The organism is Streptomyces sp. NPDC085944, from assembly GCF_040686295.1.
In the GTDB taxonomy this organism is placed as follows: domain Bacteria; phylum Actinomycetota; class Actinomycetes; order Streptomycetales; family Streptomycetaceae; genus Streptomyces; species Streptomyces salinarius.
In genome coordinates, this window is the sequence record NZ_JBFBJX010000004.1 from 313,377 (window position 1) to 369,662 (window position 56,286).

53 protein-coding genes, 3 pseudogenes and 1 riboswitch (1 of these 57 cut by a window edge) are annotated in these 56,286 nt (G+C 72.1%); of the genes and pseudogenes, 41 read left to right on the plus strand and 15 right to left on the minus strand.

Going from position 1 to position 56,286, the window contains the following annotated elements; translation table 11 throughout:
• Positions 1-54: 54 nt before the first annotated feature.
• On the plus strand, positions 55-384 hold the full coding sequence (locus AB0P07_RS10025) for a plasmid stabilization protein (protein WP_365547706.1): 330 nt from the start codon (positions 55-57) through the stop codon (positions 382-384).
• Positions 385-391: 7 nt separating this feature from the next.
• On the opposite strand, the gene AB0P07_RS10030 is transcribed toward AB0P07_RS10025, so the two are convergent.
• Entirely contained in the window at positions 392-694 is a 303-nt protein-coding gene (locus tag AB0P07_RS10030; RefSeq protein WP_365548141.1) for a YciI family protein, read from the minus strand.
• A gap of 39 nt (positions 695-733) precedes the next feature.
• Between AB0P07_RS10030 and AB0P07_RS10035 the strand changes: the two genes are divergently transcribed.
• The gene (locus tag AB0P07_RS10035; RefSeq protein WP_365547708.1) at positions 734-1,435 is read left to right on the plus strand and encodes an endonuclease V; all 702 of its coding nucleotides are present in this window, start codon (positions 734-736) and stop codon (positions 1,433-1,435) included.
• On the opposite strand, the gene AB0P07_RS10040 is transcribed toward AB0P07_RS10035, so the two are convergent.
• Positions 1,357-1,617 carry a hypothetical protein gene (locus AB0P07_RS10040; protein ID WP_365547711.1) on the minus strand — a complete coding sequence of 87 codons (261 nt, stop codon included), beginning with the start codon at positions 1,615-1,617 and terminating at the stop codon, positions 1,357-1,359. The two genes, AB0P07_RS10035 and AB0P07_RS10040, sit on opposite strands and share 79 nt — an antisense overlap.
• Before the next feature lie 169 nt (positions 1,618-1,786).
• On the opposite strand from AB0P07_RS10040, the gene AB0P07_RS10045 reads away from it, so the two are divergent.
• Positions 1,787-1,936: a hypothetical protein gene (locus AB0P07_RS10045; protein WP_365547714.1), complete on the plus strand. Its 150-nt coding sequence runs from the start codon at positions 1,787-1,789 to the stop codon at positions 1,934-1,936.
• A gap of 43 nt (positions 1,937-1,979) precedes the next feature.
• Here AB0P07_RS10045 and AB0P07_RS10050 read toward each other — a convergent pair whose 3' ends face one another.
• Complete coding sequence (locus AB0P07_RS10050; RefSeq protein ID WP_365547717.1) at positions 1,980-3,158, minus strand: saccharopine dehydrogenase NADP-binding domain-containing protein; 1,179 nt, start codon at positions 3,156-3,158, stop codon at positions 1,980-1,982.
• Between the two features lie 207 nt (positions 3,159-3,365).
• On the opposite strand from AB0P07_RS10050, the gene AB0P07_RS10055 reads away from it, so the two are divergent.
• From AB0P07_RS10055 to AB0P07_RS10065, 3 genes are all read left to right on the plus strand, one after another.
• A complete protein-coding gene (locus AB0P07_RS10055; RefSeq protein WP_365547720.1) occupies positions 3,366-4,553 on the plus strand; it encodes a CaiB/BaiF CoA-transferase family protein in 1,188 nt (395 codons plus the stop codon).
• A gap of 11 nt (positions 4,554-4,564) precedes the next feature.
• The gene (locus tag AB0P07_RS10060; protein WP_102927890.1) at positions 4,565-5,779 is read left to right on the plus strand and encodes an acetyl-CoA C-acetyltransferase; all 1,215 of its coding nucleotides are present in this window, start codon (positions 4,565-4,567) and stop codon (positions 5,777-5,779) included.
• An 87-nt stretch (positions 5,780-5,866) separates the two neighbouring features.
• Positions 5,867-8,047: a 3-hydroxyacyl-CoA dehydrogenase NAD-binding domain-containing protein gene (locus tag AB0P07_RS10065; RefSeq protein ID WP_365547723.1), complete on the plus strand. Its 2,181-nt coding sequence runs from the start codon at positions 5,867-5,869 to the stop codon at positions 8,045-8,047.
• 32 nt (positions 8,048-8,079) lie between these two features.
• Here AB0P07_RS10065 and AB0P07_RS10070 read toward each other — a convergent pair whose 3' ends face one another.
• Positions 8,080-8,796 (minus strand): MerR family transcriptional regulator, encoded by a 717-nt coding sequence (locus tag AB0P07_RS10070; protein WP_365547726.1) that lies wholly within the window; start codon positions 8,794-8,796, stop codon positions 8,080-8,082.
• 259 nt (positions 8,797-9,055) lie between these two features.
• Between AB0P07_RS10070 and AB0P07_RS10075 the strand changes: the two genes are divergently transcribed.
• Together AB0P07_RS10075 and AB0P07_RS10080 are read left to right on the plus strand one after the other, a co-directional pair.
• Complete coding sequence (locus tag AB0P07_RS10075; protein WP_365547728.1) at positions 9,056-10,525, plus strand: amino acid permease; 1,470 nt, start codon at positions 9,056-9,058, stop codon at positions 10,523-10,525.
• A 42-nt stretch (positions 10,526-10,567) separates the two neighbouring features.
• Positions 10,568-11,053 carry a macro domain-containing protein gene (locus tag AB0P07_RS10080; protein ID WP_365547731.1) on the plus strand — a complete coding sequence of 162 codons (486 nt, stop codon included), beginning with the start codon at positions 10,568-10,570 and terminating at the stop codon, positions 11,051-11,053.
• Between the two features lie 13 nt (positions 11,054-11,066).
• Here AB0P07_RS10080 and AB0P07_RS10085 read toward each other — a convergent pair.
• Positions 11,067-11,907, minus strand: a pseudogene (locus AB0P07_RS10085) (hypothetical protein).
• A gap of 243 nt (positions 11,908-12,150) precedes the next feature.
• Between AB0P07_RS10085 and AB0P07_RS10090 the strand changes: the two are divergent.
• On the plus strand, positions 12,151-13,887 hold the full coding sequence (locus AB0P07_RS10090; RefSeq protein ID WP_365547734.1) for a BCCT family transporter: 1,737 nt from the start codon (positions 12,151-12,153) through the stop codon (positions 13,885-13,887).
• A 29-nt stretch (positions 13,888-13,916) separates the two neighbouring features.
• Here AB0P07_RS10090 and AB0P07_RS10095 read toward each other — a convergent pair whose 3' ends face one another.
• Positions 13,917-14,879: an FAD-dependent oxidoreductase gene (locus AB0P07_RS10095; RefSeq protein ID WP_365547737.1), complete on the minus strand. Its 963-nt coding sequence runs from the start codon at positions 14,877-14,879 to the stop codon at positions 13,917-13,919.
• A 98-nt stretch (positions 14,880-14,977) separates the two neighbouring features.
• On the opposite strand from AB0P07_RS10095, the gene AB0P07_RS10100 reads away from it, so the two are divergent.
• Positions 14,978-16,618: an ABC-F family ATP-binding cassette domain-containing protein gene (locus tag AB0P07_RS10100; RefSeq protein ID WP_365547740.1), complete on the plus strand. Its 1,641-nt coding sequence runs from the start codon at positions 14,978-14,980 to the stop codon at positions 16,616-16,618.
• 129 nt (positions 16,619-16,747) lie between these two features.
• On the opposite strand, the gene AB0P07_RS10105 is transcribed toward AB0P07_RS10100, so the two are convergent.
• From AB0P07_RS10105 to AB0P07_RS10115, 3 genes are all read right to left on the minus strand, one after another.
• Positions 16,748-19,090, minus strand: a complete 2,343-nt coding sequence (locus AB0P07_RS10105; RefSeq protein ID WP_365547743.1) for a Tex family protein — start codon at positions 19,088-19,090, stop codon at positions 16,748-16,750.
• 113 nt (positions 19,091-19,203) lie between these two features.
• Positions 19,204-19,335 carry an LPFR motif small protein gene (locus AB0P07_RS10110; RefSeq protein WP_365547746.1) on the minus strand — a complete coding sequence of 44 codons (132 nt, stop codon included), beginning with the start codon at positions 19,333-19,335 and terminating at the stop codon, positions 19,204-19,206.
• 134 nt (positions 19,336-19,469) lie between these two features.
• Positions 19,470-20,339, minus strand: coding sequence for a hypothetical protein (locus tag AB0P07_RS10115; RefSeq protein ID WP_365547749.1), 870 nt, complete (start codon positions 20,337-20,339; stop codon positions 19,470-19,472).
• A 135-nt stretch (positions 20,340-20,474) separates the two neighbouring features.
• On the opposite strand from AB0P07_RS10115, the pseudogene AB0P07_RS10120 reads away from it, so the two are divergent.
• Positions 20,475-20,648, plus strand: a pseudogene (locus tag AB0P07_RS10120) (DJ-1/PfpI family protein); the annotation flags it as partial.
• On the opposite strand, the gene AB0P07_RS10125 reads toward AB0P07_RS10120, so the two are convergent.
• Entirely contained in the window at positions 20,635-21,390 is a 756-nt protein-coding gene (locus tag AB0P07_RS10125; protein ID WP_365547751.1) for an enoyl-CoA hydratase/isomerase family protein, read from the minus strand. The pseudogene AB0P07_RS10120 and the gene AB0P07_RS10125 overlap by 14 nt on opposite strands.
• A 206-nt stretch (positions 21,391-21,596) precedes the next feature.
• On the opposite strand from AB0P07_RS10125, the gene AB0P07_RS10130 reads away from it, so the two are divergent.
• Positions 21,597-22,049: an ATP-binding protein gene (locus tag AB0P07_RS10130; protein ID WP_365548144.1), complete on the plus strand. Its 453-nt coding sequence runs from the start codon at positions 21,597-21,599 to the stop codon at positions 22,047-22,049.
• 69 nt (positions 22,050-22,118) lie between these two features.
• On the opposite strand, the gene idi is transcribed toward AB0P07_RS10130, so the two are convergent.
• On the minus strand, positions 22,119-22,712 hold the full coding sequence (gene idi / locus AB0P07_RS10135) for an isopentenyl-diphosphate Delta-isomerase (protein ID WP_365547753.1): 594 nt from the start codon (positions 22,710-22,712) through the stop codon (positions 22,119-22,121).
• Between the two features lie 293 nt (positions 22,713-23,005).
• Positions 23,006-23,944, minus strand: coding sequence for a cation diffusion facilitator family transporter (locus AB0P07_RS10140; protein WP_365547756.1), 939 nt, complete (start codon positions 23,942-23,944; stop codon positions 23,006-23,008).
• 476 nt (positions 23,945-24,420) lie between these two features.
• Between AB0P07_RS10140 and AB0P07_RS10145 the strand changes: the two genes are divergently transcribed.
• The 20 genes from AB0P07_RS10145 (at position 24,421) to AB0P07_RS10240 (ending at position 45,595) form a co-directional block, all read left to right on the plus strand.
• Entirely contained in the window at positions 24,421-26,253 is a 1,833-nt protein-coding gene (locus AB0P07_RS10145) for a DUF5941 domain-containing protein (protein ID WP_365547759.1), read from the plus strand.
• A complete protein-coding gene (locus AB0P07_RS10150; RefSeq protein WP_365547761.1) occupies positions 26,250-27,002 on the plus strand; it encodes a phosphocholine cytidylyltransferase family protein in 753 nt (250 codons plus the stop codon). The genes AB0P07_RS10145 and AB0P07_RS10150 overlap by 4 nt, the downstream gene beginning before the upstream one ends.
• Entirely contained in the window at positions 26,990-28,051 is a 1,062-nt protein-coding gene (locus tag AB0P07_RS10155; RefSeq protein WP_365547764.1) for an iron-containing alcohol dehydrogenase family protein, read from the plus strand. Before AB0P07_RS10150 ends, AB0P07_RS10155 begins: the two co-directional genes overlap by 13 nt.
• Positions 28,029-28,808: a CDP-alcohol phosphatidyltransferase family protein gene (locus AB0P07_RS10160; RefSeq protein ID WP_164418023.1), complete on the plus strand. Its 780-nt coding sequence runs from the start codon at positions 28,029-28,031 to the stop codon at positions 28,806-28,808. Before AB0P07_RS10155 ends, AB0P07_RS10160 begins: the two co-directional genes overlap by 23 nt.
• Positions 28,809-28,816: 8 nt before the next feature.
• Complete coding sequence (locus AB0P07_RS10165; protein ID WP_365547767.1) at positions 28,817-29,689, plus strand: glycosyltransferase; 873 nt, start codon at positions 28,817-28,819, stop codon at positions 29,687-29,689.
• Between the two features lie 106 nt (positions 29,690-29,795).
• Positions 29,796-30,725 (plus strand): ABC transporter permease, encoded by a 930-nt coding sequence (locus AB0P07_RS10170; protein WP_365547770.1) that lies wholly within the window; start codon positions 29,796-29,798, stop codon positions 30,723-30,725.
• Positions 30,718-31,497 carry an ABC transporter ATP-binding protein gene (locus AB0P07_RS10175; RefSeq protein WP_365547773.1) on the plus strand — a complete coding sequence of 260 codons (780 nt, stop codon included), beginning with the start codon at positions 30,718-30,720 and terminating at the stop codon, positions 31,495-31,497. The genes AB0P07_RS10170 and AB0P07_RS10175 overlap by 8 nt, the downstream gene beginning before the upstream one ends.
• Positions 31,498-31,856: 359 nt before the next feature.
• Complete coding sequence (gene hpnC, locus AB0P07_RS10180) at positions 31,857-32,759, plus strand: squalene synthase HpnC (RefSeq protein WP_365547776.1); 903 nt, start codon at positions 31,857-31,859, stop codon at positions 32,757-32,759.
• A 26-nt stretch (positions 32,760-32,785) separates the two neighbouring features.
• Complete coding sequence (gene hpnD / locus AB0P07_RS10185; protein ID WP_365547778.1) at positions 32,786-33,706, plus strand: presqualene diphosphate synthase HpnD; 921 nt, start codon at positions 32,786-32,788, stop codon at positions 33,704-33,706.
• Positions 33,706-33,864: a DUF6380 family protein gene (locus AB0P07_RS10190; protein WP_365547781.1), complete on the plus strand. Its 159-nt coding sequence runs from the start codon at positions 33,706-33,708 to the stop codon at positions 33,862-33,864. Before hpnD ends, AB0P07_RS10190 begins: the two co-directional genes overlap by 1 nt.
• Positions 33,861-35,297: a hydroxysqualene dehydroxylase HpnE gene (hpnE, locus tag AB0P07_RS10195; RefSeq protein WP_365547784.1), complete on the plus strand. Its 1,437-nt coding sequence runs from the start codon at positions 33,861-33,863 to the stop codon at positions 35,295-35,297. The genes AB0P07_RS10190 and hpnE overlap by 4 nt, the downstream gene beginning before the upstream one ends.
• A gap of 68 nt (positions 35,298-35,365) precedes the next feature.
• Positions 35,366-36,430 (plus strand): polyprenyl synthetase family protein, encoded by a 1,065-nt coding sequence (locus AB0P07_RS10200; RefSeq protein ID WP_365548147.1) that lies wholly within the window; start codon positions 35,366-35,368, stop codon positions 36,428-36,430.
• Between the two features lie 116 nt (positions 36,431-36,546).
• Positions 36,547-38,589 carry a squalene--hopene cyclase gene (gene shc / locus AB0P07_RS10205; RefSeq protein ID WP_365547787.1) on the plus strand — a complete coding sequence of 681 codons (2,043 nt, stop codon included), beginning with the start codon at positions 36,547-36,549 and terminating at the stop codon, positions 38,587-38,589.
• Positions 38,589-39,230: a 1-hydroxy-2-methyl-2-butenyl 4-diphosphate reductase gene (locus AB0P07_RS10210; RefSeq protein ID WP_365547790.1), complete on the plus strand. Its 642-nt coding sequence runs from the start codon at positions 38,589-38,591 to the stop codon at positions 39,228-39,230. Before shc ends, AB0P07_RS10210 begins: the two co-directional genes overlap by 1 nt.
• A gap of 6 nt (positions 39,231-39,236) precedes the next feature.
• Entirely contained in the window at positions 39,237-40,259 is a 1,023-nt protein-coding gene (hpnH, locus tag AB0P07_RS10215; protein WP_061441213.1) for an adenosyl-hopene transferase HpnH, read from the plus strand.
• 4 nt (positions 40,260-40,263) lie between these two features.
• On the plus strand, positions 40,264-41,418 hold the full coding sequence (ispG, locus tag AB0P07_RS10220; RefSeq protein WP_365547794.1) for a flavodoxin-dependent (E)-4-hydroxy-3-methylbut-2-enyl-diphosphate synthase: 1,155 nt from the start codon (positions 40,264-40,266) through the stop codon (positions 41,416-41,418).
• 25 nt (positions 41,419-41,443) lie between these two features.
• Positions 41,444-43,414: a 1-deoxy-D-xylulose-5-phosphate synthase gene (gene dxs, locus AB0P07_RS10225; protein ID WP_365547797.1), complete on the plus strand. Its 1,971-nt coding sequence runs from the start codon at positions 41,444-41,446 to the stop codon at positions 43,412-43,414.
• A complete protein-coding gene (locus AB0P07_RS10230; RefSeq protein WP_365547800.1) occupies positions 43,415-44,800 on the plus strand; it encodes an aspartate aminotransferase family protein in 1,386 nt (461 codons plus the stop codon). It begins immediately after the preceding gene.
• Positions 44,801-44,864: 64 nt separating this feature from the next.
• Positions 44,865-45,479, plus strand: a complete 615-nt coding sequence (locus tag AB0P07_RS10235; protein ID WP_365547803.1) for an XRE family transcriptional regulator — start codon at positions 44,865-44,867, stop codon at positions 45,477-45,479.
• A complete protein-coding gene (locus AB0P07_RS10240; protein WP_007389118.1) occupies positions 45,476-45,595 on the plus strand; it encodes a DUF6126 family protein in 120 nt (39 codons plus the stop codon). The genes AB0P07_RS10235 and AB0P07_RS10240 overlap by 4 nt, the downstream gene beginning before the upstream one ends.
• A 20-nt stretch (positions 45,596-45,615) precedes the next feature.
• Here the strand turns inward: AB0P07_RS10240 and AB0P07_RS10245 are convergent, their stop codons facing one another.
• Entirely contained in the window at positions 45,616-46,413 is a 798-nt protein-coding gene (locus AB0P07_RS10245; RefSeq protein ID WP_365547806.1) for a tyrosine-protein phosphatase, read from the minus strand.
• Positions 46,414-46,838: 425 nt separating this feature from the next.
• Positions 46,839-46,996: riboswitch (cyclic di-AMP (ydaO/yuaA leader) on the plus strand.
• 4 nt (positions 46,997-47,000) lie between these two features.
• On the opposite strand from AB0P07_RS10245, the gene AB0P07_RS10250 reads away from it, so the two are divergent.
• Positions 47,001-47,948, plus strand: coding sequence for a LysM peptidoglycan-binding domain-containing M23 family metallopeptidase (locus tag AB0P07_RS10250; protein WP_365547809.1), 948 nt, complete (start codon positions 47,001-47,003; stop codon positions 47,946-47,948).
• A 219-nt stretch (positions 47,949-48,167) separates the two neighbouring features.
• The gene (locus AB0P07_RS10255; RefSeq protein ID WP_365548150.1) at positions 48,168-48,953 is read left to right on the plus strand and encodes an SGNH/GDSL hydrolase family protein; all 786 of its coding nucleotides are present in this window, start codon (positions 48,168-48,170) and stop codon (positions 48,951-48,953) included.
• A gap of 35 nt (positions 48,954-48,988) precedes the next feature.
• Here AB0P07_RS10255 and AB0P07_RS10260 read toward each other — a convergent pair whose 3' ends face one another.
• Positions 48,989-49,588 (minus strand): TetR family transcriptional regulator C-terminal domain-containing protein, encoded by a 600-nt coding sequence (locus tag AB0P07_RS10260; protein WP_365548153.1) that lies wholly within the window; start codon positions 49,586-49,588, stop codon positions 48,989-48,991.
• A 174-nt stretch (positions 49,589-49,762) separates the two neighbouring features.
• On the opposite strand from AB0P07_RS10260, the gene AB0P07_RS10265 reads away from it, so the two are divergent.
• Positions 49,763-50,956 carry an MBL fold metallo-hydrolase gene (locus tag AB0P07_RS10265; RefSeq protein ID WP_365547812.1) on the plus strand — a complete coding sequence of 398 codons (1,194 nt, stop codon included), beginning with the start codon at positions 49,763-49,765 and terminating at the stop codon, positions 50,954-50,956.
• A gap of 356 nt (positions 50,957-51,312) precedes the next feature.
• Here the strand turns inward: AB0P07_RS10265 and AB0P07_RS10270 are convergent.
• Positions 51,313-51,465 (minus strand): annotated as a pseudogene (locus tag AB0P07_RS10270) (hydroxylase); the annotation flags it as partial.
• Positions 51,466-51,822: 357 nt separating this feature from the next.
• On the opposite strand from AB0P07_RS10270, the gene AB0P07_RS10275 reads away from it, so the two are divergent.
• From AB0P07_RS10275 to tdh, 6 genes are all read left to right on the plus strand, one after another.
• Positions 51,823-53,682, plus strand: a complete 1,860-nt coding sequence (locus tag AB0P07_RS10275) for an ATP-binding protein (protein WP_365547815.1) — start codon at positions 51,823-51,825, stop codon at positions 53,680-53,682.
• A gap of 128 nt (positions 53,683-53,810) precedes the next feature.
• The gene (locus AB0P07_RS10280; protein ID WP_365547817.1) at positions 53,811-54,245 is read left to right on the plus strand and encodes a roadblock/LC7 domain-containing protein; all 435 of its coding nucleotides are present in this window, start codon (positions 53,811-53,813) and stop codon (positions 54,243-54,245) included.
• A 2-nt stretch (positions 54,246-54,247) separates the two neighbouring features.
• On the plus strand, positions 54,248-54,622 hold the full coding sequence (locus AB0P07_RS10285; RefSeq protein ID WP_125627810.1) for a DUF742 domain-containing protein: 375 nt from the start codon (positions 54,248-54,250) through the stop codon (positions 54,620-54,622).
• Positions 54,600-55,229 carry an ATP/GTP-binding protein gene (locus tag AB0P07_RS10290; protein WP_365547821.1) on the plus strand — a complete coding sequence of 210 codons (630 nt, stop codon included), beginning with the start codon at positions 54,600-54,602 and terminating at the stop codon, positions 55,227-55,229. Before AB0P07_RS10285 ends, AB0P07_RS10290 begins: the two co-directional genes overlap by 23 nt.
• The gene (locus AB0P07_RS10295; protein ID WP_365547824.1) at positions 55,226-55,801 is read left to right on the plus strand and encodes a GAF domain-containing protein; all 576 of its coding nucleotides are present in this window, start codon (positions 55,226-55,228) and stop codon (positions 55,799-55,801) included. The genes AB0P07_RS10290 and AB0P07_RS10295 overlap by 4 nt, the downstream gene beginning before the upstream one ends.
• 373 nt (positions 55,802-56,174) lie before the next feature.
• A protein-coding gene (gene tdh / locus AB0P07_RS10300; protein ID WP_365547827.1) for an L-threonine 3-dehydrogenase crosses the window boundary here: on the plus strand, positions 56,175-56,286 show its 5' end (the start). Its footprint extends 917 nt past the window's final position; only the first 112 of its 1,029 coding nucleotides appear in the window; its start codon is at positions 56,175-56,177; the stop codon falls past the right edge of the window.

A 56,286-nucleotide genomic window follows, 5' to 3' on the forward strand; every position in this document is an offset into this window, starting at 1 on the left:
ACGTGGGTAACCGTTCGCTGTACGTGAGCCGTACGCGAGAGGAAGTGAGCGGACATGCCGAGCGGTTCCGGCTCCAAGCGGGAGCGGCAGTACGAGCACATCAAGAAGAGCGCGAAGGACCGCGGCGAGAGCACCGGCCGCGCCAAGGAGATCGCGGCGCGCACGGTGAACAAGGAGCGCGCGCAGTCCGGCGAGTCGAAGACCGCCAGCCGCACGTCCACGCAGGACAAGTCGCCGAGCAAGCGCGGTGGCGAGCGGTCCGGGAACCGGCAGGGACCCCAGGGGCCCACCTACGACCAGCTGTACCAGGAGGCCAAGCGCCGTGACGTCCACGGCCGTTCGAGCATGAACAAGGGCGAGCTGCGCCAGGCGCTCGGCAAGTGAGCCGGGGCTACCGGGCAAGCGTCTCCCGGTAGCGCTCCAGCGCGGGCGCCGTCTTCGTGGCGACGAACTCGGTGACGCGGTACGCGCACACGCCGGCCCTGACGAACGGATCGCCCGCGGTGATCTCCTCGATCCGCGCCCGGTCCTCCGCGACGGCGAGGACAACCCCGCCGTCGCGGGGTTCCCTGGGCCCGGACGCCAGGAACACGCCCTGCTCGTACAGTGCGTCGAGCCAGGCCACGTGCTCCTCCAGCACGGCGTCGACGGCTTCGCGCGGGGCGGTGTGGGACAGCTCCAGTACGAACGTGATCGCGAGCCTGCTCCGGGCTCCCGTAGGCTTGCCGCCACCATGACGACCGTGACCGTGCAGATCCCCGCCGACTGGCCCGCGACCGAGGAACGGGCCCGCGCCGTCCAGGACGAACTGCGCGCCCGCATGGTGCTCGACGAGCCCGGACCGCCGCCCGGCACCGGCCGGGTGACCGGCGTGGACGTCGCCTACGACGACGAACGCGACGTCGTCGCCGCGGCCGCCGTCGTGCTGGACGCCGCAACTCTCGCCGTCGTGGCCGAGGCCACGGCCGTCGGGCGGATCTCCTTCCCTTACGTGCCCGGTCTGCTCGCCTTCCGGGAGATCCCCACCGTGCTCGCCGCCCTGGAGGCGCTGCCCTGCCCGCCCGGCCTGGTCGTGTGCGACGGGTACGGTCTGGCCCACCCGCGCCGCTTCGGCCTCGCGAGTCACCTCGGCGTTCTCACCGGCCTGCCCACGATCGGCGTGGCCAAGAACCCGTTCACCTTCACGTACGACGACCCGGACGCCCCGCGCGGCAGTACGTCCCCGCTGCTCGCCGGTGCCGAGGAGGTCGGGCGTGCGGTGCGGACCCGGGCCGCCGTGAAACCGGTGTTCGTCTCCGTCGGGCACCGGGTGAGCCTGGGCACCGCCTGCGCCCACACGCTGGCCCTGACTCCCGACTACCGGCTGCCCGAGACCACCCGCAGGGCCGACGCGCTGTGCCGCGCGGCCCTGCGGACGGCCACCTGTCCGGCCTGACCCTCGATGCTCCAGCGGCCCACCTCCCGGTAGGCCGAGTTGTGGATCGCCGAGCCGTCTCCGGGCCGCATGTCGTAGTGCTTCAGGTTGCCGCCCCAGTACCGCAGGATCCGCTGCAGTTCGACCGCGGGGTCCTCGGCGAGCGCGCCCTCGTCCATGGTGACTTCGAGAAGGAACTTCATGCCTTCAAGGGTTTCATTGAAGTCCTTTTCGGCACTTTGCCGCACACCCGGCCTGTTCGCTGGGGGAGAGGTGCGCGATAAGTCTCACATCATGCCGTTAGGGCGCCCAGGCGTGTCTGAGTACCCGTACGGATGTGCCGCCGCCCGTCGCACCGGCAGGGTGGGCGGCATGACGACACACCGTGCATCCAAGGACTCGGCCGAGCCCGCCGCCCGGCCCGTCGAGCGGGCCGTGGTGGCCGGCCTCGCGCTGGCGGTGGGCGCGGGGCCGGCCTGGATCGGCGGGATGATCTGGACGATCGCCGGGTGGGCCGGGTAGAGACGGCCTCCGGACACGGCCTCCGACCGCCTCGCGGGGTCCTTCAGCGGCTCGCGGCCACCCGGAACCCGATGCCCGCCGCTCGCAGCCGCTCGGTCAGCGCGTCGCCCATCGCCACGGCCGTCGTGACCTGCCCGGCCGTCGCCGGCAGGGTGTCGAGGGCCAGGCACAGCGCCGCCTCGGCGAACATCTTGGCCGTCTCGTCGTACCCGGGATCGCCGCCGGACACCTCGGTGAACACCTTCCGGCCGCCGCCCTCGCCCACGAAGCGGACCGAGAACCAGCTCCGCGCCCGCCGTTCGGCGCTCGGTCCCTCGCCCGGCGCGAGCCGGCCGGACAGCCGGCGCCGCACGGGCGGGACCTGGGCCGCCGCCACCAGTGCGGCCACCGCCGCCACCCCGCCCACCGCGACGGGCAGCCGCCGCACGGCCGCGTAGTGGCGGTAGCGGAAGTCCGGACCGTAGCGGTCCAGGGCCTTCGCGGACCGGCGCACGATCTGCGCGTCCACGGTCGGCAGCGGCAGCGCCCACGCACCGACCTCCCCGGCGAACCGCGGCGCCCCCGCCGGCGTCGCGACGCGGCGGCCCACCAGCCGGGGCTCGTGCCGCCGGCGTTCCAACGCGGCGGCCCGCAGCCGGCGGCCGCGCGCGAACTGGCCCAGCGCGGAGGCGAGCGTTCCGCCCGAGAAGGCGGCGTCGACGCGCACGAAACCGTCCACGCTCAGCGGCACGCCCTCCGGCAGCTGCCCCACGGTGAAGTGCACGCCCAGGTCGTGCGGGACGGAGTCGAAGCCGCAGGCGTGCACCAGCCGGGCACCGGTCTCCCGCGCGCGGGCGTCGTGGCGCACGTACGTCAGGTCCACGAACTCGGGCTCCCCGGTGAGGTCGAGGTAGTCCGTTCCGGCGTCCGCGCAGGCCGCGACCAGCGCGTCGCCGTGGCGGACGTAGGGGCCGACGGTCGTGGCGACCACGCGCGCGTGCTCGGCGAGTCCGCGCAGCGAGTCCGGATCGGACACGTCCGCGAGCAGTACGCCGACGCCTGCCGCGGCCGGCAACCGCTCGCGCAGGCGGCGCAGCTTCTCCTCGCCGCGGCCGGCGATCGCCCAGCGCAGTCCCTTCGGCGCGTGCGCGGCGAGATACTCCGCCGTCAGTTCGCCGACGAAACCCGTCGCCCCGAACAGCACGATGTCGTACGGCCGGTCGGCCGTCTTCAGCCTGCTCATGACATCCCTCCGTCACCCGTCGGCAACCCCTGGGTCCGCAGCACGCGCCGTTGCCGGTGGCTGAGGCTAGCGTGAGGAGCGCGCGGCCCGGCGAGGAGCCTCGACCACACTTGGCTAAGCGCTTGCTCGCCCGGGTCTTGTGCCCAGTGGAACACGTTCTTAGCATCACTGGTGTTACATCGGTTGTGTCACAGAGCTGGGGGCTGAATGTCGGAAGCGACGACGCCGACGCGGACGCCGGGCACCGAGGGCCCGCTCACCGGTGTGCGCGTGGTGGAACTGGCCGGCATCGGTCCCGGACCCTTCGCCGCCATGCTCCTGGCCGACCTGGGCGCCGACGTCGTCCGCGTCGACCGTCCCGGCGGGCCCGGACTCGGGATCGACCCCGCCCACGACGTCACCAACCGCAACAAACGCTCCGTCGTCGTCGACCTCAAGGCGCCGGACGGCCCCGTCCGCGTCCTCGACCTCGCCGAACGCGCCGACGTCCTGATCGAGGGCTACCGCCCCGGCGTCGCCGAACGGCTCGGCGTCGGCCCGGGGGACTGCCACGCCCGCAACCCGCGCCTCGTCTACGGCCGCATGACCGGCTGGGGCCAGGAGGGCCCGCTCGCCCAGCGGGCCGGGCACGACATCGGGTACATCGCCCTCACCGGCGCCCTCGGCATGATCGGCGCCCCCGACGCACCGCCGCCCGCCCCCGCCAACCTCCTCGGCGACTACGCCGGCGGCTCGCTCTACCTGGTCGTCGGCGTCCTCGCCGCCCTGCACCACGCGCGCGTGAGCGGCACCGGCCAGGTCGTGGACGCCGCGATCGTCGACGGCACCGCCCACCTCTCGTCGATGATCCACGGCATGCTCGCCGCGGGCGGCTGGCAGGACCGGCGCGGCGCCAACCTCCTCGACGGCGGCTGCCCCTTCTACGGAACCTACGAGACCGCCGACGGCCGCCACATGGCCGTCGGCGCGCTCGAGCCGCAGTTCTACGCCGAGTTCCTGCGGCTGCTCGGCATCCCCGGCCTCGCACCGGCCCGCGACGACATGTCCCGCTGGCCCGAGCTGCGCGAGGCCGTCGCCGCCCGGTTCAAGTCCCGTACCCGGGACGAGTGGACGGCCGTCTTCGCCGGTTCCGACGCCTGCACGGCGCCCGTCCTGTCGCTGCGCGAGGCCCCGCACCATCCGCACCTCGCCGCCCGCTCCACCTTCACCGACCACGGCGGCATCACCCAGCCCGCCCCCGCGCCCCGCTTCTCCGCGACACCCACCGCCGTACGCACCGGGCCCGCACTGCCCGGCGCCGGCGCCGAGTCCGTGGCCCGCGACTGGGACCTGCCACGCGAGCAGGACCCGCCCCGGGCGTCCCGCCCGAACCCCGCAGCGCACAACCCTCAGTGAAAGGCCTGCCAGTGAGCACCGAAGCGTACGTGTACGACGCGATCCGCACCCCGCGCGGACGCGGCAAGGCGAACGGCGCCCTGCACGGCACCAAGCCCGTCGACCTGGTCGTCGGCCTCATCCACGAGATCCGCGCCCGCTTCCCGGACCTGGACCCGGCCGCCGTGGACGACATCGTGCTCGGCGTCGTCGGTCCGGTCGGTGACCAGGGCTCCGACATCGCGCGCATCGCGGCGATCGCCGCCGGGCTGCCGGACACCGTGGCCGGCGTCCAGGAGAACCGCTTCTGTGCCTCGGGCCTGGAGGCCGTCAACCTGGCCGCCGCCAAGGTCCGCTCCGGCTGGGAGGACCTGGTGCTCGCGGGCGGCGTCGAGTCCATGTCCCGGGTCCCGATGGCCTCGGACGGCGGCGCCTGGTTCAACGACCCGATGACGAACCTCGCCACCAACTTCGTCCCGCAGGGCATCGGCGCCGACCTGATCGCCACCATCGAGGGCTTCTCGCGCCGCGACGTCGACGAGTACGCGGCCCTGTCCCAGGAGCGCGCGGCCACCGCCTGGAAGGAGGGCCGTTTCGAGCGCTCCGTCGTGCCGGTGAAGGACCGCGCCGGCCTCACCGTCCTCGACCACGACGAACACCCGCGCCCCGGCACCACCGCGGACTCGCTGGGCAAGCTCAAGCCGTCCTTCGCCGACATCGGCGAGCTGGGCGGTTTCGACGCGGTGGCGCTGCAGAAGTACCACTGGGTCGAGAAGATCGACCACGTCCACCACGCGGGCAACTCCTCCGGCATCGTCGACGGCGCCTCCCTGGTCGCCATCGGTTCGAAGGAGGTCGGCGACCGCTACGGTCTGCGGCCGCGCGCCCGGATCGTCTCGGCCGCCGTCTCCGGCTCCGAGCCCACCATCATGCTCACCGGCCCCGCCCCGGCCACCCGCAAGGCCCTCGCCAAGGCCGGGCTGACCATCGACGACATCGACCTGGTCGAGATCAACGAGGCGTTCGCGGCGGTGGTCCTGCGGTTCGTGAAGGACATGGGCCTGTCCCTGGACAAGGTCAACGTCAACGGCGGCGCCATCGCGCTCGGTCACCCCCTGGGCGCCACCGGCGCGATGATCCTCGGCACCCTCGTCGACGAACTCGAGCGCCAGGACAAGCGCTACGGCCTCGCCACCCTGTGCGTGGGCGGCGGCATGGGCATCGCCACCATCGTCGAGCGCATCTGACCCCCTCCCGACGGATACGACGGCCACGACGGCCACGACGGCTGCCACGGCCGCGACGGCCACGACGGACCACCTGGAGCACACCTCATGACCACCGAGCCCACCACCATCCGCTGGGAGCAGGACGACACCGGCGTCGTCACCCTCGTCCTCGACGACCCCGACCAGTCCGCGAACACCATGAACCAGGCGTTCCGCGACTCCCTGGCCGCGGTCACCGACCGCCTGGAGGCCGAGAAGGACGCCATCCGCGGCATCATCGTCACCTCCGCCAAGAAGACCTTCTTCGCCGGCGGCGACCTGCGCGACCTCATCCGCGTCACCCCCGAGACCGCCCAGGACCTCTTCGACGGCGGCATGGCCATCAAGCGGAACCTGCGCCGCATCGAGACCCTCGGCAAGCCCGTCGTCGCCGCCATGAACGGCGCGGCCCTCGGCGGCGGCTACGAGATCGCGCTGGCCTGCCACCACCGCGTCGCCCTCGACGCCCCCGGCTCCAAGATCGGCTGCCCCGAGGTCACCCTCGGCCTGCTCCCCGGGGGCGGCGGCGTCGTGCGCACCGTCCGGATGCTCGGCATCACCGACGCCCTGCTGAAGGTCCTCCTGCAGGGCACCCAGTACAACCCCCGCCGCGCCCAGGAGAACGGCCTGGTCGACGAGGTCGCCGACAGCCCCGAGGACATGCTCGCCCGGGCCCGCGCCTTCATCGACGCCCACCCGGAGTCCGCCCAGCCCTGGGACCGGCCCGGCTACCGCATCCCCGGCGGCACCCCGTCCCACCCGAAGTTCGCGGCCAACCTGCCCGCCTTCCCCGCCAACCTGCGCAAGCAGACGAACGGCGCCCCCTACCCGGCGCCGCGCAACATCATGGCCGCCGCCGTCGAGGGCTCCCAGGTCGACTTCGAGACGGCCCAGGTCATCGAGGCCCGCTACTTCGTCGAGCTGGCCGCCGGGCAGACCTCGAAGAACATGATCCAGGCGTTCTTCTTCGACCTCCAGGCGGTCAACTCCGGCGCCAACCGCCCCAAGGGCGTGGAGCCCCGCAAGGTCGCCAGGGCCGCCGTCCTGGGCGCGGGCATGATGGGCGCGGGCATCGCCTACGCGTGCGCCCGCGCGGGCATCGACGTCGTACTGAAGGACGTCTCGCTGGAGTCGGCGCTCAAGGGCAAGGCGTACTCGGAGAAGCTGTGCGCCAAGGCCGTGGCGCGGGGCCGTACGAGTCAGGAGAAGGCCGACGCGCTGCTCGCCCGGATCACGCCGACCGCCGAGGTCGCCGACCTCGCGGGGTGCGACGCGGTGATCGAGGCGGTGTTCGAGGACACCTCGCTCAAGCACAAGGTGTTCCAGGAGATCGAGCACGTCGTCGCCCCGGACGCGCTGCTGTGCTCCAACACCTCGACCCTGCCGATCACGGCGCTGGCCGAGGGCGTCGAGCGGCAGGGCGACTTCATCGGGCTGCACTTCTTCTCTCCTGTGGACAAGATGCCGCTGGTGGAGATCATCAAGGGCGGGCGGACCGGGGAGGAGGCGCTGGCGCGGGCCTTCGACCTGGTCCGGCAGATCAAGAAGACGCCGATCGTGGTCAACGACTCGCGCGGGTTCTTCACCTCCCGGGTCATCGGCCACTTCATCAACGAGGGCGTCGCCATGGTGGGGGAGGGCATCGAGCCGGCGTCCGTGGAGCAGGCGGCGGCCCAGGCGGGCTACCCGGCCAAGGTGCTCTCCCTCATGGACGAGCTGACGCTCACCCTCCCGCGGAAGATCCGGGGCGAGACCAGGCGCGCCGTGGAGGAGGCGGGCGGCACCTGGACCGCGCACCCCGCCGAGGCCGTCGTCGACCGCATGGTCGACGAGTTCCAGCGCCCCGGACGCAGCGGCGGCGCCGGCTTCTACGAGTACGGCGAGGACGGCAAGCGGGCAGGACTGTGGCCGGGGCTGCGTGAGCACTTCACCCGGCCCGGACACCAGATCCCGTTCCGGGACATGCAGGAGCGCATGCTCTTCTCGGAGGCGCTCGACACCGTCAAGCTTCTCGAGGAGGGCGTCCTGACCTCCGTCGCCGACGCCAACATCGGCTCGATCTTCGGCATCGGCTTCCCCGGCTGGACCGGCGGCATCCTCCAGTACACCAACGGCTACGAAGGCGGCCTGCCGGGCTTCGTCGCCCGCGCCCGCGAGCTGGCCGACCGCTACGGCGAGCGCTTCACGCCGCCCGCGCTGCTGGTGGAGAAGGCCGAGAAGGGGGAGGTCTTCACCGACGGTCGCTGAGGCCGGTGCCCGCGGCGGGGACCGGGGCCGCCTCAGTCCCCGCCGTACGCGCTGCCCTCGTCGAGCCACTCCCGCAGCTCCTCGCGCAGCGAGCGCTGGAACGTGGTCAGCAGCGCCTGCACCACCAACGGGTGCATGTGCGCCGACAGGGACCGCACGTCCGGCGCGTCCCGCTCGGCGACCGCGTCGCGCAGCAGCCGCGACAGGTCGCGCGCGGCGGCGCGGGAGTGCTCCAGCAGGGCGGCACGGGCTGCGAGGACCGTCTCGGGGGAGAAAGGCACGTCGAGCAGCTCGACGCCGAGCCGCAGCAGCCCGGCGTCGACGCGGTAGCGGTCCCCGTCGGGCACTACGACGTCCATCGTGCCGAGCCGTTCCACCTCCTCGTCGGTGAGCGGCCGCCCGGCCCGCCGGCCCAGCTCCTCGCGGGTGACCCGCTCCACCGTCTCCGGCGCCCAGGAGGCCACCACCGCGCGGTGCAGCGCCAGGTCGTGGGGGCTCAGGTCGTCCGGCAGCCGCTTCAGGTACCGCTCGATGGCGGCCAGCGTCATGCCCTGGTGCTGCAGCTCCTCGATCAGCGCGAGGCGGGCCACGTGCTCGCGGCCGTAGTGCCCCACGCGGCGCGGGCCGAGCACCGGGGGCGGCAACAGCCCTTTGGTGCCGTAGAAGCGGACCGTGCGCACCGTGACGCCGGCCCGCGCGGCCAGCTCGTCGATCGTGAGGGTCGGCTCCTCGGTGTCGGTCGTCGTCATGCGCAGCAGTATCGCTGTCTCACCAACACTGTGAAACCTCTTCCGCACCGGTCGCGGGCCTCTTGCACCCCTGGTGCAGAACGTCGGTGGATCTTGTGAGAAGTCACGCTGTGTGACATGAACCACCGCATGCCCACGCTGTGTCGTGGGAAGGTGCCGTCTTGGTCTGTGCCGCGTCATTGGGTGGTGCGGGCCCGAGACGCCCGTACGGACGACTCGGGCGCACCCCGCCCGAGCGCACCAGAGAGTGGAACCACCCGTGAGCAAGGACGCCGTCGACACGGCACAGGTCGCCGCCCACCCCCAGGCGACCGGGACCATCCCCGCGGACGCGGGCGACGCCGGTTACAGCAAGGACCTCAAGGCCCGCCACGTCAACATGATCGCCATCGGCGGCGCGATCGGCACCGGCCTCTTCCTCGGCGCCGGCGGCCGCCTGCGCGACGCGGGCCCGGCGCTCGCCGTCGCGTACCTCGTCGCAGGCGTCTTCGCCTTCTTCGTCGTCAAGGCCCTCGGCGAGCTGGTGCTCTACCGGCCCTCCTCCGGATCCTTCGTGTCGTACGCGCGCGAGTTCCTCGGCGAGAAGGGCGCCTACGTCGCCGGCTGGATGTACTTCCTGAACTGGTCGACCACCGGCATCGCCGACATCACCGCCATCGCGCTCTACACGCACTACTGGAGCATGTTCACGAGCATCCCCCAATGGGTGCTCGCCCTGATCGCCCTGGCGGTGGTCCTGGCCGTGAACCTGATCTCGGTGAAGATCTTCGGCGAGATGGAGTTCTGGTTCGCGATCGTCAAGGTCGCCACCCTCGTCGCCTTCATGCTGATCGGCATCTTCCTGCTGGCCACCCAGCACGAGGTGAGCGGGCAGACCCCGGGCGTGGGCATGATCACCGACCACGGCGGCATCCTCCCGCACGGCGTGATGCCCGTGGTCCTCGTCATGCAGGGCGTGATCTTCTCCTACGCGGCACTGGAACTGGTCGGCGTCGCCGCCGGCGAGACCGCCGAGCCGCACAGGATCGTCCCCCGCGCGGTGAACTCGATCATGTGGCGGGTCGCCCTGTTCTACGTCGGCTCGGTCGTCCTCCTGGCGCTGCTGCTGCCGAGCTCGCTGTACTCCGGCGACGAGAGCCCCTTCGTCACGGTGCTGTCGGGCATCGGGGTGCCGGCCGCCGGTGACGTGATGAACCTCGTCGTGCTCACCGCCGCGATGTCCTCCCTCAACTCCGGCCTGTACTCCACCGGCCGCATCCTGCGCTCCATGGCGATGGCGGGCTCCGCGCCCCGGTTCACCGGCGTGATGAGCCGCAGCCAGGTTCCCTACGGCGGCATCCTGCTGACCTGCGGCATCTGCGTCCTCGGTGTCGGGCTGAACTACCTGGTGCCGGACAAGGCCTTCGAGATCGTCCTGAACGTCGCCTCCCTGGGCATCATCAGCACCTGGGTGATCATCATGATCTGCCACCTGGTCTTCGTGCGCCGGGCGCGCGCGGGCCTGGTCGAGCGGCCGCACTTCCGGCTGCCCGGCAGCCCCGTCACGGAGATCGTCACGATCGCCTTCCTGCTGGCCGTGATCGGCCTGATGTGGAACGACGAGGAGGTCGGCCGCAAGACCGTGCTGCTGGTGCCCGCGATCGCGGTGATGCTGGTGGCCGGCTGGTTCGGCGTCCGGCGCCGGGTGGCGCGCAACGCCGAGCAGGAGCTGTCGGCACTGCGGAAGTAGCGGCCCGGGGCCACTGTCAGGGGTGGCCCCTACGGTGGCGTCATGTCGGAGATCAGGTATGTCCGGGGTGACGCCACCGCGCCGTCGGTCAAGGGCGTCAAGGTGATCGCCCACGTCTGCAACGACCTGGGCGGCTGGGGCAAGGGCTTCGTCCTGGCCGTCTCCCGCCGCTGGCCCGAGCCGGAGGCGGCCTACCGCGCCTGGCACCGCGACCGCGCGTCCAACGACTTCGCACTGGGCGCGGTCCAGTTCGTCCGGGTCGAGCCGTACGTGTGGGTGGCCAACATGATCGGCCAGCGCGGTACGAGGACCGGCAGCAAGGGCGTCCCCGTGCGCTACGAGGCCCTCGGCACCGCTCTCGGCCGCGTAGCCGACAGGGCCGCCGAGCTGGAGGCGTCCGTGCACATGCCCCGCATAGGCTGCGGCCTGGCCGGGGGCAAGTGGTCCCGCGTCGAGCCGCTCATATCCGACCGCCTCGCCCGGCGCGGCGTCCCCGTGACCGTCTACGACCACGGGGACGCCGCCTAGGACGGTCCGCGACTCAGTGCTCGTGCACGTCGTTCGTCGCGGCGATCTTCCGCCACGAGCGGGGCTGCGCGGGGGCCTCGGACCCCTTGGACGCCTCGGACGTCTTCGCGAGCGACTCGGTGTGCGCCGTCGGCGCGTCCGGCTTCGACGGCTGGAACAGCCAGGTGTCGAACAGCGCGGCCAGCGGCTCGCCCGACACCTCCTCGGCGTACCTCTGGAAGTCCGCGACCGACGCGTTGCCGTAGGCGTGCTTCGCGGGCCCCCCCCTTCAGGACCGCGAAGAAGTCCTCGTCCCCGACCTCGCTGCGCAGCGCCTGGAGGGCCAGCGCGCCCCGGTCGTAGACGGCGGCGTCGAACTGGTTCTCCGGGCCGGGGTCACCGGGCTTCACCGCGCCGACGCCTCCGTCCGGGGTGCGGTGCCAACTGGTGAAGCCGTACGCCAGCTTCGACGACGGCACCCCGCTGTAGCGGACGACCACGGTGAGGGGCGCGCCCTTGTCCAGGGGCTTCTTCGGGGTGATCTCCAGCTCGTGCTCGCCCGAGGTCGTGAACGACGCCTTCGCGCCGTTCACCCGTACCTCGCCGACGTCCAGCAGGAAGTCGAGGTTGAACCGCGACCGGTCCGCGGTGGTGCGGGCCAGGATCGTCGCCGTTCCCTCGAGCCGGTCGGTGGCCGGCTGGTACTTCAGCCGCAGGTCGTAGTGCGAGACGTCGTATCCGCCGTTGCCGTAGGCCGGGTAGTAGGGGTCGCCGATGCCCGGAGCGCCGGGGGAGTGGGCCGCCGCCGACGCCGGGATCGCCAGCATGAGGGAGGCGGCGCCGAGTGCGCCCGGCACGAAGATTCTGCGGTGCACGAAAGCTCCAAGTGGTAGGGCCACGAAGTCTGTTCGGAGCCTGTTCAGCCCCCGGTGCGCTGTCGTGTCCACGGCCACCCTGGTCACACGATCGTCGTCCGGCCGACATGAACCACCCGCGGCACGCCGTGTGACTGCCGGTCACCCCGATATCCACCGCCGAAAGGGTGAGTTCCGCGTCTAACGTGGTATGGGCCTAGCGGACGGGTATTTTCGGCCTCATCCACTGGAAAGGTGCCGCCTGTGACGCAGGACCGACCAAGCGACAAGGAAGAGCACGAAAGAGGCACGCTCCCGGGTTCGGAAGCGGGCCTGCCGGGGCACGAGCGCAGGCCCCGGACCGACCGCGTCGTCTTCGGCGTCACGGCCGTCCTCACGGTGGCGTTCGTCATCTGGGGCGCGGCCGCCACCGACTCGCTGGAGGACGTCTCCAGCAGCATGCTCGGCGGTCTGCTCCACAACGGAGGCTGGGCGTTCACGCTGGCCGCCTCCGGCTTCGTGGTCTTCGCCCTCTGGCTCGCGGCCAGTCGCTACGGCCGCATCCACCTCGGTGCCGAGGGCGAGGAACCAGAGTTCCGGACCGTGTCCTGGGTCGCCATGATGTTCAGCGCGGGCATGGGCATCGGTCTGATGTTCTACGGCGTGAGCGAGCCGCTCGCGCACTACACCACGCCTCCGCCCGGCACGAGCCCCGCCGACTCCGGCGACCGCATGGCCACGGCCATGGCCACCACCCTGTTCCACTGGACGCTCCACCCGTGGGCGATCTACGCCGTGGTCGGTCTCGGTATCGCCTACAGCACCTTCCGCAGGCGCCGCAGGCAGACCATAAGCGCGGTGTTCACCCCGCTCATCGGCGAGAAGCACGCCAACGGCGCCGGCGGCCGGGTCATCGACATCCTGGCCATCATCGCCACGATCTTCGGCTCCGCGGCCTCCCTCGGCCTCGGCGCGCTGCAGATCGGCTCCGGCATGGAGAAGCTCGACTGGATGGACAAGGTCAGCACCGGGCTGCTCGTCGGCATCATCGCGGTGCTGACGGTGGCGTTCGTGGCTTCCGCCATCTCCGGCGTCGAGAAGGGCATCCAGTGGCTGTCCAACACCAACATGGTGCTGGCCCTGCTCCTCGCCGTCTTCGTGTTCGTCGCGGGCCCCACCATCCTCATCCTCGACCTGCTGCCGACGTCCGTCTTCGCCTACCTCGGCGACCTGCCCCAGATGGCCGGCCGCACCGAGATCAGCGGCGGCAAGGAGGTCGCGGACTGGCTGGGCAGCTGGACCGTCTTCTACTGGGCGTGGTGGATCTCCTGGACGCCCTTCGTCGGCATGTTCATCGCCCGCATCAGCCGCGGCCGGACGATCCGCCAGTTCATCGGCGGCGTCATCCTGGTGCCCAGCACGGTCAGCCTGATCTGGTTCGCGATCTTCGGCGGCTCCGCGATGCGGCTCCAGGAGCAGAACCGGCTGGGAGACGACTCGACCCCGGAGGGGCAGCTCTTCGGCGTGCTCCAGCAGTACCCCATCGCCACCGCGACCAGCCTGCTGGTGATGATCCTCGTCGGCATCTTCTTCGTCTCGGGCGCCGACGCGGCCTCCATCGTGATGGGCACGCTCTCGCAGAAGGGCGCACTCGAACCCAGCCGCTGGGTGGTCGTCGTCTGGGGTGTGGTGACCGGCGCCGTCGCGGCCATCATGCTGCTGATCGGCAGCGGCGAGGCGGACGCGCTCACCGGGCTGCAGAACCTCACGATCCTCGCGGCGGCGCCCTTCGTCATCGTGATGATCTTCATGTGCGTCGCCCTCATGCGCGACCTGCGCCGCGACCCGCTCATGGTGCGCGGCGAGATGGCCAACGAAGCCGTCGAACTGGCGGTCATCGAGGGCCACAAGCAGTACGAGGGCGACTTCGAGATCCGGATCGGCCCCGGCCCCGGCACCGCCGTGGAGGGCGACCCGATCGGCAAGCACCACAAGGACTGACCCCGGCCGGCCGGGACCGGACCACCGCGTCAGGAGGCGAGCCGGGCCGCCTCCTGCGCGCAGCCCCAGGCCACGGTGACGCCCGCGCCGCCGTGGCCGTAGTTGTGCACGAGCCGCCGCCCGTCCGGCAGCGTCCCGCGCTCCAGCCGGACCGCGTTCCGGGCCGGCCGCAGACCCACTCGGTGTGCGAGCACCCGCGCCCCGGCGATCTCGGGCCGCAGGGCCGCGCACCGCCGCACGATGGCCTCCGCGACCGCCGGGTCCGGCTCGGTCGACCAGACGTCGTCCTCGGCCGTCCCGCCCAGCAGGAGCCGGCCGGGCTGCGGAAGGAAGTACGTCGTCTCACCGGAGTCGGGGTCGGCCGAGACCAGCCAGGTGCGGATGCCGGGATTCTCCACGACGACCAGCTGCCCGCGCACCGGCCGTACGGCCGGGTCCGGCACCAGGTCCCGGGCGGCCAGACCGGTGCAGTTGACCACGACCGGCGCGTCCGCCTCGGCCAGCTCGGTCACCGCACGGTTCTCCACCGTGCCGCCCGCGGCCACCAGCCGCTCCCGCAGCCACGGCAGATGGGCCGACATGTCGATGAGCGGCAGCCGAGCCCACAGCCCGGAGCCGCCGTACTCCGCCGCCGTCGAGGCGCGCAGACCCGGCAGCCGGGCCGCGGCCCACGCGCCCACCTCGTCCAGGCCGGTCTCGCCGAGCACCCCTTCGGCCATGCGCACGCCGGTCTGCTCGGGCCGCGCCGCCAGCTCCTCGTACACGTCCAGGGAACGCAGCGCCCACGACTGCGCCAGCGCGACCGGCTCGATCCGGTACGGCCACCACAGGCCGCCCGCGACCACCGAGGTGGTCCGCTCGACGGGCTCCCGGGTCCACAGCCGCACCCGCCTGCCCCGCTCGGCGAGCACGACGGCCGTCGTCAGCCCGATCACCCCGCCGCCGACCACGACGACTTCACCGGTCAGTTCGCCATCCAGTTCGCTTTCCACACCAGGACGTTAACCGAACGCCCCTGACCGCGCCCGGAGCGGTCCCGCCGCCGGCCCGGCCGAGCGGACGCCCGGCCGCGACTAGGATCTACGGTCTGATGACTGCCACCCTCGTCGCCAAAGACCTCGCCGCCGGCCACGGCGACCGCTCCCTGTTCACCGGGCTCGACCTCGTCGTCGCACCCGGCGACGTGATCGGCCTCGTCGGGGCCAACGGCGCGGGCAAGTCCACCCTCCTGCGGATGCTCGCCGGGCTGACCACACCGGAGGAGGGCGAGCTGCGCCTGTCCCCGCCCTCCGCCACCGTCGGTCACCTTCCGCAGGAGCCGGAGCGCCGCCCCGGCGAGAGCGTTCGGGAGTTCCTGGCCCGCCGCACCGGCGTCACCGACGCCCAGCGTGCCATGGACGAGGCCACCCAGGCCCTGGTCGACGGCGCCCCCGGCGCCGACGACGCCTACGCGAGTGCGCTGGAGCGCTGGCTGGCTCTCGGCGGTGCGGACCTCGACGACCGGGCGGAGGAGACCGCCGAGGCGCTGGGCCTGACCGTCGACCTGGACCAGCCGATGACCTCGCTCTCCGGCGGCCAGGCCGCCCGCGCCGGCCTCGCCTCCCTCCTTCTGTCCCGCTACGACGTCTTCCTCCTCGACGAGCCGACCAACGACCTCGACCTGGACGGCCTGGAACGCCTGGAACGCTTCGTGACCGGCCTGCGCGCCGGCACCGTCGTCGTCAGCCACGACCGCGAGTTCCTCACCCGCACCGTCACCAAGGTCCTCGAACTCGACCTCGCCCAGCGGCAGATCAACCTCTACGGCGGGGGCTACGAGGCGTACCTGGAGGAGCGCGAGGTGGCCCGCCGGCACGCCCGCGACGAGTACGAGGAGTACGCCGACAAGCGTGCCTCCCTCCAGGACCGGGCCCAGACGCAACGCGCCTGGATGGACAAGGGCGTCAAGAACGCCCGGCGCAAGGCGGGCAACGACAACGACAAGATCGGCCGCAAGTTCCGCAGCGAGGCCAGCGAGAAACAGGCCGCGAAGGCCCGTCAGACCCAGCGCATGATCGAACGCCTGGAGGTCGTCGAGGAACCGCGCAAGGAATGGGAGCTGCGGATGGAGATCGCGTCGGCACCCCGCTCGGGCGCGGTCGTCGCCACCCTGCGCGACGCCGAGGTCAGGCGCGGCGACTTCGTGCTCGGCCCGGTCTCCCTCCAGATCGACTGGGCGGACCGGGTGGCGGTGACGGGAGCCAACGGCGCGGGCAAGTCCACGCTCCTCGGCGCCCTCCTGGGCCGGGTCCCGCTCGACGCCGGGCACGCGGCGCTCGGCTCCGGCGTCCTGCTCGGCGAGGTCGACCAGGCCCGCGAGCTGTTCCACGGCCCCGAGGCCCTGCTGGACACCTTCCGCCCCGCCGTCCCCGACACGGAACCGGCGGAGATCCGCACCCTGCTGGCCAAATTCGGCCTCAAGGCGGATCACGTCACCCGCCCGGCGTCGAGCCTCTCACCCGGCGAGCGCACCCGGGCCGCCCTCGCCCTCCTCCAGGGCCGGGGCGTCAACCTCCTGGTCCTGGACGAGCCGACCAACCACCTCGACCTGCCGGCCATCGAGCAACTCGAGTCGGCCCTGGACGCCTACGAGGGCACGCTCCTCCTCGTCACCCACGACCGCCGCATGCTGAACGCGGTACACGTGACCCGCCGCCTGGAGGTAACGGACGGCAAGGTCACAGAACGCTAGCCGGCGGCAGTCGTGCCTCCTCCAGGGCCCGAACGGCCTGGGAGGTGCCCCCAGGGCGGCACGGGTGGGCGCAGCGGCACCCGTGCCGCGCCGGCCCGCGTAACCCACCCCGTCGCAGCCGCCGGAGACCTATGCCAACCCGGCCCGCCGCAACGCGTCCGCCATCGCCCCGTTGGACGCAGCAGGCGCCGACGAAGACCGGCCCTTACCGCCCCCGGAGCCACCCTGCCGCTGCTGCCGCTGCCGAGGCGGCCTGCCGCCCCGCTCCTTCTTCGGCTCCCCCTGCGGAGCCGCTTCGTCGTCCAGCCGCAACGTCAACGAGATCCGCTTCCGCGGAATGTCGACGTCCATCACCTTCACCTTCACGATGTCCCCGGGCTTCACCACGTCCCGCGGATCCTTCACGAACGTCCTGGACATCGCGGACACGTGCACGAGCCCGTCCTGGTGCACACCGACATCCACGAACGCCCCGAACGCGGCGACGTTCGTGACGACCCCCTCCAGCACCATCCCGGAGGCCAGGTCGGAGATCTTCTCCACACCCTCCTTGAAGGTGGCCGTCTTGAAGGCGGGCCGAGGGTCGCGCCCGGGCTTCTCCAGCTCCCGCAGAATGTCCGTGACCGTCGGCAGACCGAACGTCTCGTCCACGAACTGGTCCGGCCTCAGCGACCGCAGCACCGACGTGTTGCCGATCAGGCCGGCCACCTCCTGCCCGGCGGTCTTCACCATCCGCCGCACCACGGGGTACGCCTCGGGGTGCACACTGGACGCGTCCAGCGGGTCGTCGCCGCCCCGGATCCGCAGGAAGCCCGCGCACTGCTCGTAGGCCTTGGGGCCGAGCCGCGACACCTTCTTCAGCGCGGTCCGCGACGTGAACGGTCCGTTCGCGTCCCGGTGCGCCACGATGTTCTCGGCGAGCCCGGAGGTGATGCCGGAGACCCGGGCCAGCAGCGGCGCGGAGGCCGTGTTGACGTCCACCCCCACGCCGTTCACACAGTCCTCGACCACCGCGTCCAGCGAGCGGGACAGCTTGACCTCGGAGAGGTCGTGCTGGTACTGGCCGACGCCGATCGACTTCGGGTCGATCTTCACCAGCTCGGCCAGCGGGTCCTGCAGCCGCCGGGCGATCGACACCGCGCCGCGCAGCGAGACGTCCATGTCGGGGAGCTCCTGGGAGGCGAAGGCGGAGGCCGAGTACACGGAGGCGCCCGCCTCGGACACCATCACCTTGGTGAGCTTCAACTCCGGGTGCTTGGAGATGAGTTCCCCGGCGAGCTTGTCGGTCTCGCGGGAAGCCGTGCCGTTGCCGATGGCGACCAGTTCGACCGCGTGCTCCTTCGCCAGCCGCGCCAGCTTGGCGATCGCCTCGTCCCAGCGGTTGGCGGGCACGTGCGGGTGGATCACGTCCGTGGCCACGACCTTGCCGGTCGCGTCGACCACGGCGACCTTCACGCCGGTACGGAAACCGGGGTCGAGGCCGAGCGTCGCGCGGGTGCCGGCCGGGGCGGCCAGCAGCAGGTCGCGCAGGTTGGCGGCGAACACGTTCACCGCCTCGTCCTCCGCCGCGGTGCGCAGGCGCAGCCTGAGGTCGATGCCGAGGTGGACCAGGATACGGGTGCGCCAGGCCCAACGGACGGTGTCCACCAGCCACTTGTCGGCGGGCCTGCCCCGGTCGGCGATCCCGAACCGGCTCGCGACGATCGCCTCGTACGACGACGGGCCCTCGGTGGGCTCCTCGGGCTCCAGGACGAGATCGAGCACGTCCTCCTTCTCGCCGCGCAGCATCGCGAGCACACGGTGCGAGGGCAGTTCGGTGAACGGCTCGGCGAAGTCGAAGTAGTCGGCGAACTTGGCGCCCGCCTCCTCCCTGCCGTCCTTCACCCTGGCCGCGAGCCGCCCGCGCCCCCACATCCGCTCGCGCAGCTCGCCGATCAGGTCGGCGTCCTCCGAGAACTTCTCCGTGAGGATCGAGCGCGCCCCGTCCAGTGCGGCCTGCGGATCGGCCACGCCCTTGTCGGCGTCGACGAACGCGGCCGCCGCGGCCGGCGGGTCCACCGACGCGTCGGCGAGCAGGCCCTCGGCGAGCGGTTCGAGTCCCGCCTCTCGCGCGATCTGCGCCTTCGTGCGCCGCTTCGGCTTGAACGGCAGGTAGACGTCCTCGAGGCGCGCCTTGGTCTCCGCCGTGCGGATGCGCGCCTCCAGCTCCTCGGTGAGCTTGCCCTGCTCGCGAACCGAGTCGAGGATCGCCGTCCGCCGCTCCTCCAGCTCCCGCAGATAGCGCAACCGCTCCTCGAGCGTGCGCAGCTGCGCGTCGTCGAGCATCTCGGTCGCTTCCTTGCGGTAGCGGGCGATGAAGGGCACCGTCGAGCCGCCGTCGAGCAGCTCGACGGCGGCCTTCACCTGCCGCTCCCGTACGCCGAGCTCGTCGGCGATCCTGCTTTCGATGGACCCTACGTCGGGTGTCGTCACGATCCCGTACCGCCTTCTCACTGAGGTTGCGCGGCAATTGTGGCAGGTGGCGACGACAATCGGGGATCAGGGCGCCGTCCCGGAGACCGAAACCGGTGGGGAGACGGCCGGGATCAGACCCGGCGGCCCCGGGTGCTGGACGATGCCCCGCCGAACAGCCGGGCCAGGGCCCGGAAGGGAAGCGTCACCACGGTGGCGACTGCGCCACCGATCTGGCGCAGTACGTCTGCGACGGCACGGAACACGAGTTGCCCCTTTCGTCTCCCGGCCGCCCAGGCCGGGAGCCGTACGGGTACCTCCGTACCGGCGCCGTATGCCCGCCCGTACGCCGCTCTGTGTGCGCCCGTGCACGCCCGGGCGTGTCGTCGGCCCGGCGGCGTCAGCGCCCTGCGAGCAGGTCCGCCGGGAAGGCACCCGCACCGAGCGCCGTACGCGCGAAGGCCGACGCGAGTTCCGTCAGGCGTGCCACGCCCTCCGCCCCCAGATGCGCGTAGGGGGCCGCGTCCAGCCGGTCCGTCTCCCGTTCGACCCCCTCGCGCAGGGCCGTGCCCTCCTCGGTCAGCTCGCCGGCCGTGTCGACCAGCCCGCGCTCGCGCAGCCGTCCGACGGCCGCGTCCCACTCCTCCCGGGTCCAGCCCCGGGTGGTGAAGACCCACTTCGGTGCCAGGCCCTTGCCGGTCGCGGTGTGCGTCACCAGTGCCTCCAGACCGTCCAGGCCCGCGGTCACCAACGCGGCGAGGTGACCGTCGCCGCGGTGCTCGCGCAGCAGCGTCGCCGCGTGCCAGAACGCCAGGTGCGGGGCGTTTGGCACGGGCAGGTCCGCGTGGGCCGAGTAGAGCGGGCGGGCGCCGCGCGAGCAGCCCGCGGCGGCGCGCAGGGCCAGGTCGGCCGCCTCCGCCATTCCGGCCGACGCCACGGCCTCCTCGCCCAGCAGCCGGCGCAGCGTCGCGTCCACGGCACGCAGCCGTGCCGCCAGCGCCTGCTCCGGCGTGACCTTCTCCCACACGGCGGGCACGTGCCGGGCGACCAGGTCGTGCTGGTAGTTGTAGAACGTCGCCGTCACGGCGCCGGCGCCGACCGGGCCCAGCGCGGCGGCCCGCACCGCGAAGTTGACCGCCGGGGCGTCGGTGACCCCGAGGGCGCCCAGCTCACGGCCCAGGTCGGGGGAGAAGTAGTGCGTCGAGTGCAGGGAGTTGAGCGCGTTGTGGCAGCGGCGGCCCGCGCGTGCGTCGATCGCGGCAGTTGTCATGCCACGCACGTTACCAACCGCTCAGTACGTGCCGCGGGCCCGTGCGAGGCATGGCAGGAATGGTGGGATTCTCGTCATTGCGGCCGTCCCGCGGTGGGCGAAGAATCCTCGGTATGGCGCCCGAACCCGGCGCACATCGACATGGGACTGACCCCGCTCGGCCGGATCGCCGGCGACGAGCACGCGCAGGCGGTGCAGCTCCTGACCGAGTACGACCCCCAGCCGCCCTACGACGCCGGATCCCCGGCCAAGGCGCCCGCGCACCTCGTCGAGGAGTTCCGCGGCCGGAGCCGGTTCATCCTGACGTAGGCCCGCTCCAGCCGAAGCGCGGCTGCCTGCGTTCCAGGAAGGCGGCGACGCCCTCGGCGGTGTCGCCGCTGCCGCGTGCCTGCGCGGTCCAGTGGGCGTCCCGGTCGGTGCGTCCGTTCGCGAACTCCTTCGCCGCGCACTGCGTCAGCAGCGAACGGGACGCCAGCACCCGGGTGAACTCCGCCACCCGCTTGCCCAGTTCGCCCTCCGGCAGCACCTCGTCCACCAGGCCGGTGCGCAGCGCCCGCGCGGCGTTGATCAACTCCCCGCTGAACAAAAGGTACTTCGCGGTGGCGGGCCCGGTCAGTGCCACCAGCCGCCGGGTCGCGGACGCCGGGTACACGACTCCCAGCTTGGCCGGGGTCACCCCGAACAGCGCCGTCTCCTCGGCGAACCGCAGATCGCAGGCCGCCGCCAACTGCGCCCCGCCGCCCACGCAGTGCCCCCGGACCGCCGCCAGCGTCGGCTTGGGAAACGCGGCGAGGGCCTCCTCGGCCTGTACCGCCAGCTCCTGCGCCTCCTGCGCCGACTCGCGCAGGGTCGAGATGTCGGCCCCGGCACAGAACGTCGCGCCCTCACCGGTGAGCACCACCGCCCGCACCTCCGGATCGGCGGCCAGGTCGTCGAGCAGGCGGGGCAGCGCCCGCCACATCGCGGCCGTCATGGCGTTGCGCTTGGCCGGGTGGTGGACGACGACGGTGGCGACCGAGTCGGCGACCCGGTGCAGCAGCTGCGGCTCCATGCAACCGGATGCTATCCACCGGCCCTCCGCCCCGGGCGGCCGGGCGGCCGGTGAGCAGGCGGGACAGGAATGGTCGCGTGTCATGCGCCAACGATCAGAAACCGCTCGATATTCGCTGACTTGTGTTCAGCCCCCGGGTGCGGCCCGGCGCGTTACCAACACTCAGGGGTGTGGTGACAATCGAGCCCAGGGGTGGCGACCGGACCATGGACGAGACCGGGCCCACCGGGCCGCTGCCGTACGAAGGTGTCTGGCGGTTCACCGCCCCCGCCGTGGACGCCTCGGTGCCGCAGGCCCGGCACGCCGTGCGCGACCTGCTGACGCGGCAGGGCGTGCCGGTCTCCGACGACGTCACGCAGGCCCTCCTGCTCATCGTCTCGGAACTGGTCACGAACGCGGTCCGGCACGCGGCGGTGCTCTCGCCGGCGCTCGCGGTGGAGGTCGCCGTCGGGCCCGAGTGGGTGCGGGTGGCCGTGGAGGACGACCATCCCTATCGCCCGACCGCCCTGGAGACCGACCACGGCCGCACCGGCGGGCGCGGCCTGCTCCTGGTCCGCGAGATGACCCGGGAGGCGGGCGGGGCCTGCGACGTCGCCCACACCGCGAGCGGCGGCAAGGTGATCTGGGCCGCCCTGCCGCTCAAGCACACGCCGCGGTAGGACGTTCTGCGGCAGGACGCCGCGCAGTGCGATGCCCGCCGCGGGGACGTCCCCGCGGCGGGAGTCCCGTCACCAGCCCGCGGACGCGCCCGTCAGCTCGCGGACGGCCGGCCGGGCCGCGTCGAGCACCGTCATGAACCACGCCGAGAAGGTGTCCTTCGCGTGCCGCTCGGTCAGCTCCGCCGCGGAGACGAAGGCCGTCTGCGCCACTTCCTCCGGGTCCGGACGCAGCTCGGCCTGCACCAGACCGACGAACAGATGGTTGTACTCCTGCTCGACCAGCCCCGAGGCCGGGTCGGGGTGGTTGTAGCGCACCGTGCCCGCCTCGGCGAGCAGGGAGGGCGACACCCCCAGCTCCTCGTACGTCCGCCGGGCCGCCGCAGCGAACGGCGCCTCGCCGGGGTAGGGGTGACCGCAGCAGGTGTTGGACCACACACCGGGGGAGTGGTACTTGCCCAGCGCCCGCTGCTGGAGCAGCAGCCGCCCCCGCTCGTCGAAGAGGAACACGGAGAAGGCGCGGTGCAACCGCCCCGGCGGCTGGTGCGCGGAGAGCTTCTCCGCGGTGCCGATCGTCACGCCGTTCTCGTCGACCAGTTCCAGCAAAATCGCGTCTGCGGTGCCGTTCGACGAGCTGGGCGTCGCGGTGGCAGGAGTGATCGGCATACCCATCCTTCACATCGGTCCTCGCGCCCCAAGTGTGCCGTACGAATCCGGCACTCTCGGCACTTCCCGGCACACGCGCATGTCCCGGGTGACCGTACGGGCACCGGAGGCGGCCGGCCGGACACCGAGCAGGGGTCCGATGGAAGATCGTTCCCGGCGTCACCCCCCCGGGAACCCCCGAGTCCGCCGTGCCCGGGAGGGCATGGCTGCGGGCCGGACGCGGACGCGGGTGTTCAGCGGCGCGTACCAGTGCGTACGCGCCCCCTGTCCCCCGTGCGACGGGACGCCCCGCCTCAACGGCACAGCCGAGCCTCGTGCTCCGCGTGCCCGCTCGGCTCCAGTTGGAAGGTGCAGTGCTCCACGTCGAAGTGGTCGCCCAGGCAGCCCTGCAGCTCGTGCAGCATCTTCTCGTGACCGATCGCGCTCAGCGCCTCGCCGTCCACCACCACGTGCGCCGACAGCACGGGCATGCCCGAGGTGATGGTCCAGGCGTGCAGGTCGTGCACGTCCTCCACCCCGTCGAGGGCCAGTATGTGGGCGCGCACCTCGGCGATGTCCACGCCCTTGGGAGCCGCCTCGAGCAGCACGTCCAGGGTCTCGCGCAGCAGTCGCACGGTACGGGGCACGATCATCAGGCCGATGAGCAGCGAGGCGATGGGGTCGGCGGGCTGCCAGCCGGTGGCCACGATCACCAGCGCCGAGACGATCACCGCCAGGGATCCCAGCGCGTCCGCCGCCACCTCCAGGAAGGCGCCCCGCACGTTCAGGCTCTCCTTCTGGCCGCGCATCAGCAGCGACAGCGACACCATGTTCGCCACCAGGCCGATCGCACCGAAGACGACGGTCGGCCCGCCCGCGGTGTCGGCCGGCGTGATGAACCGGTCGATCGCCTCGTACAGGACGTAGCCGCCCACCCCGAGCAGCAGCAGACAGTTGGCCAGGGCGGCCAGGATCTCGGCGCGGGCGTAGCCGAAGGTGCGGCGGTCGCTCGGCGGGCGGCTCGCGAAGTGGACGGCCAGCAGAGCCATGCCGAGCCCCAGCGCGTCCGTCGCCATGTGCGCGGCGTCGGCGATCAGTGCGAGCGAGTCGGCGACCAGACCGCCGACGATCTCGACGACCATGACCGTGAGGGTGATCGCCAGCGCCACCCGCAGCCGGCCCCGGTACGCGGCGGTCACCGTCCCGCCTGCGTCCCCGCCGTGCGCGTGCCCGTGATCGTGCCCAGCCCCCATGAGAAAGCCGCCCCCTTGTCCGAAAGGGCGTCCGGCCTCCGGTGCCCGGATGACAGTCAACTACGGGTAGGGGGTATCGGGCAACGCGGCACTGAACACCGTTGTCATCTGCCTTGACCTGCGAAAACGTCATGCAGGTCAAGGCGTCTCGGGGCATTCGGAAGCCTCGCGTCCGCCGAAGGGCGGCAGCGTCCACGCAGGGCCGCCCTGACCCTGTGCGAACGACCGCAGACACTCTGCGATGTCCGCGATGCCCGGTCTGGGAGCGCGGTTTGTGGGGCGGGCCCCGGATCCACGATGATGATCGCGGCGAAGGCGGGTGCAAGCGGCGTCGACCGACCGTGAAACGGGCGGTGAACACGGCGTTCCCGGCATCCGATAACCTCTGCCGACATGCCGCCCGGGTGCCCCAGGCACGGGCGCTCCACCATGCACAGGCCCGGCGCCCAGGCGCCGGCACCAGGGAGTGAGTTCGGTTGCCGACCGCCATCCTCACCGGTCAGCCGGTCCCCGGTTCGTCGATCGAGAGCGAGCTGCGGTCCCTGGGCTTCGACGTGCACCTCGCCTCCGGCGCCGCCGACACCGAGACCCTGTTGGCCCGCGTCCCGGGCGAGCACCGGGTCGCCGTGGTCGACGCCCGCTTCGTGGGCCACCCGCACGCCCTGCGCCTCGGCCTCACCGACCCCCGCTTCCCGCTCGCCGCGATCCCGGGCGCCGTGACCGCCCAGCCGGCCGCCCGCCAGGCGCTGGCCCGCGCGCTGGCCCGCGAGAACTGCGCCGGCGGCGGCACCGTGCTCGCCGTGGACAGCCTCGCCGACCGGATCACCGCCGCCCTCGACGCCGACGGCGCCGACGTGCACCGCCCCGAGCTGGGCAGCCTCGTCGCCGCCGTCCCCGCCGACCCGCAGGCCCGCAACGAGGCACGGCAGGCCGTCGCCGCCGTCGACGACGAGGCCGTACGCCTGAAGTCGGCGGTCAAGGCCCGCGACGGCTTCGTCACCACCTTCTTCATCAGCCCGTACTCCCGCTACATCGCCCGCTGGTGCGCGCGCCGCGGACTGACCCCCAACCAGGTCACCACCGCCTCGCTGATCACCGCGCTCATAGCGGCGGGCTGCGCCGCCACCGGCACCCGCGGCGGCTTCGTCGCCGCCGGCGTGCTGCTCATCGCCTCCTTCGTCCTCGACTGCACCGACGGACAGCTCGCCCGCTACTCCCTGCAGTACTCCACGCTCGGCGCCTGGCTCGACGCCACCTTCGACCGCGCCAAGGAGTACGCCTACTACGCGGGCCTCGCCCTCGGAGCCGCCCGCGGCGGGGACGACGTATGGGCCCTCGCCCTCGGCGCGATGATCCTCCAGACCGGCCGGCACGTCGTGGACTTCTCCTTCAACGAGGCCAACCACGACGCCACCGCGCTCGGCAAAGTGTCGCTGGCCAGCCCCACCGCCGCCCTCTCCGACAAGCTCGACAGCGTCGGCTGGACGGTCTGGGTGCGCCGCATGATCGTGCTGCCGATCGGCGAACGCTGGGCCATGATCGCCGTGCTGACCGCGCTCACCACGCCCCGGATCACCTTCTACGCGCTGCTGATCGGCTGCGCGTTCTCCGCGACCTACACCACCGCCGGCCGCGTGCTGCGCTCGCTGACCCGCAGGGCCACCCGCACCGACCGGGCGGCGAAGGCGCTGGCCGACCTCGCCGACTCGGGACCGCTCGCCGAGGCCGCCGCCAGGGTGCTGCGCGGCACGGCCCGCCGGCTGCCCGCGATCACCGCGCCCGCCGTGGCCCTCCTCGGCGGCGCCGCCGTCGTCGCCACCGCCGCGCTCACCGACTTCGGCGGCCCCTGGCCGCTCGTCGCCGCGATCGGCTACCTGCTGACCTCCGCGCTCGCCGTCGCCCGCCCCCTCAAGGGCGCCCTCGACTGGCTGGTCCCACCGTTCTTCCGGGCCGCCGAATACCTCACCGTCCTGTTCCTGGCGGCGAAGGCCGACGTGAACGGGGCCCTTCCGGCGGCTTTCGGGCTGGTGGCCGCGGTCGCCTACCATCACTACGACACGGTCTACCGCATCCGCGGCGACGCGGGCGCGCCGCCGCAGTGGCTGGTGCGGACGATCGGCGGGCACGAGGGCCGCACGCTGGTGATCTGCGTGCTGGCCGCGCTGCTCACCGCCCCACAGTTCAAGCTCGCGCTCACGGTCCTCGCCGTGGCCGTGGCACTCGTGGTGCTCGTCGAGAGCATCCGCTTCTGGGTCGCCGCCCACAAGGTCGGCGCACCCGCCGTACACGACGAAGGAGAACCCGCATGATCGGCCTCGTGCTGGCGGCCGGCGCCGGACGCCGTCTGCGCCCCTACACCGACACCCTGCCCAAGGCACTGGTGCCGGTCGGCCCCGAGGGCGCGGAGGACAGCATCACGGTCCTGGACCTGACGCTGGCCAACTTCGCCGAGGTCGGCCTGACCGAGGTCGGGATCATCGTCGGCTACCGCAAAGAGGCCGTGTACGACCGCAAGGAGGCGCTGGAGCAGAAGTACGGCGTCAAGCTCACCCTGATCGACAACGACAAGGCCGAGGAGTGGAACAACGCCTACTCCCTGTGGTGCGGCCGCGACGCCCTCAAGGACGGCGTGATCCTCGCCAACGGCGACACCGTGCACCCGGTCTCCGTCGAGAAGACCCTGCTCGCCGCCCGCGGCGACGGCAAGAAGATCATCCTCGCCCTCGACACGGTGAAGAACCTCGCCGAGGAGGAGATGAAGGTCGTCGTCGACCCCGACAAGGGTGTCCAGCGCATCACCAAGCTGATGGACCCGGCCGAGGCGAGCGGCGAGTACATCGGCGTCACCCTCATCGAGGGCGAGGCCGCCGCCGACCTGGCCGACGCGCTGAAGGCCACCTTCGAGCGCGACCCGCAGCTGTACTACGAGGACGGCTACCAGGAGCTCGTCAACCGCGGCTTCAAGGTCGACGTGGCCCCGATCGGCGACGTCAAGTGGGTCGAGATCGACAACCACGACGACCTCGCCAAGGGCAGGGAGATCGCGTGCCAGTACTGACGAGGCTCATCCCGTCGCCGGTCGTCGTGGACATCCGCGCGGGTGCCCTCGACGACCTGGGGTGCGTACTCGCCGACGAACGCATCTCCCACTCGGGCAAGCTCGCCGTCGCCGTCAGCGGCGGCTCCGGCGCCCGGCTGCGCGAGCGCGTCGCCCCGTCGCTGCCCGGCGCCGACTGGTTCGAGGTCGGCGGCGGCACGCTGGACGACGCGATCAAACTGGCCGGCGCCATGAAGGGCGGCCACTACGACGCGGTCGTCGGCCTCGGCGGCGGCAAGATCATCGACTGCGCCAAGTTCGCGGCGGCGCGCATCGGCCTCCCGCTGGTCGCCGTGCCGACCAACCTCGCGCACGACGGACTGTGCTCGCCGGTCGCCACCCTCGACAACGACGCGGGCCGCGGCTCCTACGGCGTGCCGAACCCGATCGCCGTCGTCATCGACCTGGACGTGGTGCGCGCCGCCCCGGCCCGCTTCGTGCGCGCCGGCATCGGCGACGCCGTGTCCAACGTCTCCGCGATCGCGGACTGGGAACTGGCCAACCGGGTCAAGGGCGAGAAGATCGACGGCCTGGCCGCCGCGATGGCCCGCCAGGCCGGCGAGGCCGTGCTCCGGCACCCCGGCGGCATCGGCGACAACGACTTCCTCCAGGTGCTGGCCGAGGCACTGGTCCTCACCGGCATCGCCATGTCGGTCTCCGGCGACTCGCGGCCCGCCTCCGGCGCCTGCCACGAGATCAACCACGCCTTCGACCTGCTCTTCCCCACCCGCGCGGCCTCCCACGGCGAGCAGTGCGGCCTGGGCGCGGCCTTCGCGATGTTCCTGCGCGGGGCCCACGAAGAGTCCACCCAGATGGCCGAGGTCCTGCGGCGGCACGGGCTGCCGGTGCTGCCCGAGGAGATCGGGTTCACGCCCGAGGAGTTCTTCCGGGCCGTGGAGTTCGCCCCTCAGACGCGGCCCGGCCGCTACACGATCCTCGAGCACCTCGACCTGAAAACCGACCAGATCAAGGACCTGTACGCCGACTATGTCAAGGCCATCGGTAGCTGAACTACGCCCGGTCGTCCATCCCGCGGGAGTCAAGGACCGGCGCAGCGGTGAGCACTGGGCGGGACGCCTCTACATGCGCGAGGTCTCGCTGCGGATCGACCGCTACCTGGTGAACACCAGGATCACGCCCAACCAGCTCACGTACCTGATGACCGTCTGCGGCGTGCTCGCCGCCCCGGCGCTGCTCGTGCCCGGCGTCTGGGGCGCCGTGCTCGGCGTGGTCGCGGTCCAGCTGTACCTGCTCCTCGACTGCGTCGACGGCGAGATCGCGCGCTGGCGGAAGCAGTACTCGCTCGGCGGGGTCTACCTGGACCGCGTCGGCGCCTACCTGACCGACGCCGCCGTCCTGGTCGGCCTCGGCCTGCGCGCCGCCGACATCTGGGGCACCGGACGCATCGACTGGCTGTGGGCCTTCCTCGGCACCCTGGCCGCGCTCGGCGCCATCCTGATCAAGGCCGAGACCGACCTGGTGGGCGTCGCCCGGCACCAGAACGGGATGCCCCCGGTCAAGGAGGCCGCGTCCGAGATCCGCTCCTCCGGCATGGCGCTGGCCCGCCGGGCCGCCGGGGCGCTCAAGTTTCACCGGCTGATCCTCGGCATCGAGGCGTCCCTGCTGATCCTGGTCCTCGCCATCGTCGACCAGGCGCGCGGCGACCTGTTCTTCACCCGCCTCGGCACCGCCGTACTCGCCGGCATCGCGCTGCTGCAGACCCTGCTGCACCTGGTGTCCATCCTCGCCTCCAGCAGGCTGAAGTGAGCGCGCCCATGAAGGTCGGTGCCGTCGTCATCACCATGGGCAACCGCCCCGAGGAACTGCGGGCCCTGCTCGACTCGGTCGCGGGGCAGGACGGCGACCCGGTCCAGGTCGTCGTGGTCGGCAACGGCGCGCCCGTACCCGAGGTGCCGGACGGCGTGCGCACCGTCGAGCTGCCCGAGAACCTGGGCATCCCCGGCGGCCGCAACGTCGGCATCGAGGCCTTCGGCCCCGGCGGCAGTGACGTCGACATCCTGCTCTTCCTCGACGACGACGGCCTGCTCGCCCGCACCGACACCGCCGAACTGTGCCGCCAGGCGTTCGCGGCTGACGACGACCTGGGCATCATCAGCTTCCGCATCGCCGACCCGGACACCGGCGAGACCCAGCGCCGGCACGTCCCGCGGCTGCGCGCCTCCGACCCGATGCGCTCCTCCCGGGTCACCACCTTCCTCGGCGGCGCCAACGCGGTGCGCACCCGCGTCCTCGGCCAGGTCGGCGGGCTGCCGGACGCCTTCTTCTACGCGCACGAGGAGACCGACCTGGCCTGGCGGGCCCTCGACGCGGGCTGGACGATCGACTACCGGTCCGACATGGTGCTGAACCACCCCACGACCGCGCCCTCCCGGCACGCCGTCTACCACCGCATGGTCGCCCGCAACCGCGTCTGGCTCGCCCGCCGCAACCTCCCCGCGCTCCTGATCCCGGTCTACCTCGGCGTATGGATGGCGCTCACCCTGCTGCGCCGCCCGTCGCGACCCGCGCTCAAGGCCTGGTTCGGCGGCTTCCGCGAGGGCTGGGCCACCCCGTGCGGTCCGCGCCGGCCCATGCGGTGGCGTACGGTGTGGCGCCTGACCCGGCTGGGCCGCCCCCCGGTGATCTGACAAGCTCGTACCGAGAGCGTTCCGGCCCTCCGGCCGGAGGGCCAGCAGGTCCAAGTCCGCGCCAGGCCCGCGGGGCCGAGCATTTCGAAGACGAAAGTATCCACCAGTGAGTGAGACAACGCACGACGGCACGGTCGCCATGACCAAGCCCGTGTCGCCCGACGAGGGCCTCACACCGGCCCGGCTCGCCGCCAAGTACGGGCTGACCGTGAGCGGTGCCAGACCTTCCCTCGTGGAGTACGTCCGTCAGCTCTGGGGGCGGCGGCACTTCATCCTCGCCTTCTCCCAGGCGAAGCTGACCGCCCAGTACAGCCAGGCCAAGCTCGGCCAGCTGTGGCAGGTGGCCACCCCGCTGCTGAACGCGTTCGTCTACTTCGCGATCTTCGGTCTGATCCTGAACGCGGGCAGGGGCATGCCCAAGGACGTGTACATCCCGTTCCTGGTGACGGGTGTGTTCGTCTTCACCTTCACCCAGTCCTCCGTGATGGCGGGCGTGCGCGCCATCTCCGGCAACCTCGGACTGGTGCGGGCGCTGCACTTCCCTCGGGCCTCGCTGCCCGTCTCGTTCGCGCTCCAGCAGCTCCAGCAGCTGCTGGCCTCGATGATCGTCCTGTTCGCGGTGGTCATCGGCTTCGGCAGCTACCCCTCGCTGTCCTGGCTGCTGGTGATCCCGGCGCTCGTCCTGCAGTTCCTGTTCAACACGGGGCTGGCGCTGATCGTGGCCCGCATGGGGGCCAAGACGCCGGACCTGGCCCAGCTGATGCCGTTCGTCATGCGGACCTGGATGTACGCCTCGGGCGTCATGTTCTCCATCCCGATCATGCTGGAGGACCAGCCGGCCTGGCTCGCCGACGTGCTCCAGTGGAACCCGGCCGCCGTCTACATGGACCTGATCCGCTTCGCGCTGATCGACGGGTACGGCTCCGAGAACCTGCCGCCGCACGTGTGGGCGGTCGGGCTCGGCTGGGCCGTGGTCCTCGCCGTGGGCGGCTTCGTGTACTTCTGGAAGGCGGAGGAGAGGTACGGCCGTGGCTGAGCAGCAGCAGGACCAGCGGGTGCCGACGGTCATCGCGGACGAGTTGCACATCGTCTACCGCGTCAACGGCGCCAGGACCGGCAAGGGCAGCGCCACCGCGGCCCTGAGCCGCATTCTCAAGCGCGGCGAGGAACGGGGCGTGCGCAAGGTGCACGCCGTGCGCGGCGTCTCCTTCACCGCCTACCGGGGCGAGGCCATCGGCCTGATCGGCTCCAACGGCTCCGGCAAGTCGACGCTGCTGCGGGCCATCGCGGGCCTGCTGCCCGCCGAGCGCGGCAAGGTCTACACCGACGGCCAGCCCTCCCTGCTCGGCGTGAACGCCGCCCTGATGAACGACCTGACCGGCGAGCGCAACGTCATCCTCGGCGGTTTGGCCATGGGCATGACCCGCGAGCAGATCAAGGAGCGGTACCAGGAGATCGTCGACTTCTCCGGCATCAACGAGAAGGGCGACTTCATCACCCTGCCGATGCGCACCTACTCCTCCGGCATGGCCGCCCGGCTGCGCTTCTCCATCGCCGCCGCCAAGGACCACGACGTCCTGATGATCGACGAGGCCCTGGCCACCGGCGACCGCAAGTTCCAGACCCGCTCCGAGGAGCGCATCCGGGAACTGAAGAAGAAGGCCGGCACCATCTTCCTGGTCAGCCACAACAACAAGTCCATCCGAGACACCTGCAACCGGGTCCTGTGGCTGGAGCGCGGCGAGCTGCGCATGGACGGCCCGACCGACGAGGTGCTCAAGGAGTACGAGAAGTTCACGGGCAAGTAGCCCGACACGCCGGGGCCCCGCCGCATCTGTTCCGGCGGGGCCCCGCGTCTGCAAAGGAAACGTCAACTCCTCGCGTTCTCAGGAATCTTGAAGCCAATCGGTGTGTTGTTGTGATGCGCTGTGCACCCCGACGGACGCCCGTGAGTTGTACAACGTAAGCTGTACCGGTCCTGAAACGCGGCACATGGGGCGATAATGCCCGACACCCTCAAGCGGGCCTGCCGCGCAGGTGGCAGGGCGGCGTGTCCGAAATAGTGTGTATTGGGTCGGCAGTGTAGAACGGGAGATGTGACGGCAATGGCTACGGAAACTCCCAGGCTCCCCGAGGCGTGCGCCGTCCCCGCCCAGGGCAGCCCCCGATGACGGCCACCGGGACGGGGCGCGCCGTCGACCCTGCGCACAGCACCCTCGCCAAGGCCGCCGACGAGAACTTCCCCGTCGCCCCCTTCTTCCTGCCCCGTGCCTGGCGCACCGACCTCATGGCCGTGTACGGCTTCGCCCGCCTCGTCGACGACATCGGCGACGGCGACCTCGCCCCCGGCGGCGCCGACGCCCGACTGCTCGGCGTCCCCGAGGACCGCGCCGACGACCGGCTGCTGATGCTGGACGCCTTCGAGGAGGACCTGCACCGGGTCTTCGACGGCACCCCGCGCCACCCGCTGCTGCGCCGCCTGGTCCCCACCGTGCGCCGCCGCGCGCTGACCCCCGAGCCCTTCCTCGGCCTGATCGCCGCCAACCGCCAGGACCAGCTCGTCGCACGGTACGAGACCTACGACGACCTCCTCGCCTACTGCGAGCTGTCCGCCAACCCGGTCGGCCGGCTCGTCCTCGCCGTCACCGGCACCTCGACCCCCGAACGGATCCGCCGCTCCGACGAGATCTGCACCGCCCTGCAGATCGTCGAGCACCTCCAGGACGTCGCCGAGGACCTCGGCCGGGACCGGATCTACCTGCCCGCCGAGGACATGAAACGTTTCCACGTCCAGGAGAGCGACCTCGCCGCTCCCACCGCGAACGCTTCCGTGCGGGCACTGATCGCCTACGAGGCCGCCCGCGCCCGCGACCTGCTGAATGAAGGAGCCCCCCTCGTGGGTAGCGTCCACGGCAGGCTGCGACTGCTCCTCGCGGGGTTCGTGGCGGGCGGCAGGGCGGCGCTGCGCGCGATCGCCGCGGCGGACCACGACGTACTTCCCGGCCCGCCCAAGTCAGGCAAGGTCCCCTTGCTGCGCGAGGCGGGCGTGGTTCTGCGAGGAGAGGGGTGATCGGGTCCGTGGAGTCGTCAGCGAACATGCCGGCACCGGTGCTCGCCGCCTACAGCTACTGCGAGGCCGTCACCGGTCAGCAGGCGCGCAACTTCGCCTACGGCATCCGGCTGCTGCCCACGCCCAAGCGGCGGGCGATGTCCGCGCTGTACGCGTTCTCGCGCCGCGTCGACGACATCGGCGACGGAGTGCTGGCGGACGACGTCAAGGCCGCCCGGCTGGACGAGACCCGGGCCGTGCTCGCCCGGATCCAGGACGGCGCGGTCGACGAGGACGACACCGACCCGGTCGCGGTCGCCCTCGCCGACGCGGCACGGCGGTTTCCGATCCCGCTCGGCGGCCTCGACGAGCTGATCGACGGCGTCCAGATGGACCTGCGCGGCGAGACCTACGAGACCTGGGACGACCTGAAGGTCTACTGCCGCTGCGTGGCGGGCGCCATCGGACGCCTCTCGCTCGGCGTGTTCGGCACCGAACCGGGGGCGCGCGGCGCCGAGCGCGCGTCCGAGTACGCCGACACGCTCGGGCTCGCGCTGCAGCTCACCAACATTCTGCGCGACGTCCGGGAGGACGCCGAGGGCGGGCGTGTCTACCTGCCCGCCGACGACCTCGCCAAGTTCGGCTGCTCGGCCGGGTTCGACGGGCCGGCACCGCCCGAGGACTCCGACTTCGCGGGGCTCGTGCACTTCGAGGTGCGCCGGGCCCGTGCCCTCTTCGCCGAGGGCTACCGGCTGCTGCCCATGCTCGACCGGCGCAGCGGCGCCTGCGTGGCCGCCATGGCCGGCATCTACCGCCGCCTCCTCGACCGCATCGAGCGCGACCCGGAGGCCGTGCTGCGCGGCCGGGTCTCCCTGCCCGGACGCGAGAAGGCGTACGTCGCCGTGCGCGGCCTGTCCGGCCTCGACGCCCGGCACGTCACCCGGCGGACCGTCAGGAGGCGCGCCTGATGGACACACCGGGCACACTCGACACCCGGGACCCGCACAGAACCGGCGGCGGGCAGCGGCGGGCAACCCTCCGGTGGCGGTCGGCGTCCCTGACTGAGACGGTCGGCCGTACGCCGTTCAAACACCACGGCGGCCGGACAGGGAAGGGCGCACCATGACGCAGGGCAACGGCACGCGCGACGGCGGAGTGCTCGCGGACGCCCCGGTCTCCGGGCCCGGCCGGCATGCCGTCGTGGTCGGCGGCGGACTTGCGGGGGTCACCACCGCGCTCGCCCTCGCCGACGCCGGCGTGCGCGTCACCCTGCTCGAAGGACGTCCCCGGCTCGGCGGACTCGCCTTCTCCTTCCAGCGCGGCGACCTCACCGTCGACAACGGCCAGCACGTGTACCTGCGCTGCTGCACCGCCTACCGGTGGTTCCTCGACCGGATCGGCGGAGCGGCGCTCGCACCGGTGCAGGACCGTCTCGACGTGCCCGTGGTCGACCTGGCCAGGAGTGAGGGCAACCGGCTCGGCAGACTGCGGCGCGACGCGCTGCCCGTGCCCCTGCATCTGGGGCGCAGCCTGGCGACCTACCCGCACCTCTCCCTCGCCGAACGCGCCTCGGTGGGGCGTGCCGCGCTCGCGCTCAAGGGGCTCGACCTCGACGATCCGGCCCTGGACACCCAGGACTTCGGCAGCTGGCTGACCGCGCACGGTCAGTCGGCGCGCGCCGTCGAGGCCCTGTGGGACCTGGTCGGGGTCGCCACCCTCAACGCGGTCGCGGGCGACGCCTCCCTGGGGCTTGCCGCGATGGTGTTCAAGACCGGTCTGCTGTCCGACCCGGCAGCGGCCGACATCGGGTGGGCCCGCGTCCCGCTGGGCGAACTGCACGACCGGCTGGCCCGCAAGGCGCTCGACTCCGCGGGCGTCCGTACCGAGGTCCGTACACGCGTCACCTCCGTCTCTGCAAACGGGAACGGCGGCTGGAGCGTGCAGGTTCCCGGGGAGACGCTCGAAGCGGACGCCGTCGTCCTCGCCGTACCCCAGCGCGAGGCCCACGACCTGCTGCCGGACGGTGCGCTCGACGGCCCGGAAAATCTTCTGCGGATCGGCACCGCCCCGATCCTCAACGTCCACGTGATCTACGACCGCAAGGTGCTCGCCACACCGTTCCTCACGGCGCTCGGCACCCCAGTGCAGTGGGTGTTCGACCGCACCGAGGCCTCCGGACTGAAGGAGGGTCAGTACCTGGCGCTGTCCCAGTCGACGGCGCAGAACGAGATCGACGAGCCCGTGGCCGCGCTGCGCGAGCGGTATCTGCCCGAACTGGAGCGGCTGCTGCCGCGTACCCGGGGCGCCGAGGTGAAGGACTTCTTCGTGACCAGGGAGCGCACCGCGACGTTCGCCCCCGCCCCCGGCGTCGGCCGCCTCAGGCCCGGCGCCCGCACCAAGGCACCCGGCCTCTACCTGGCCGGAGCGTGGACCGCCACCGGGTGGCCCGCGACCATGGAGAGTGCGGTTCGCAGCGGTGTCGGGGCGGCGGCCGCCGCGCTCGGCGCCCTGGGCCGGTCCCGCGGCCTCCTCCCCGATTTTTTCGAGGAGGCGGCGTGAAAGCCGATCCGCGCGGGACCGACTCCCGCACTCCCGGCACCGCAACTGGAGGAAAGACTGTGCCCACTGTGCCCCCGGCCCCGACGGCCGATCGACGGACCACGGTGGACGTGACCGCGCTTCTGGAGCGCGGCCGGACCCTGGCCACGCCGGTCCTGCGGGCGGCGGTCGACCGCCTGGCCCCTCCCATGGACACCGTCGCCGCCTACCACTTCGGCTGGATCGACGCCCAGGGCAACCCCGCTGACGGCGACGGCGGCAAGGCCGTGCGGCCCGCGCTCGCCGTGCTCTCCGCCGAGGTCACCGGCGCCGCGCCCGAGGTGGGCGTGCCCGGCGCGGTGGCCGTGGAACTGGTGCACAACTTCTCCCTCCTGCACGACGACCTGATGGACGGCGACGAACAGCGCCGCCACCGCGACACCGTCTGGAAGGTGCACGGCCCCGCCCAGGCCATCCTGGTCGGCGACGCCCTGTTCGCGCTGGCCAACGAGGTGCTCCTGGAGCTGGGCACCGCCGAGGCCGGCCGCGCCACCCGCCGCCTGACCAAGGCCAGCCGCTCCCTGATCGACGGGCAGGCCCAGGACATCTCCTACGAGCACCGCGACCGCGTCAGCGTCGAGGAGTGCCTGGAGATGGAGGGCAACAAGACCGGCGCCCTGCTCGCCTGCGCCAGCTCCGTCGGCGCGGTGCTCGGCGGAGCCGACGAGCGCACCGCCGACACCCTCGAGAAGTACGGCTACCACCTGGGCCTCGCCTTCCAGGCCGTCGACGACCTGCTCGGCATCTGGGGCGACCCGGACGCCACCGGCAAGCAGACCTGGAGCGACCTGCGCCAGCGCAAGAAGTCGCTGCCGGTCGTGGCCGCCCTCGCGGCCGACGGACCCGCCTCCGAGCGGCTCGGCGAGATCCTCGCCGCCGACGCCAAGGCCAGTGACTTCGCGAACTTCTCCGAGGAGGAGTTCGCGGCCCGCGCCGCCCTCATCGAGGAAGCGGGCGGGCGGGAGTGGACCGCCGACGAGGCGCGTCGCCAGCACACCATCGCCATCGAAGCCCTAGACGCCGTCGACATGCCCGACCGGGTGCGGGAGATGTTCACGGCCCTCGCGGACTTCGTCGTCGTACGAAAGAGATGATCATTATCGGTCGAATAGCCCTCGCGTAGTCGCCGGCCGGTGTCGTGGAGACACGAGCACCGGCCGACGGCGGACCCAGCAGACGCACCACATGCACACTGCACGAAGGGGAAGCCATGACAGCGACGACCGACGGAAGCACCGGGGCCTCCCTGCGGCCCCTGGCAGCCTCGGCCAGCGACACCGACAGCACGATCCCCGCCACGGCGGCCGGGGTACCCGAAGCCGCCGCCCGCGCCACCCGGCGCGCCACCGACTTCCTGCTCGCCAAGCAGGACGCCGAGGGCTGGTGGAAGGGCGACCTCGAGACGAACGTCACGATGGACGCCGAGGACCTGCTCCTGCGTCAGTTCCTGGGCATCCAGGACGAGGAGACCACCCGCGCCGCCGCGCTGTTCATCCGCGGCGAGCAGCGCGAGGACGGCACCTGGGCCACCTTCTACGGCGGCCCCGGCGAACTGTCCACCACGATCGAGGCCTACGTCGCCCTCCGCCTGGCCGGCGACTCACCCGACGCGCCCCACATGGCGCGGGCCTCGGAGTGGATCCGCTCCCGCGGCGGCATCGCCGCGGCGCGCGTCTTCACCCGCATCTGGCTGGCGCTGTTCGGCTGGTGGAAGTGGGAGGACCTGCCAGAACTCCCGCCGGAGCTCATCTACTTCCCGACCTGGGTCCCGCTCAACATCTACGACTTCGGCTGCTGGGCCCGGCAGACCATCGTGCCGCTCACCATCGTCTCCGCGAAGCGGCCGGTGCGTCCCGCGCCGTTCTCGCTGGACGAACTGCACACCGACCCGGCGCGCCCCAACCCGCCGCGCCCCCTGGCACCGGCGGCCAGCTGGGACGGCGCCTTCCAGCGCATCGACAAGGCCCTGCACGCCTACCGCAAGGTCGCCCCGCGCCGGCTGCGCAGGGCCGCGATGAACAGCGCCGCCCGCTGGATCATCGAGCGTCAGGAGAACGACGGCTGCTGGGGCGGCATCCAGCCCCCGGCCGTCTACTCGGTCATCGCCCTCTACCTGCTCGGCTACGACCTCGAACATCCCGTGATGCGCGCGGGCCTGGAGTCGCTGGACCGGTTCGCCGTGTGGCGCGAGGACGGCGCCCGGATGATCGAGGCCTGCCAGTCCCCGGTGTGGGACACCTGCCTGGCCACCATCGCGCTCGCCGACGCGGGCGTCCCCGAGGACCACCCCCAGCTGGTGAAGGCCTCGGACTGGATGCTCGGCGAACAGATCGTGCGCCCCGGCGACTGGTCGGTGAAGCGCCCCGGACTCCCGCCCGGCGGCTGGGCCTTCGAGTTCCACAACGACAACTACCCCGACATCGACGACACCGCCGAGGTCGTCCTCGCCCTGCGCCGGGTCAGGCACCACGACCCGGAGCGGGTGGAGAAGGCGATCGGGCGCGGGGTGCGCTGGAACCTCGGCATGCAGTCCAAGAACGGCGCCTGGGGAGCCTTCGACGTCGACAACACCAGCGCCTTCCCCAACCGGCTGCCGTTCTGCGACTTCGGCGAGGTCATCGACCCGCCGTCCGCCGACGTCACCGCGCACGTGGTCGAGATGCTGGCCGTCGAGGGCCTCGCCCACGACCCGCGCACCCGCCGCGGCATCCAGTGGCTCCTGGACGCGCAGGAGGCGGACGGCTCCTGGTTCGGCCGCTGGGGCGTCAACTACGTCTACGGCACCGGGTCCGTGATCCCCGCGCTGACCGCCGCCGGGCTGCCCACCTCGCACCCGGCCATCCGGCGCGCGGTGCGCTGGCTGGAGTCCGTCCAGAACGAGGACGGCGGCTGGGGCGAGGACCTGCGCTCCTACCGCTACGTCCGGGAGTGGAGCGGCCGGGGCGCCTCCACCGCCTCGCAGACCGGCTGGGCACTGATGGCCCTGCTGGCGGCGGGGGAGCGGGAGTCCAAGGCCGTGGAGCGCGGCATCGCGTGGCTCGCGGCCACCCAGCGCGAGGACGGCTCCTGGGACGAGCCGTATTTCACGGGCACCGGCTTCCCGTGGGACTTCTCCATCAACTACCACCTCTACCGGCAGGTCTTCCCGCTCACCGCACTCGGCCGGTACGTCCACGGGGAGCCCTTCGCCGACAAGCCCCGTGCGGCCGAGGCACCCACCGCGTCCGTCGTGGCCGAGGTGAAGGGCAGCTGATGACCTCGCAGACCGGCCCGTCCCCGCTGCTGATCGCCTGCGCGCTCGGTATCGAGCACCTCGCCCTGCGCACCGGCGACCGCGTCGGCGCCGGCGGGCCGGTCACCGTCCTGCGCACCGGTATGGGCCCGAAGGCGGCCGAGCGCTCGGTCGCCCGGGTCCTCGCCGACCCGGAGCTCGACGCCGCCGCGGTGCTCGCCACCGGCTTCTGCGCGGGACTCGCCCCCGGCATGCACCCCGGCGACCTGGTCGTCGCCGAGGAGACCCGGGACCCCCGCTCCACCGTCCCCTGTGTCGCGACCGACCGGCTCGTCAAGGAACTCGCGCGAGCCGTCCCGGGGCGCACCGTCCACACCGGGCCGTTGACCGGCTCGGACCACGTCGTCCGCGGCCCCGAACGGGCCGACCTGCTCGCGACCGGCGCGATCGCCGTTGACATGGAGTCCGCGGCCACGCTCCTGAGCGCCGTCCGCACGGGCCCGCGCCCGGTTGCGGCCGTCCGGGTGGTCGTGGACGCTCCAGAACACGAACTCGTCCGGATCGGCACCGTGCGCGGTGGAATATCGGCTTTCCGTGTTCTTCGATCCGTTCTTCCCGCATTTTTCGAATGGCACCGTTCTTTGTTGCTCCCCCGGAGGTGAGCCCAGATGGCCATGCCGCTGCGCCAGTCCATCAAGGTCGCTACATACCTGGCCGAACAGAAGATTCGCCGACGGGACAAGTTCCCGCTCATCGTGGAGCTGGAGCCGCTCTTCGCCTGCAACCTGAAGTGCGAGGGGTGCGGCAAGATCCAGCACCCCGCCGGTGTGCTCAAGCAGCGCATGCCGGTCGCGCAGGCCGTGGGAGCGGTGCTCGAATCGGGTGCACCGATGGTCTCCATCGCCGGCGGCGAGCCCCTGATGCACCCGCAGATCGACGAGATCGTGCGCCAGTTGGTGGCCAAGCGGAAGTACGTCTTCCTCTGCACCAACGCGCTGCTCATGCGCAAGAAGATGGACAAGTTCAAGCCCTCGCCGTACTTCGCCTTCGCCGTGCACATCGACGGGCTGCGCGAGCGGCACGACGAGTCGGTGGCCAAGGAGGGCGTGTTCGACGAGGCCGTGGAGGCCATCAAGGAGGCCAAGCGCCGCGGCTTCCGGGTGACCACCAACTCGACCTTCTTCAACACCGACACCCCGCAGACCATCGTCGAGGTGCTCAACTTCCTCAACGACGACCTCAAGGTCGACGAGATGATGATCTCGCCCGCCTACGCCTACGAGAAGGCGCCCGACCAGGAGCACTTCCTGGGCGTGGAGCAGACCCGCGAGCTGTTCCGGAAGGCCTTCTCGGGGGGCAACCGGGCCCGCTGGCGCCTCAACCACTCCCCGCTGTTCCTCGACTTCCTCGAGGGCAAGGTCGACTTCCCCTGCACCGCCTGGGCGATCCCCAACTACTCCCTCTTCGGCTGGCAGCGCCCCTGCTACCTGATGAGCGACGGATACGTCCCGACCTACCGGGAGCTGATCGAGGAAACCGACTGGGACAAGTACGGCCGCGGCAAGGACCCGCGCTGCGACAACTGCATGGCGCACTGCGGTTACGAGCCCACCGCCGTCCTGGCCACCATGGGCTCGCTCAAGGAGTCCCTGCGCGCCATGCGCGAGACCGTCTCCTCGAACCGGGAGTGACGTCATGACCGCCATCCCCTTGGGGCTCCCCGAGGTACCGGTCCGGCCGATCGCCGAGCGGCGCGTGTCGCGGCGGATCCAGGTCGGGCCGGTGGCGGTCGGGGGTGGGGCCCCGGTGTCGGTGCAGTCGATGACGACCACCCGCACCTCCGACATCGGTGCCACGCTCCAGCAGATCGCCGAGCTGACGGCGGCCGGCTGCGAGATCGTGCGCGTGGCCTGCCCCACCCAGGACGACGCCGACGCGCTGCCCGTCATCGCCAGGAAGTCGCAGATCCCGGTGATCGCGGACATCCACTTCCAGCCCAAGTACGTCTTCGCCGCGATCGAGGCCGGCTGCGCGGCGGTCCGGGTGAACCCGGGCAACATCAAGCAGTTCGACGACAAGGTCAAGGAGATCGCCAAGGCGGCCCGCGACCACGGAACCCCGATCCGCATCGGGGTCAACGCGGGCTCGCTGGACCGCAGGCTGCTCCAGAAGTACGGCAGGGCGACCCCCGAGGCCCTCGCCGAGTCCGCCCTGTGGGAGGCGTCGCTCTTCGAGGAGCACGACTTCCGGGACATCAAGATCTCGGTCAAGCACAACGACCCGGTCGTCATGGTCGAGGCCTACCGCCGGCTCGCCGCCCAGTGCGACTACCCGCTGCACCTGGGGGTGACGGAGGCGGGGCCCGCGTTCCAGGGCACCATCAAGTCGGCGGTCGCCTTCGGCGCGCTGCTCTCGCAGGGCATCGGCGACACCATCCGCGTCTCCCTCTCCGCCCCGCCGGTCGAGGAGATCAAGGTCGGCATCCAGATCCTCCAGTCGCTCGGGCTCAGGGAACGCCGGCTGGAGATCGTCTCCTGCCCGTCCTGCGGCCGGGCCCAGGTCGACGTCTACAAGCTGGCCGAGGAGGTCACCGCCGGTCTGGAGGGCATGGAGGTGCCGCTGCGCGTGGCCGTCATGGGCTGCGTCGTCAACGGCCCCGGCGAGGCCCGCGAGGCCGACCTCGGCGTCGCCTCCGGCAACGGCAAGGGGCAGATCTTCGTCAGGGGCGAGGTCGTCAGGACCGTCCCCGAGTCGAAGATCGTGGAGACCCTCATCGAGGAGGCGATGAGGATCGCGGAGCAGATGGAGAAGGACGGCGCCTCGGGGGCGCCGGCCGTCACCGTGAGCTGAAACGCGGACCGAAGGGGGCCCGAGCGTGACGATTCTGGAGAACATCCGGGGACCACGCGACCTGAAGGCGCTGTCCGAGGCGGAACTCGGTGAACTGTCCGACGAGATACGTGACTTCCTGGTGCACGCGGTCGCCCGCACCGGCGGTCACCTCGGACCCAACCTCGGCGTGGTGGAGCTCACCGTCGCCCTGCACCGGGTCTTCGAGTCGCCGGACGACCGCATCCTGTGGGACACCGGCCATCAGAGCTACGTGCACAAACTCCTGACCGGCCGTCAGGACTTCTCCAAGCTGCGCAGCAAGGGCGGCCTGTCCGGCTACCCCTCGCGTGAGGAGTCCGAGCACGACGTCATCGAGAACAGCCACGCCTCCACCGTCCTCGGTTGGGCCGACGGCCTCGCCAAGGCCCGCCAGGTGCAGGGGGAGCACGGCCACGTCGTCGCCGTCATCGGTGACGGCGCGCTCACCGGCGGCATGGCCTGGGAGGCGCTCAACAACATCGCGGCGGCCCGGGACCGGCCGCTGATCGTCGTCGTCAACGACAACGAACGCTCGTACGCCCCCACCATCGGCGGCCTCGCGAACCACCTCGCCACCCTGCGCACCACAGACAGCTACGAGCGCGCCCTGGCCTGGGGCAAGGACGTGCTCCAGCGCACCCCCGTGGTCGGCAACACCGTGTACGAGGCCCTGCACGGCGCCAAGAAGGGCTTCAAGGACGCCTTCGCCCCGCAGGGGCTCTTCGAGGACCTGGGGCTCAAGTACCTCGGCCCGATCGACGGCCACGACGTCCGCGCCGTCGAGTCGGCGCTGCGCCGTGCCAAGCGCTTCCACGGCCCGGTGCTGGTCCACTGCCTCACCGAGAAGGGCCGCGGCTACGAACCCGCCCTGCGCGACGATGAGGACCACTTCCACACCGTCGGTGTGATGGACCCGCTCACCTGCGAGCCGCTCAGCCCGGTCGGCGGGCCGTCCTGGACCTCGGTCTTCGGCGAGGAGATCGTCCGGATCGGCGAGGAGCGCGAGGACGTGGTCGCGATCACCGCGGCCATGCTGCACCCGGTCGGTCTGGCGCCCTTCGCCGCGCGCTTCCCCGACCGGGTCTGGGACGTCGGCATCGCCGAGCAGCACGCCGCCGTGTCCGCCGCCGGCCTCGCCACCGGCGGACTGCACCCGGTCGTCGCCGTGTACGCGACCTTCCTCAACCGTGCCTTCGACCAGCTCCTGATGGACGTGGCACTGCACCGCTGCGGGGTCACCTTCGTCCTGGACCGGGCCGGCGTCACCGGCGTCGACGGGGCCTCGCACAACGGCATGTGGGACATGTCCGTCCTCCAGGTCGTCCCCGGCCTGCGCATCGCCGCGCCGCGCGACGCCGACCAGCTGCGCGCCCAGCTGCGCGAGGCGGTCGCGGTGGACGACGCGCCGACGCTGCTGCGCTTCCCCAAGGAGTCCGTCGGTCCCGCCGTACCCGCCGTCGACCGGATCGGCGGCCTGGACGTCCTGCACGCCGCCGAGCGGCCCGAGGTGCTGCTCGTGGCCGTCGGCGTGATGGCGCCCGTCTGTCTCGGCGCCGCCGAACTCCTCGAGGCCCGCGGCATCGGCTGCACCGTCGTCGACCCCCGCTGGGTCAAGCCCGTCGACCCGGCGCTCGCGCCCCTCGCGGCCGAGCACCGCCTGGTGGCCGTCGTCGAGGACAACAGCCGCGCCGCCGGGGTCGGCTCCGCGGTGGCCCTGGCGCTCGGCGACGCCGAGGTCGACGTCCCCGTACGCCGATTCGGCATTCCCGAGCAGTTCCTCGCGCACGCCAAGCGCGCCGAGGTGCTCGCGGACATCGGCCTCACCCCGGTCGACGTCGCCGGCCGGATCGCCGCGAGCCTGGCCCTGGCCGAACCGGCCGGCGAACAGGCGGGGGAACCGGCGGTGGAACAGCCCGGCGACGGGCGGATGTCCGGCGACGGACGGATCGTCATGCCAGCGCAAGGAGAGAACTGAATGACCAAGGAGTTCGACCTCGCCGCGCTCTTGGCCGAGCGCGGCGCCGAGCGGTACGAGCTGCACGCCAGGTACCTCAACCACCAGCAGCCGCGCATGCTGCGCACCATCGGCTTCGACAAGGTCTACGAGCGGGCCGAGGGCGCACACTTCTGGGACGCGGACGGCAACGACTACCTGGACATGCTCGCCGGGTTCGCCGTCATGGGCCTGGGCCGCCACCACCCCGTCGTCCGCAAGGCGCTGCACGACGTCCTCGACGCCTCGCTCGCCGACCTGACCCGCTTCGACTGCCCGCCGCTGCCCGGCCTGCTGGCGGAGAAGCTGCTCTCCTACAGCCCCCACCTGGACCGCGTCTTCTTCGGCAACAGCGGCACCGAGGCCGTCGAGACCGCCCTGAAGTTCGCCCGGTACGCGACCGGCAGGCAGCGGATCCTGTACTGCTCCCACGCCTTCCACGGACTGACCACCGGCTCCCTCTCCGTCAACGGCGAGGACTCGTTCCGCAAGGGCTTCGCGCCGCTGCTGCCCGACACCGCCGTCCCGCTCGGCGACCTGGACGCCCTGGCCCGGGAGCTGAAGAAGGGCGACGTGGCCGCGCTGATCGTGGAGCCGGTCCAGGGCAAGGGCGTGCACGAGGCACCGCCCGGCTATCTGCGCGCCGCGCAGGACCTGCTGCACCGGCACAAGGCGCTGCTGATCGCCGACGAGGTGCAGACCGGGCTCGGCCGTACCGGGAAGTTCTACGCCTACCAGCACGACGACGGCGTCGAACCCGACCTGGTCTGCGTCGCCAAGGCGCTGTCCGGCGGATACGTGCCGGTGGGAGCGACCCTGGGCAAGGACTGGATCTTCCAGAAGGTCTACTCCTCGATGGACCGCGTGCAGGTCCACTCGGCCAGCTTCGGGTCCAACGCGCAGGCCATGGCCGCCGGCCTCGCCGTGCTGTCGGTGATGGAGAACGAGGAGATCGTCGCGAACGCCGCCGCGGTGGGGGACCGGCTGAAGTCCCGGCTGGCCGCACTGGTGGACCGTTACGAACTGCTCGCCGACGTCCGGGGCCGCGGACTGATGATCGGCATCGAGTTCGGCCGGCCCAGCTCCCTGAAACTGCGCAGCCGCTGGACGATGCTGCAGGCCGCGCGGAAGGGACTGTTCGCGCAGATGGTGGTCGTGCCGCTGCTGCAGCGGCACCGCATCCTGACCCAGGTGTCCGGCGACCACCTGGAGGTGATCAAGCTGATCCCGCCGCTGATCATCGACACCGACGACGCCGACCGGTTCGTCGACGCCTTCACGGAGGTGATGGAGGACGCGCACAATGGCGGTGGACTGATGTGGGACTTCGGGAAGACCCTGGTCAAGCAGGCGGTGGCCAACCGCTGACCGACTTTTTTGCCTGTGAGGCAAGAAATTTGCCTGCGGGGCAACACTCGGGCTGAATGGAGGCATGAGCTCCTCCGAGACCGGCCCCGCCGAGGGTGCGGTCGCCGCCGTCGCACCGCAGCTGCGCGAGCTGCGGCGGCGGGCCGCCCTCACCCTGGAGGCCGCGGCCCGCGCCGCAGGGCTGTCACCCGCCCACCTCTCCCGCCTGGAGACCGGGCAGCGCCAGCCCTCACTGCCGATGCTGCTCGCCCTCGCCCGCATCTACGGGACGACCGTCGCCGAGCTGCTGGGCGAGACCGCGGCCGACCGGGACGCTGTCGTGCGCGCCGCCGACATGGAGGCCACGAGCGCGGGCGGCTGGACGTATTACCAGGCCGGAGCGCCGGGCCGGGGCATGCAGGCCCTGCGCGTCGAGGTGCCGTACGGCTCCCAGGGCGACGTCGTGCGGGTGCACCCAGGAGAGGAGTGGCTCCACGTCCTCAGGGGCCGGCTGCGGCTGCGCCTCGGGGACACCGAGCACCGGCTCACCGCCGGGGACAGTGCCCACTTCGACTCCATGACCCCGCACCGGATCGCGGCGCAGGACCCCGACGGGGTCGAGCTGCTCTTCGTCCACACCCTGCTGCAGAGCCCGACGGCCGCGCTGTGCCTCGGCCCGACCCCTGGAGAGACGCCATGAGTGCCATCGAGGACAAGTTCCCGCGCGCCCTGTGGGTGCGCCTGGTCATCTACATCGCCCTGGGGCACGTCTTCGGCGGCTTCCTCTACCTGCTGTTCGAGGTGGGCGCCAAGTAGCCCGTCCGCGAGCGGGTGGCTCAGTCCACCATCCGCTCGCGCAGCCGCTCCCGGGTCCCGGCGCCGAGCCGCAGCCCTTTCTCCAGATAGGCGTCGACTCCGCCCCACGTCTCCTCGATCGTCTCGAAGGCCGCCGCCAGGTACTCGGCGCGCGCGTCGAACAGCGGGCTGAGCAGTTCCATGACCTCGGGGGAGTAGGCGGAGGCGGCGGTGCTGCTGCGGCGCACCTTGTAGCGGCGGTGCGCGGCGTTCGACTTCAGGTAGTCCTCGACGACGGCCTCGCGCTCGACACCCAGGGCGAGCAGGGTGACCGCGATCGACAGGCCCGCGCGGTCCTTGCCGGCCGCGCAGTGCATCAGCGCCGGGACGCTGTCCTCGGCGAGCGCGTGCAGGATCCGGGAGTGCTCCGAGGTGCGCTCCGTGACCATCGCACGGTAGGAGGCGACCATGCGCCGGGCGCCCTTGCCGTCGCCGAGGATCCCGTGCAGCTGGTCGAGATCTCCGTCCCGGACCATCTTCCAGAACTCGGCGCCGTCGGCCGGATCGCTCAGCGGCAGGTTCACATTGCGCACGCCCGGCAGCTCGACGTCCGCGCCGTCGAGCTTCTGGTCGGCCGCGTTGCGGAAGTCGAAGATCGTGTGCAGGCCCAGCGAGGCGAGGAACGCGGCATCCTCCCCGGTGGCATGAGCCAGGTGGCCGCTGCGGAACAGCACCCCCTGCCGTACCCGCCGGCCGTCCACGGTCGGCAGTCCGCCCACGTCCCGGAAGTTGCGCACACCGGTCAGCTCGGGTTCGGTCGACGGGACCTGCTGCGTCACGGGGGCTCCTCCCACTCCGCCCCGCCGCCGCTGCTCGCCGGCGGGCGCCATTCGACGATACGGCATGGCCGGTGCGCGAAGGCCGTTCAGGCAGGGGTATTGCGGGCCGGAAAGGGCCTTCTGTCCGAATTGGATGATTGGTTATAACTGGGCCTGAAATGGCGGCAGGTGGGTGAGGGGCGCGTGAGCAGCGTCATATCCGTGACCGAGCGTTGCCCGTCATGTTCACGTAATCCGGCCCGTTCTCAAGGGAATTCAGGGAAAGCGGTGCGAGGGAAATCGACGCAGGGTTACCGGGATTTCCCGTAATGGATCAATAGAAACAGCTGTCGCCGGAACCTCTCGCTTGTCCCTGTGCGTCTTGGTCCCTTACGTTCACCACCGATCCGGACGGACGCCTAATCCTGCCGCCGACCGGAGCCCGCACTCATCCACCACCCGTACACGGCAGGAGCGGGGGACCCACAGGTAGAACTGCCTGTTCCGGTTCCCGGAACGGCTTGGGGTAAAGCCGCGCTTCGGCGCGGCCGGGCATCTCCAGCCCGCACCCGACAGCTCACCTCGCAGGCGCCGGAGAGGAATTCGCCATGCCCGCGAAGGGTAAGCACCGCCGTACCAGGGCCATGCGCCTGACCCGCACCATCGCCGTCGCCGGAACCGGTGGCGCCGCGCTCGCGCTCCCGCTGATGGGTGCCGCCTCCGCCAACGCCGCCCCCGCGCACTCCGTTTCCGAGCAGGCCGTGCAGTCCGTTCCGGCGTCGGCCAAGAAGGCCGCCGCGAACGGCTCCGACAAGAACGCGGAATCCCGCACATACACCGTGAAGAGCGGTGACTACCTTTCGAAGATCGCCGACGAGCAGCACGTCGACGGCGGCTGGAAGAAGCTCTACGCGGACAACCGCGAGGCCGTCGGCTCCGACCCGTCGCTGATCCACCCGGGTCTCGAGCTCTCGATCGCCGGCCAGGCCGCCAAGTCCTCGGCGCCGTCCTCCGCGCAGTCGCAGAAGCCCGCCGAGAAGCAGAAGCCCGCCGAGAAGCCGGCCCAGAAGTCGACGGACACCACGAAGACCGCTGCCACCGAGTCCTCGGCGTCCTCGGACTCCGGCACCCAGTCCGCGGGCACCACCAGCGGTTACACCTCCCCCGTCGCGGGCGGCACCGTCGGCACCCCGTACCACCAGTCCGGCAGCATGTGGTCCAGCGGCTACCACACGGGTACCGACTTCGTCGTTCCGACCGGCACCTCGCTGAAGGCCGTCGGCGCGGGCACCGTCGTCTCCGCCGGCTGGGGCGGCGCTTACGGCAACCAGGTCGTCATCAAGCTCGACGAGGGCCACTACGCCCAGTACGCCCACCTCTCCTCGCTCTCCGTCTCCGCCGGTCAGACCGTGACGACGGGACAGCAGGTCGGCCTCTCCGGCGCCACCGGCAACGTGACCGGCCCGCACCTGCACTTCGAGATCCGCACCACGCCGGACTACGGCTCGGACATCGACCCGCTCGCGTTCCTGCGCTCGCACGGCGTCTCCGTCTGACGACCGGCTCCGCGCGGCCTCCGCACCCCGAAGGCCGGACCCCGATCCCCGGGTCCGGCCTTCGGCGTGTCCGGACCTCGGCGTATTCCGGAATTGACGAACACTTTAGGCGTGGCCTTTCTCACCGACCGTCAACCCCTGCCTACGGTCGCGTAGGTCACATTCCAAGGTGAATCATGGGCCGACGTGGCAGACGATTCGAAGAGTGACAGCAGAGCAGTGATCGGGTCGTACGTGGCGGTGGGGGACAGCTTCACCGAGGGCGTCGGCGACCCCGGCCCCGGCGGGGCGTTCGTCGGCTGGGCCGACCGGCTGGCCGTACTGCTCGCGGACCGGCGCCCCGAGGGAGACTTCACGTACACGAACCTCGCCGTGCGCGGCAGGCTCCTCGACCAGATCGTGGCGGAACAGGTCCCCGGGGTCGTCGCCCTCGCGCCGGACCTGGTGTCCTTCGCGGCGGGCGGCAACGACATCATCCGGCCCGGCACCGACCCCGACGAGGTCGCCGAGCGGTTCGAACTGGCGGTGGCCGCGCTGACCGCCGCGGCCGGCACCGTCCTGGTGACCACCGGGTTCGACACCCGCGGGGTGCCCGTCCTCAAGCACCTGCGGGGCAAGATCGCCACGTACAACGGGCACGTGCGCGCCATCGCCGACCGCTACGGCTGCCCGGTGCTCGACCTGTGGTCGCTCCGCAGCGTCCAGGACCGCAGGGCGTGGGACGCCGACCGGCTGCACCTGTCGCCGGAGGGCCACACCCGCGTGGCGCTGCGCGCCGGACAGGCCCTCGGCCTGCGCGTCCCGGCCGACCCCGACCAGCCCTGGCCGCCCCTGCCGCCCCGCGGCACGCTCGACGTGCGGCGCGACGACGTGCACTGGGCGCGCGAGTACCTGGTCCCGTGGATCGGGCGCCGGCTGCGCGGCGAGTCGTCGGGCGACCACGTGACGGCCAAGGGAACGCTGTCGCCGGACGACATCAAGACGCGGATCGCCTCGGTGGCCTGAGGCGGACCGGGCGGCCGGGCCCCGTGCGACAGCCCCTAACGTCGTGCGGACACCAGGGCCGCCCGCTCCAGGCCCAGTTCCCGGGCCAGCGCCTCGTCCACCCACTCCTGCGCCCGGGCCCGCGAGACCGTGCCCGCGTACGACGTGAGCTGCACCGCCAGCCCGTCGAGCAACGCCGTCAGACGCAGGGCGGCGGTCTCCGGGTCGGGGCAGGAGAACTCGCCGCCGGCCGCGCCCTCGGCGATGACCTCGGCGAGCGCCGCCTTCCACTGCCGGTCCAGCTCGCGCGTGACCTCCCGCAGCGCGGGCTCGCGCGGCGCCGCCGCCCAGCCCTCGATCCACAGCCGCCAGCCCTTGGCGTGACCGGTCGGCGCATACCACCGCACGGCCGCCCGCAGGCGGCGCAGCGCCGTCGTACGACGGGTGAGCAGCTTGTGCAGATGGGCGAGATCGGCCTCGGCGGCGTGCGTGAACGCGGCGGCCACCAGCCGTTCCTTGGTGGAGAAGTGATAGAGCACCAGAGCGTTGCTGACACCGAGCGCGGCGGCCACGTCGGCGATCCTCAGCGCCGCCACGCCCCGCGCCGATATCTGCTCGACGGCAGCGCGCAGCAACTCCTCGCGGCGCTCCGCCACGCTCAACCGGACTCTCCCCACGCACGTCACCCTATACAGGCCCCCGACGTGCCGTGAGGCCCTTGCGGTTCGCCGCGGACCGGGAACACGGATGTGGCGTCCGTCGTTCGAGGTGTCGTAGGACGAGACGAAGACGAACAAGACGAGAGCCTGACCGCTCCACCTGGAGGTACCGTGCCCGCTTTCCGTTCCCCGCATCCCGGGTTCAGCGTGCCGCGGCCCGCGGCCTTCGGCGCGGACCCGGGTGGCGAGCGGATGGCGCGCATCCGCAGATCCCCGCACTTCCGCGACGGCGTCTTCCAGAACCCCGGCGGCCCCGCCCGGACCCGGCCGTCCGGTTCGGCCACCGAGTTCGCCAAGATCTACTTCGACAAGCAGGCGCGGCTGGGCCGGTCCCCGCGGGGCTCTGTCCCGGTGCACGCCACCACCCTGGCCGACATCGCCAGGCCGCCCGCCACCGGACTCCGGCTGACCTGGATGGGCCACTCCAGCGTGCTCGCCGAGATCGACGGGCAGCGCGTGCTCTTCGACCCCGTGTGGGGGGAGCGCTGCTCCCCGGTCCCCTTCGCCGGCCCCAAGCGCCTGCACCCGGTCCCGCTGCCGCTGGCCGCCCTCGGCCCCGTCGACGTCGTCGTCATCTCCCACGACCACTACGACCATCTGGACATGCCGACCATCAAGGCGCTGGCCCGCACGGACACCGTGTTCGCCGTGCCGCTGGGCGTCGGCGCACACCTCGAACACTGGGGCGTTTCCCCCGGCCGGCTGCGCGAGCTGGACTGGCACGAGTCGACGCGCGTCGGCGGCCTCACCCTCACCGCCACCCCGGCCCGGCACTTCTGCGGGCGCGGGCTGCGCAACACCCAGCACACCCTCTGGGCGTCCTGGGTCGTCGCCGGTCAGGAGCACCGCGTCTACCACAGCGGCGACACCGGCTACTTCGACGGATTCCATGACATCGGCGCCGCGCACGGCCCGTTCGACGCCACGATGATCCAGCTCGGGGCGTACGCCGAGTTCTGGCCGGACATCCACATGACCCCCGAGGAGGGCGTCCGCGCCCACCTCGACCTCCAGGGCGGCCGGCCGCACGGCACCCTGCTGCCGATCCACTGGGGCACGTTCAACCTGGCGCCGCACGCGTGGGCGGAGCCGGGGGAGTGGACGAGGGACGTGGCCGGGGAGGCGGGTCAGGCGGTGGCGTTCCCGAGGCCTGGGGAGCCGTTCGAGCCGGCGGGGGAGTTGCCGGGGGAGCCGTGGTGGCGGGCGGTGTCGCAGCCGATCGCGCATCCGTGGCGTCGTCCCCGGGCCGCCGAGGGCGTGGCCGGGACGAGCAGGGGGGATCTGGATCTCGCGGGAGAGCGGTGACGTTGTCGGCAACGACCCGGGGGAGATGATCCGGATGCTGGAGCGTCTTGCTGGTCACGAACGGGATCCGGAAACCACCACCGTCGCCGCGTGACGTTCGCTGCCGCCGCGCAACCGGAACGCCCGCCGCCCCGACACGCCCGACCCCATGTGCCACGCGTCTGCCGAGGACCTCGGCAGCCTTGGTCATCGGCCCGCCTGCGTCACCGGTGTCGAGTGTTCCCGTTGGTTCGAACAGCAGGATGGCGGTCTCCTCGTCCGCCACGGGGCAGTGCTCGACCCCGCGGGGAACCACGAACAACTCGCCGGGCTCCAGCACCACATCGGCGTCCCTGAGCTGGATCCTGAGGCGCCCCGGCGGTCAGGGCCAGGCGCAGGGAGCCGTCGGCGTCCCGGTACGGCTCTCTGCGCGTCGGCGGTGACGGGGTACGGGCCGAGGGCGGTGGCGGTGTCCTTGCCCTTGGAGGGCCGAGGCCGACCTTCGTCTCCGCGCCCTGCAGGTCGCGCGCGCCCGCGTCGGTGGCCACATCCGGCTGCGCGAGACCGTCGCCCGCGTCGGCAGACGCATGACCGACGAGCCCGAAGGGGGAGGGGCCGGCCCCCGGTGAGCACGAGTTCGGGAAAGGTCCTTGCCCCGATCACCGAGAGTGAACGTTTTCGATCGGGAGAGACCGTTCTCGACCCCTCCGGAACGACTGCTTCACCGGCTTATCGGTCTTTCGTACGAGGCCTCATACCAGAGCGGGACGTTGTCCGGGGGACTTTGGCAACTGCCCACCGCACATGAGGGTAGGGCGACTACTGTCAGTGTCCGTCGGGCGACGTAGGGCCGACCAACCAGTACACGGACCAGTACGAGGACACCGATGTCTCACCTCCGCGCACCGGCCGCGCGCGCAGACCGCCGCGAGGGCGGGCGGCACGGCCGGCCGGCCCCGCGCACCACCGCCGCACCGACCGAGACCCACATACGGCCCCAACTCCTGCGGCTCGCCGTCCTGCCGCCGGTGGCGGTCGCCCTCAGCGCCTGCGCGGTGGTCCTGTTCACCGTCCGGTCCACCGGCGCGCGGCCCGGACCCGTCCTGTGGGGCGTACTCGCGGGGGCGGTCTCGGTGACCGCCGCGGCCGTCGTCATCGCCGCGGTCGCCGCCGACCGCGCCGCGCGGACCGTGCGCGACCGCGTCGGCGCCCTGCGCCGCAGCACCGCGCGCCAGGAGGGCGACCTGCGCGCCGTCGTGGAGGCGTTGCGCCGCGGCGAGGCCCCGGCCCCGCGCACACCGCGCGGCGCACCGCCGGTCGACGCCGACGACTTCGAACTGCTCGCCGCCGATCTCACCCGCGCCCACGACGGCGCCGTCACCGCCGTCGTCCGCGCCGCCCAGCTCTCCAGCCAGGCGGGCAGCGAACAGAAGCTGGAGGTCTTCGTCAACCTCGCCCGGCGCCTGCAGTCCCTGGTGCACCGGGAGATCTCCATCCTGGACGAGCTGGAGAACGAGATCGAGGACCCCGATCTCCTCAAGGGCCTCTTCCACGTCGACCACCTCGCCACCCGCATCCGCCGCCACGCCGAGAACCTCGCCGTGCTCGGCGGCGCCGTCTCCCGCCGCCAGTGGAGCAACCCGGTCGACATGACCGAGGTGCTGCGCTCGGCCATCGCCGAGGTCGAGCAGTACTCCCGGGTCCGGCTGGTCCCGCCGGTCGACGGCACCCTGCGCGGTCACGCCGTCGCCGACGTCATCCACCTGCTGGCCGAACTCGTCGAGAACGCCACCCTGTTCTCCGCCCCGCAGACCCAGGTGCTGATGCGTGCCACCCTCGTCACCTCGGGTCTCGCCGTCGAGGTCGAGGACCGCGGACTCGGCATGCCCGTCGGCGAACAGGACCGGATGAACGCCCTGCTCGCCGACCCCGACCAGGTCAACGTCGCCCGGCTGCTGGCGGACGGCCGCATCGGGCTGTTCGTCGTCTCCCAGCTCGCCAAGCGGCACGGGATCACCGTCCGGCTGCAGACCAACATCTACGGCGGTGTGCAGGCCGTACTCGTCGTGCCTCAGGCGCTCTTGGGCGCGGAGCCCGGAGCGCTGCCCGGCGGTGCGGCCCGGCCGGCGCAGGCCGTCGGTGCCGAGCCGGTGCCCGTGACGCCGCCCCGGCAGCAGTTGCGGGCCGTGCCTCCCACGGCGCCGCAGGCCCCGGTCCCGTCCACCATGCCGCACGTACCGGCGCCGGGCCTGCCGAACCTCGACGCACCCGCTCCGACACCCGCGATCCCGGCTCCCGCCGCACCCCCGCCCGCCCCTGCTGCCGAGGTACCGGAGGCACCCGGTCCGGTCGAGGTGCACCGGGCCGACGGCGCACCCGTGCCGCTGCCCGTGCGCGGCACGCACCGCAACCGGCCCACCCCGGCCGCCGCCGTGCCCGGTGTGCGGCCCGACGACCGGGGCGTCCTCGCCGAACACGCGGCCACCCCGCCCGTCCCGCGGCAGAGCGCCGTGCGCGGCACCATGGGCAAGCCCCAACTGCCGCGCCGCCGCGCCCAGGAACACATCGCACCGCAACTGCGCGGCGGTCCCGCGCCCCGTCAGGAACCCGAGCAGTACACCGGGCACGACCCGGGCCTGATGGCGGCCTTCCAGCGCGGCATCGGCCTCGCCGAGGCCCAGCAGCACGCCGAACCGGCGGCGCCCCCGACCCCGACCCACGGCGACCCGGGCGTGCCGGCCGAATGACCGACCGTACGACCCGGGTCCCGTCCCCCTCCGCCCCCACGACCACCCCCACCCCCACCTCCACGCCCTTGATCACCCTCACGACCAGCGCTCCCGCAGACCTTCGTACCCCAAGGAGTCGATCCACCATGGCGAGCGATGCGCCGACCGGCCAAGTGTCCGACCTCGACTGGCTGATGAGCGGCCTCGTCCAGCGCGTGCCGCACACGAGCAGCGCGGTGCTCCTGTCCGCCGACGGACTGGTGAAGTCCGTCCACGGCCTCGACGCCGACAGCGCCGACCACATGGCGGCCCTGGCCTCCGGCCTGTACTCCCTCGGCCGCAGCGCCGGTGTCCGCTTCGGCGACGGCGGCGACGTGCGGCAGGTCGTCGTCGAACTCGACTCGGCCCTGCTCTTCGTCACCACCGCCGGCTCCGGCACCTGCCTCGCCGTGCTGGCCGGCCGCGAGGCCGACGCGGCCGTGCTCGGCTACGAGATGGCGATGCTGGTCAAGAGCGTCCGCCCCTACCTGGTCACCGCGCCCCGGCAGCAGGCCGTCGAACCCCCGGCGATGAGGCCTTGACGGTGGCCGCGGCCGGCGACGGGCCCTGGCTCGACGACGCGGCCGGACGGCTGGTGCGCCCCTTCACCGTCAGCAACGGCCGCACCCGGCCCACCGTCGCGCTCGACCTCATGTCCCAGGTCATGGCCACCGGGGCGACCCCCCTCGGCTACCTCGGACCCGAGCACACGCAGGCACTCGACCTGTGCCGGGCGCCCCTTCCGGTCGCCGAACTCGCCGGCCGCCTGCGGCTTCCGGTGGCGGTCACCAAGGTGCTGCTCTCGGACCTCGTCGACTGCGGCGCGCTGACCACCAAACCCCCCGCCGCGTTCCACCACCATCCCACGGACCGGGCCCTTCTGGAGGCAGTGCTCGATGGACTACGACGACAGCTCTGACCACGCACACGGCGAAGGCGCCGACCTGTTCCCGACCGCCCTGAAGATCCTCGTGGCGGGCGGATTCGGCGTCGGCAAGACGACCTTCGTCGGCGCGGTCAGCGAGATCGCGCCGCTGAGCACGGAGGAACTGCTCACCACGGTCAGCGCCGCGACCGACAACCTCGACGGAATCGAGAACAAACTCGAAACGACCGTGGCCATGGACTTCGGCCGCCTCACCCTGGACGCCGAACACGTCCTGTACCTCTTCGGCACACCCGGCCAGGAACGCTTCTGGTTCATGTGGGACGAACTGTGCGAAGGCGCACTCGGGGCGGTGATCCTCGCCGACACCCGCCGCCTGGAGGAGTCCTTCGCGGCGGTCGACTTCTTCGAGGAGCGCGGCCTCGGCTTCGTCGTCGCGATCAACGAATTCGACGGCTCCTACCGCTACGACCCCGAGGAGGTGCGCGCGGCCATGGACCTCCACCCCGAGATCCCGATCGTGCGCTGCGACGCCCGGATCTCCAGCTCCGGAGTCCAGACACTGCTCACCCTCGTACGCCACCTCATCGCCCACACCCCGGCCACCGCCTCGGGGTTCGGCGCCGGGGTCCGCCCATGAGCTACGACCCGCCGCGCCCGGCCGGACGTCTGCTGCTCACCCCGGAGGACCGGGAGGCCCCCGAGCGGGTACGACGCCTGCGCCGGCTCGGTCTCGCGGAACGCGCCGACCCGGCCCTCGACGCCTTCGCCACGCACCTCGCCGGTGTCGCCGAGGCGCCGTACGCGATGGTCAACTTCCCTGTCGAGGGCGGGCAGTTCTTCGCGGGCCTGCGGGTGCCGGAGGTCCCGCCGGCGACGCGCGGTGACGGGACCAGTCCCGAGTTCGGCCGGGTCCAGCCCCGCGACCACGGCTTCTGCCCCCACGTGGTGGTCCGGCGCAAGGCGCTGGTCCTGGAGGACGTGCGCGACTACCCGCGCTTCGCGGGCAACCCCGTCGTCGACGCCTTCGGCATCCGCTCCTACCTCGGCGCCCCGCTCATCGACGGCACGGGGACGGTGCTCGGCACCGTGTCCGCCGCCGACGTGCGCCCCCGCACCTGGGGCACCGCGGGCCTGGCGACGATCAAGTCGGCCGCGGCCGACCTCGTGCGGCGTATCGAACGCAGCGCGCAGGACGGGCTCCCGCTGTGAGTCCCGGGGCGATCGGCTGCCCGGGACGTGCGGCGTGAAGGAAAGCTGCGGCCGGGCTTAAGAAAGGCTCGATGGACCGGGGGCGGTGTCGTACGGCAGATTGCTGTGCGATTCCCCTCCCCCTTCCCGGACGCGGGCCGCTAGGGGGTGTCGTTTGGATCAGGCCGGCTCCGGGCGACGGTGCCTTGTGGCCGACCTGAGCGGGGTCTGGTGCGTGCAGCTGCAAGGCGGAGGAGGGCGCCAGGGCGGAGCCCTGGCAACCGACGACAACGCCGCAGATGTGCGTGCCAGGCCCCGCGACCCCGGCAAGATGCAAACGACACCCCCTAAGCATGCCCACCGCCGGGACCTCACCCCGTCAGGAGCGGTAGCGTTGAAGGCGCTGGTCAAGGAGAAGGCGGAGCCCGGGCTGCGGCTCGCGGACGTGCCCGAGCCCGTCGTCGGACCCGGTGACGTGCTGATCAAGGTGCTGCGCACCGGCATCT

Coding starts and splice junctions, on each gene's coding strand:
- AB0P07_RS10125 (WP_365547751.1), bottom strand. CDS start 21,390: ATGGAGCCGCAGCTGCTGCACCGGGTCGCCGACTCGGTCGCCACCGTC.
- AB0P07_RS10050 (WP_365547717.1), bottom strand. CDS start 3,158: ATGAGCAGGCTGAAGACGGCCGACCGGCCGTACGACATCGTGCTGTTC.
- AB0P07_RS10040 (WP_365547711.1), bottom strand. CDS start 1,617: ATGAAGTTCCTTCTCGAAGTCACCATGGACGAGGGCGCGCTCGCCGAG.
- hpnC (WP_365547776.1), top strand. CDS start 31,857: ATGACGGCCACCGGGACGGGGCGCGCCGTCGACCCTGCGCACAGCACC.
- hpnD (WP_365547778.1), top strand. CDS start 32,786: ATGCCGGCACCGGTGCTCGCCGCCTACAGCTACTGCGAGGCCGTCACC.
- AB0P07_RS10100 (WP_365547740.1), top strand. CDS start 14,978: ATGACTGCCACCCTCGTCGCCAAAGACCTCGCCGCCGGCCACGGCGAC.
- shc (WP_365547787.1), top strand. CDS start 36,547: ATGACAGCGACGACCGACGGAAGCACCGGGGCCTCCCTGCGGCCCCTG.
- ispG (WP_365547794.1), top strand. CDS start 40,264: ATGACCGCCATCCCCTTGGGGCTCCCCGAGGTACCGGTCCGGCCGATC.
- AB0P07_RS10150 (WP_365547761.1), top strand. CDS start 26,250: ATGATCGGCCTCGTGCTGGCGGCCGGCGCCGGACGCCGTCTGCGCCCC.
- AB0P07_RS10230 (WP_365547800.1), top strand. CDS start 43,415: ATGACCAAGGAGTTCGACCTCGCCGCGCTCTTGGCCGAGCGCGGCGCC.
- AB0P07_RS10235 (WP_365547803.1), top strand. CDS start 44,865: ATGAGCTCCTCCGAGACCGGCCCCGCCGAGGGTGCGGTCGCCGCCGTC.
- AB0P07_RS10290 (WP_365547821.1), top strand. CDS start 54,600: ATGGACTACGACGACAGCTCTGACCACGCACACGGCGAAGGCGCCGAC.
- hpnE (WP_365547784.1), top strand. CDS start 33,861: ATGACGCAGGGCAACGGCACGCGCGACGGCGGAGTGCTCGCGGACGCC.
- AB0P07_RS10115 (WP_365547749.1), bottom strand. CDS start 20,339: ATGACAACTGCCGCGATCGACGCACGCGCGGGCCGCCGCTGCCACAAC.
- AB0P07_RS10240 (WP_007389118.1), top strand. CDS start 45,476: ATGAGTGCCATCGAGGACAAGTTCCCGCGCGCCCTGTGGGTGCGCCTG.
- AB0P07_RS10190 (WP_365547781.1), top strand. CDS start 33,706: ATGGACACACCGGGCACACTCGACACCCGGGACCCGCACAGAACCGGC.
- AB0P07_RS10165 (WP_365547767.1), top strand. CDS start 28,817: ATGAAGGTCGGTGCCGTCGTCATCACCATGGGCAACCGCCCCGAGGAA.
- AB0P07_RS10035 (WP_365547708.1), top strand. CDS start 734: ATGACGACCGTGACCGTGCAGATCCCCGCCGACTGGCCCGCGACCGAG.
- AB0P07_RS10065 (WP_365547723.1), top strand. CDS start 5,867: ATGACCACCGAGCCCACCACCATCCGCTGGGAGCAGGACGACACCGGC.
- AB0P07_RS10025 (WP_365547706.1), top strand. CDS start 55: ATGCCGAGCGGTTCCGGCTCCAAGCGGGAGCGGCAGTACGAGCACATC.
- AB0P07_RS10140 (WP_365547756.1), bottom strand. CDS start 23,944: ATGGGGGCTGGGCACGATCACGGGCACGCGCACGGCGGGGACGCAGGC.
- AB0P07_RS10250 (WP_365547809.1), top strand. CDS start 47,001: ATGCCCGCGAAGGGTAAGCACCGCCGTACCAGGGCCATGCGCCTGACC.
- AB0P07_RS10070 (WP_365547726.1), bottom strand. CDS start 8,796: ATGACGACGACCGACACCGAGGAGCCGACCCTCACGATCGACGAGCTG.
- AB0P07_RS10295 (WP_365547824.1), top strand. CDS start 55,226: ATGAGCTACGACCCGCCGCGCCCGGCCGGACGTCTGCTGCTCACCCCG.
- AB0P07_RS10080 (WP_365547731.1), top strand. CDS start 10,568: ATGTCGGAGATCAGGTATGTCCGGGGTGACGCCACCGCGCCGTCGGTC.
- AB0P07_RS10055 (WP_365547720.1), top strand. CDS start 3,366: ATGTCGGAAGCGACGACGCCGACGCGGACGCCGGGCACCGAGGGCCCG.
- AB0P07_RS10045 (WP_365547714.1), top strand. CDS start 1,787: ATGACGACACACCGTGCATCCAAGGACTCGGCCGAGCCCGCCGCCCGG.
- AB0P07_RS10280 (WP_365547817.1), top strand. CDS start 53,811: ATGGCGAGCGATGCGCCGACCGGCCAAGTGTCCGACCTCGACTGGCTG.
- AB0P07_RS10160 (WP_164418023.1), top strand. CDS start 28,029: ATGTCAAGGCCATCGGTAGCTGAACTACGCCCGGTCGTCCATCCCGCG.
- hpnH (WP_061441213.1), top strand. CDS start 39,237: ATGGCCATGCCGCTGCGCCAGTCCATCAAGGTCGCTACATACCTGGCC.
- AB0P07_RS10130 (WP_365548144.1), top strand. CDS start 21,597: ATGGACGAGACCGGGCCCACCGGGCCGCTGCCGTACGAAGGTGTCTGG.
- idi (WP_365547753.1), bottom strand. CDS start 22,712: ATGCCGATCACTCCTGCCACCGCGACGCCCAGCTCGTCGAACGGCACC.
- AB0P07_RS10275 (WP_365547815.1), top strand. CDS start 51,823: ATGTCTCACCTCCGCGCACCGGCCGCGCGCGCAGACCGCCGCGAGGGC.
- AB0P07_RS10210 (WP_365547790.1), top strand. CDS start 38,589: ATGACCTCGCAGACCGGCCCGTCCCCGCTGCTGATCGCCTGCGCGCTC.